Source organism: Pectobacterium polaris (assembly GCF_002307355.1).
Taxonomy (GTDB): domain Bacteria; phylum Pseudomonadota; class Gammaproteobacteria; order Enterobacterales; family Enterobacteriaceae; genus Pectobacterium; species Pectobacterium polare.
Genome location: NZ_CP017481.1, coordinates 3,342,312 through 3,399,652, shown reverse-complemented (window position 1 = coordinate 3,399,652; position 57,341 = coordinate 3,342,312). Strand labels below are relative to the sequence as shown.

General features: G+C 49.9%; 56 protein-coding genes, 2 pseudogenes and 1 other annotated feature (2 of these 59 cut by a window edge). Of the genes and pseudogenes, 32 read left to right on the top strand and 26 right to left on the bottom strand.

Translation table 11 applies throughout. The features are described 5' to 3' along the window. The 5 genes from rnd to BJJ97_RS15295 all read right to left on the bottom strand — a co-directional run. Nucleotides 1-431, bottom strand: the 5' portion of a protein-coding gene (gene rnd, locus BJJ97_RS15315) for a ribonuclease D (protein WP_095994488.1). 694 nt of this gene lie to the left of the window's left edge; 431 of the gene's 1,125 nt are visible here — the first part of the coding sequence; the start codon lies at nucleotides 429-431; the stop codon falls past the left edge of the window. Between the two features lie 212 nt (nucleotides 432-643). After that, nucleotides 644-2,329, bottom strand: coding sequence for a long-chain-fatty-acid--CoA ligase FadD (gene fadD / locus BJJ97_RS15310; RefSeq protein WP_125460909.1), 1,686 nt, complete (start codon nucleotides 2,327-2,329; stop codon nucleotides 644-646). A gap of 200 nt (nucleotides 2,330-2,529) precedes the next feature. Beyond that, nucleotides 2,530-3,138: a Slp family lipoprotein gene (locus tag BJJ97_RS15305; RefSeq protein ID WP_095994486.1), complete on the bottom strand. Its 609-nt coding sequence runs from the start codon at nucleotides 3,136-3,138 to the stop codon at nucleotides 2,530-2,532. 99 nt (nucleotides 3,139-3,237) lie between these two features. Continuing rightward, nucleotides 3,238-3,939 (bottom strand): tRNA (adenosine(37)-N6)-threonylcarbamoyltransferase complex dimerization subunit type 1 TsaB, encoded by a 702-nt coding sequence (tsaB, locus tag BJJ97_RS15300; protein ID WP_095994485.1) that lies wholly within the window; start codon nucleotides 3,937-3,939, stop codon nucleotides 3,238-3,240. A 115-nt stretch (nucleotides 3,940-4,054) separates the two neighbouring features. Further along, entirely contained in the window at nucleotides 4,055-5,974 is a 1,920-nt protein-coding gene (locus tag BJJ97_RS15295; protein ID WP_095994484.1) for an ATP-dependent DNA helicase, read from the bottom strand. 209 nt (nucleotides 5,975-6,183) lie between these two features. Here BJJ97_RS15295 and BJJ97_RS15290 point away from each other — a divergent pair, with 209 nt between their 5' ends. Beyond that, entirely contained in the window at nucleotides 6,184-6,528 is a 345-nt protein-coding gene (locus tag BJJ97_RS15290; RefSeq protein WP_095994483.1) for a RidA family protein, read from the top strand. 41 nt (nucleotides 6,529-6,569) lie between these two features. On the opposite strand, the gene BJJ97_RS15285 is transcribed toward BJJ97_RS15290, so the two are convergent. Then, nucleotides 6,570-6,818, bottom strand: coding sequence for a YoaH family protein (locus tag BJJ97_RS15285; protein ID WP_095701905.1), 249 nt, complete (start codon nucleotides 6,816-6,818; stop codon nucleotides 6,570-6,572). A 143-nt stretch (nucleotides 6,819-6,961) separates the two neighbouring features. On the opposite strand from BJJ97_RS15285, the gene pabB reads away from it, so the two are divergent. The 3 genes from pabB (at nucleotide 6,962) to BJJ97_RS15270 (ending at nucleotide 10,754) form a co-directional block, all read left to right on the top strand. Further along, on the top strand, nucleotides 6,962-8,404 hold the full coding sequence (gene pabB / locus BJJ97_RS15280; protein WP_095994482.1) for an aminodeoxychorismate synthase component 1: 1,443 nt from the start codon (nucleotides 6,962-6,964) through the stop codon (nucleotides 8,402-8,404). Next, a complete protein-coding gene (locus BJJ97_RS15275) occupies nucleotides 8,401-8,994 on the top strand; it encodes a CoA pyrophosphatase (protein ID WP_095699374.1) in 594 nt (197 codons plus the stop codon). The genes pabB and BJJ97_RS15275 overlap by 4 nt, the downstream gene beginning before the upstream one ends. Before the next feature lie 395 nt (nucleotides 8,995-9,389). Next, nucleotides 9,390-10,754, top strand: coding sequence for an L-serine ammonia-lyase (locus tag BJJ97_RS15270; RefSeq protein WP_095994481.1), 1,365 nt, complete (start codon nucleotides 9,390-9,392; stop codon nucleotides 10,752-10,754). A 242-nt stretch (nucleotides 10,755-10,996) separates the two neighbouring features. Here the strand turns inward: BJJ97_RS15270 and BJJ97_RS15265 are convergent, their stop codons facing one another. Further along, complete coding sequence (locus tag BJJ97_RS15265) at nucleotides 10,997-11,938, bottom strand: LysR family transcriptional regulator (RefSeq protein WP_095994480.1); 942 nt, start codon at nucleotides 11,936-11,938, stop codon at nucleotides 10,997-10,999. 103 nt (nucleotides 11,939-12,041) lie between these two features. Here BJJ97_RS15265 and BJJ97_RS15260 point away from each other — a divergent pair, with 103 nt between their 5' ends. Then, nucleotides 12,042-12,674 carry an NADPH-dependent F420 reductase gene (locus tag BJJ97_RS15260; RefSeq protein WP_095994479.1) on the top strand — a complete coding sequence of 211 codons (633 nt, stop codon included), beginning with the start codon at nucleotides 12,042-12,044 and terminating at the stop codon, nucleotides 12,672-12,674. 44 nt (nucleotides 12,675-12,718) lie between these two features. Then, nucleotides 12,719-13,540: an isochorismatase family protein gene (locus BJJ97_RS15255; protein ID WP_227003528.1), complete on the top strand. Its 822-nt coding sequence runs from the start codon at nucleotides 12,719-12,721 to the stop codon at nucleotides 13,538-13,540. Between the two features lie 94 nt (nucleotides 13,541-13,634). Here BJJ97_RS15255 and BJJ97_RS15250 read toward each other — a convergent pair whose 3' ends face one another. Next, nucleotides 13,635-15,191: a TerC family protein gene (locus tag BJJ97_RS15250; protein ID WP_095994478.1), complete on the bottom strand. Its 1,557-nt coding sequence runs from the start codon at nucleotides 15,189-15,191 to the stop codon at nucleotides 13,635-13,637. Between the two features lie 569 nt (nucleotides 15,192-15,760). Between BJJ97_RS15250 and manX the strand changes: the two genes are divergently transcribed. The 5 genes from manX to mntP all read left to right on the top strand — a co-directional run bounded on the left by manX (nucleotide 15,761) and on the right by mntP (nucleotide 20,087). Continuing rightward, nucleotides 15,761-16,723 (top strand): PTS mannose transporter subunit IIAB, encoded by a 963-nt coding sequence (gene manX, locus BJJ97_RS15245; RefSeq protein WP_095699372.1) that lies wholly within the window; start codon nucleotides 15,761-15,763, stop codon nucleotides 16,721-16,723. Between the two features lie 176 nt (nucleotides 16,724-16,899). Then, nucleotides 16,900-17,697, top strand: a complete 798-nt coding sequence (locus tag BJJ97_RS15240; RefSeq protein ID WP_014699847.1) for a PTS mannose/fructose/sorbose transporter subunit IIC — start codon at nucleotides 16,900-16,902, stop codon at nucleotides 17,695-17,697. A gap of 14 nt (nucleotides 17,698-17,711) precedes the next feature. Next, a complete protein-coding gene (locus tag BJJ97_RS15235) occupies nucleotides 17,712-18,554 on the top strand; it encodes a PTS mannose transporter subunit IID (protein WP_095994477.1) in 843 nt (280 codons plus the stop codon). 78 nt (nucleotides 18,555-18,632) lie between these two features. Then, nucleotides 18,633-19,091, top strand: coding sequence for a DUF986 family protein (locus BJJ97_RS15230; protein WP_095994476.1), 459 nt, complete (start codon nucleotides 18,633-18,635; stop codon nucleotides 19,089-19,091). 423 nt (nucleotides 19,092-19,514) lie between these two features. Continuing rightward, nucleotides 19,515-20,087: a manganese efflux pump MntP gene (gene mntP, locus BJJ97_RS15225; RefSeq protein WP_095994475.1), complete on the top strand. Its 573-nt coding sequence runs from the start codon at nucleotides 19,515-19,517 to the stop codon at nucleotides 20,085-20,087. A gap of 63 nt (nucleotides 20,088-20,150) precedes the next feature. Here the strand turns inward: mntP and rlmA are convergent, their stop codons facing one another. From rlmA to BJJ97_RS15210, 3 genes are all read right to left on the bottom strand, one after another. Beyond that, nucleotides 20,151-20,984 (bottom strand): 23S rRNA (guanine(745)-N(1))-methyltransferase, encoded by an 834-nt coding sequence (gene rlmA, locus BJJ97_RS15220; RefSeq protein WP_095994474.1) that lies wholly within the window; start codon nucleotides 20,982-20,984, stop codon nucleotides 20,151-20,153. A 128-nt stretch (nucleotides 20,985-21,112) separates the two neighbouring features. Continuing rightward, a complete protein-coding gene (gene cspE, locus BJJ97_RS15215; RefSeq protein WP_005968829.1) occupies nucleotides 21,113-21,322 on the bottom strand; it encodes a transcription antiterminator/RNA stability regulator CspE in 210 nt (69 codons plus the stop codon). Nucleotides 21,323-21,363: 41 nt separating this feature from the next. Next, nucleotides 21,364-21,480, bottom strand: a complete 117-nt coding sequence (locus tag BJJ97_RS15210; RefSeq protein WP_085996916.1) for a DUF2627 domain-containing protein — start codon at nucleotides 21,478-21,480, stop codon at nucleotides 21,364-21,366. Between the two features lie 948 nt (nucleotides 21,481-22,428). Here BJJ97_RS15210 and BJJ97_RS15205 point away from each other — a divergent pair. The 5 genes from BJJ97_RS15205 (at nucleotide 22,429) to BJJ97_RS15185 (ending at nucleotide 27,206) form a co-directional block, all read left to right on the top strand. Further along, nucleotides 22,429-23,343, top strand: coding sequence for a metal ABC transporter substrate-binding protein (locus BJJ97_RS15205; RefSeq protein WP_095994473.1), 915 nt, complete (start codon nucleotides 22,429-22,431; stop codon nucleotides 23,341-23,343). Next, the gene (locus tag BJJ97_RS15200) at nucleotides 23,340-24,230 is read left to right on the top strand and encodes a manganese/iron ABC transporter ATP-binding protein (protein ID WP_039480575.1); all 891 of its coding nucleotides are present in this window, start codon (nucleotides 23,340-23,342) and stop codon (nucleotides 24,228-24,230) included. The genes BJJ97_RS15205 and BJJ97_RS15200 overlap by 4 nt, the downstream gene beginning before the upstream one ends. Beyond that, nucleotides 24,230-25,093: a metal ABC transporter permease gene (locus BJJ97_RS15195; RefSeq protein WP_095994472.1), complete on the top strand. Its 864-nt coding sequence runs from the start codon at nucleotides 24,230-24,232 to the stop codon at nucleotides 25,091-25,093. Before BJJ97_RS15200 ends, BJJ97_RS15195 begins: the two co-directional genes overlap by 1 nt. After that, the gene (locus BJJ97_RS15190; protein WP_095994471.1) at nucleotides 25,090-25,947 is read left to right on the top strand and encodes a metal ABC transporter permease; all 858 of its coding nucleotides are present in this window, start codon (nucleotides 25,090-25,092) and stop codon (nucleotides 25,945-25,947) included. The genes BJJ97_RS15195 and BJJ97_RS15190 overlap by 4 nt, the downstream gene beginning before the upstream one ends. Before the next feature lie 398 nt (nucleotides 25,948-26,345). Further along, nucleotides 26,346-27,206, top strand: a complete 861-nt coding sequence (locus BJJ97_RS15185) for a fructosamine kinase family protein (protein WP_095994470.1) — start codon at nucleotides 26,346-26,348, stop codon at nucleotides 27,204-27,206. Nucleotides 27,207-27,292: 86 nt separating this feature from the next. On the opposite strand, the gene BJJ97_RS15180 is transcribed toward BJJ97_RS15185, so the two are convergent. Beyond that, on the bottom strand, nucleotides 27,293-27,841 hold the full coding sequence (locus tag BJJ97_RS15180) for a YniB family protein (RefSeq protein WP_095994469.1): 549 nt from the start codon (nucleotides 27,839-27,841) through the stop codon (nucleotides 27,293-27,295). Nucleotides 27,842-28,148: 307 nt separating this feature from the next. Between BJJ97_RS15180 and hxpB the strand changes: the two genes are divergently transcribed. Further along, the gene (gene hxpB / locus BJJ97_RS15175) at nucleotides 28,149-28,814 is read left to right on the top strand and encodes a hexitol phosphatase HxpB (protein WP_095699362.1); all 666 of its coding nucleotides are present in this window, start codon (nucleotides 28,149-28,151) and stop codon (nucleotides 28,812-28,814) included. A gap of 108 nt (nucleotides 28,815-28,922) precedes the next feature. Here hxpB and BJJ97_RS15170 read toward each other — a convergent pair whose 3' ends face one another. Next, a complete protein-coding gene (locus tag BJJ97_RS15170) occupies nucleotides 28,923-29,255 on the bottom strand; it encodes a cupin domain-containing protein (RefSeq protein ID WP_010275594.1) in 333 nt (110 codons plus the stop codon). A gap of 321 nt (nucleotides 29,256-29,576) precedes the next feature. Between BJJ97_RS15170 and BJJ97_RS22420 the strand changes: the two are divergent. The 11 genes and pseudogenes from BJJ97_RS22420 to BJJ97_RS15115 all read left to right on the top strand — a co-directional run. Further along, nucleotides 29,577-29,776 (top strand): annotated as a pseudogene (locus BJJ97_RS22420) (5-dehydro-4-deoxy-D-glucuronate isomerase); the annotation flags it as partial. A gap of 83 nt (nucleotides 29,777-29,859) precedes the next feature. Next, nucleotides 29,860-30,621 (top strand): 2-dehydro-3-deoxy-D-gluconate 5-dehydrogenase KduD, encoded by a 762-nt coding sequence (kduD, locus tag BJJ97_RS15160; protein ID WP_044207793.1) that lies wholly within the window; start codon nucleotides 29,860-29,862, stop codon nucleotides 30,619-30,621. Nucleotides 30,622-30,894: 273 nt separating this feature from the next. Next, a complete protein-coding gene (pelW, locus tag BJJ97_RS15155; RefSeq protein ID WP_095994467.1) occupies nucleotides 30,895-32,526 on the top strand; it encodes a pectate disaccharide-lyase PelW in 1,632 nt (543 codons plus the stop codon). A gap of 47 nt (nucleotides 32,527-32,573) precedes the next feature. Beyond that, nucleotides 32,574-33,464: a carbohydrate ABC transporter permease gene (locus BJJ97_RS15150; protein WP_039286676.1), complete on the top strand. Its 891-nt coding sequence runs from the start codon at nucleotides 32,574-32,576 to the stop codon at nucleotides 33,462-33,464. Next, entirely contained in the window at nucleotides 33,457-34,362 is a 906-nt protein-coding gene (locus BJJ97_RS15145) for a carbohydrate ABC transporter permease (RefSeq protein WP_039480553.1), read from the top strand. Before BJJ97_RS15150 ends, BJJ97_RS15145 begins: the two co-directional genes overlap by 8 nt. A gap of 13 nt (nucleotides 34,363-34,375) precedes the next feature. Continuing rightward, nucleotides 34,376-35,503: an ABC transporter ATP-binding protein gene (locus tag BJJ97_RS15140; protein WP_039480550.1), complete on the top strand. Its 1,128-nt coding sequence runs from the start codon at nucleotides 34,376-34,378 to the stop codon at nucleotides 35,501-35,503. A 15-nt stretch (nucleotides 35,504-35,518) separates the two neighbouring features. Next, on the top strand, nucleotides 35,519-36,808 hold the full coding sequence (locus BJJ97_RS15135) for an ABC transporter substrate-binding protein (RefSeq protein WP_095699360.1): 1,290 nt from the start codon (nucleotides 35,519-35,521) through the stop codon (nucleotides 36,806-36,808). A gap of 247 nt (nucleotides 36,809-37,055) precedes the next feature. Next, nucleotides 37,056-37,763, top strand: coding sequence for an oligogalacturonate-specific porin KdgM family protein (locus tag BJJ97_RS15130; RefSeq protein ID WP_095994466.1), 708 nt, complete (start codon nucleotides 37,056-37,058; stop codon nucleotides 37,761-37,763). 348 nt (nucleotides 37,764-38,111) lie between these two features. Next, on the top strand, nucleotides 38,112-39,065 hold the full coding sequence (paeX, locus tag BJJ97_RS15125) for a pectin acetylesterase PaeX (RefSeq protein WP_095994465.1): 954 nt from the start codon (nucleotides 38,112-38,114) through the stop codon (nucleotides 39,063-39,065). An 80-nt stretch (nucleotides 39,066-39,145) separates the two neighbouring features. After that, nucleotides 39,146-39,652: pseudogene (locus BJJ97_RS15120) on the top strand (metal-dependent hydrolase); the annotation flags it as partial. Between the two features lie 239 nt (nucleotides 39,653-39,891). Further along, nucleotides 39,892-41,286, top strand: a complete 1,395-nt coding sequence (locus BJJ97_RS15115) for an L-cystine transporter (protein ID WP_095699357.1) — start codon at nucleotides 39,892-39,894, stop codon at nucleotides 41,284-41,286. A gap of 170 nt (nucleotides 41,287-41,456) precedes the next feature. Here the strand turns inward: BJJ97_RS15115 and osmE are convergent, their stop codons facing one another. Further along, nucleotides 41,457-41,786 (bottom strand): osmotically-inducible lipoprotein OsmE, encoded by a 330-nt coding sequence (osmE, locus tag BJJ97_RS15110; protein WP_095699356.1) that lies wholly within the window; start codon nucleotides 41,784-41,786, stop codon nucleotides 41,457-41,459. Between the two features lie 225 nt (nucleotides 41,787-42,011). Here osmE and nadE point away from each other — a divergent pair, with 225 nt between their 5' ends. The 4 genes from nadE to BJJ97_RS15090 all read left to right on the top strand — a co-directional run bounded on the left by nadE (nucleotide 42,012) and on the right by BJJ97_RS15090 (nucleotide 46,368). After that, on the top strand, nucleotides 42,012-42,836 hold the full coding sequence (gene nadE / locus BJJ97_RS15105; RefSeq protein WP_010275646.1) for an ammonia-dependent NAD(+) synthetase: 825 nt from the start codon (nucleotides 42,012-42,014) through the stop codon (nucleotides 42,834-42,836). Nucleotides 42,837-42,918: 82 nt separating this feature from the next. Further along, entirely contained in the window at nucleotides 42,919-43,806 is an 888-nt protein-coding gene (gene yddG, locus BJJ97_RS15100) for an aromatic amino acid DMT transporter YddG (RefSeq protein WP_095994464.1), read from the top strand. A gap of 128 nt (nucleotides 43,807-43,934) precedes the next feature. Then, the gene (locus BJJ97_RS15095) at nucleotides 43,935-45,653 is read left to right on the top strand and encodes an ABC transporter ATP-binding protein (protein ID WP_095994463.1); all 1,719 of its coding nucleotides are present in this window, start codon (nucleotides 43,935-43,937) and stop codon (nucleotides 45,651-45,653) included. Between the two features lie 289 nt (nucleotides 45,654-45,942). Beyond that, the gene (locus BJJ97_RS15090) at nucleotides 45,943-46,368 is read left to right on the top strand and encodes a nitrous oxide-stimulated promoter family protein (protein ID WP_095994462.1); all 426 of its coding nucleotides are present in this window, start codon (nucleotides 45,943-45,945) and stop codon (nucleotides 46,366-46,368) included. A 61-nt stretch (nucleotides 46,369-46,429) separates the two neighbouring features. Here BJJ97_RS15090 and ihfA read toward each other — a convergent pair whose 3' ends face one another. The 12 genes from ihfA to ogl all read right to left on the bottom strand — a co-directional run. Beyond that, nucleotides 46,430-46,726, bottom strand: coding sequence for an integration host factor subunit alpha (gene ihfA / locus BJJ97_RS15085; protein WP_009112984.1), 297 nt, complete (start codon nucleotides 46,724-46,726; stop codon nucleotides 46,430-46,432). A 4-nt stretch (nucleotides 46,727-46,730) separates the two neighbouring features. Continuing rightward, complete coding sequence (gene pheT, locus BJJ97_RS15080; RefSeq protein ID WP_095994461.1) at nucleotides 46,731-49,118, bottom strand: phenylalanine--tRNA ligase subunit beta; 2,388 nt, start codon at nucleotides 49,116-49,118, stop codon at nucleotides 46,731-46,733. 14 nt (nucleotides 49,119-49,132) lie between these two features. Next, nucleotides 49,133-50,116, bottom strand: a complete 984-nt coding sequence (gene pheS / locus BJJ97_RS15075) for a phenylalanine--tRNA ligase subunit alpha (protein ID WP_014915263.1) — start codon at nucleotides 50,114-50,116, stop codon at nucleotides 49,133-49,135. A gap of 108 nt (nucleotides 50,117-50,224) precedes the next feature. Then, nucleotides 50,225-50,348, bottom strand: a sequence feature (Phe leader region). After that, on the bottom strand, nucleotides 50,299-50,343 hold the full coding sequence (pheM, locus tag BJJ97_RS22005; protein ID WP_106120997.1) for a pheST operon leader peptide PheM: 45 nt from the start codon (nucleotides 50,341-50,343) through the stop codon (nucleotides 50,299-50,301). Its footprint overlaps the feature before it by 45 nt. An 84-nt stretch (nucleotides 50,349-50,432) precedes the next feature. Further along, nucleotides 50,433-50,789, bottom strand: a complete 357-nt coding sequence (rplT, locus tag BJJ97_RS15065; RefSeq protein WP_005968887.1) for a 50S ribosomal protein L20 — start codon at nucleotides 50,787-50,789, stop codon at nucleotides 50,433-50,435. Between the two features lie 43 nt (nucleotides 50,790-50,832). Beyond that, a complete protein-coding gene (rpmI, locus tag BJJ97_RS15060; protein ID WP_010275699.1) occupies nucleotides 50,833-51,030 on the bottom strand; it encodes a 50S ribosomal protein L35 in 198 nt (65 codons plus the stop codon). Nucleotides 51,031-51,125: 95 nt separating this feature from the next. Then, on the bottom strand, nucleotides 51,126-51,668 hold the full coding sequence (infC, locus tag BJJ97_RS15055) for a translation initiation factor IF-3 (RefSeq protein ID WP_095699351.1): 543 nt from the start codon (nucleotides 51,666-51,668) through the stop codon (nucleotides 51,126-51,128). Between the two features lie 2 nt (nucleotides 51,669-51,670). Then, entirely contained in the window at nucleotides 51,671-53,599 is a 1,929-nt protein-coding gene (gene thrS / locus BJJ97_RS15050) for a threonine--tRNA ligase (RefSeq protein ID WP_039480511.1), read from the bottom strand. A 258-nt stretch (nucleotides 53,600-53,857) separates the two neighbouring features. Then, nucleotides 53,858-55,258 carry an amino acid permease gene (locus tag BJJ97_RS15045; protein WP_095699349.1) on the bottom strand — a complete coding sequence of 467 codons (1,401 nt, stop codon included), beginning with the start codon at nucleotides 55,256-55,258 and terminating at the stop codon, nucleotides 53,858-53,860. Nucleotides 55,259-55,384: 126 nt separating this feature from the next. Further along, complete coding sequence (locus BJJ97_RS15040; protein WP_010275709.1) at nucleotides 55,385-55,648, bottom strand: YebO family protein; 264 nt, start codon at nucleotides 55,646-55,648, stop codon at nucleotides 55,385-55,387. Nucleotides 55,649-55,905: 257 nt separating this feature from the next. Beyond that, nucleotides 55,906-56,697 carry a DNA-binding transcriptional regulator KdgR gene (kdgR, locus tag BJJ97_RS15035; RefSeq protein WP_095699348.1) on the bottom strand — a complete coding sequence of 264 codons (792 nt, stop codon included), beginning with the start codon at nucleotides 56,695-56,697 and terminating at the stop codon, nucleotides 55,906-55,908. 214 nt (nucleotides 56,698-56,911) lie between these two features. After that, on the bottom strand, nucleotides 56,912-57,341 hold the 3' end of the coding sequence (ogl, locus tag BJJ97_RS15030; RefSeq protein ID WP_010275714.1) for an oligogalacturonate lyase. 737 nt of this gene lie beyond the right edge of the window; 430 of the gene's 1,167 nt are visible here — the last part of the coding sequence; the start codon falls outside the window, past its right edge; its stop codon occupies nucleotides 56,912-56,914.

The window sequence follows — 57,341 nt, the reverse complement described above, 5'->3', positions numbered from 1 at the left end:
AGCGGACGTGCCAGCCAGTCCGTTCTCGACTCGCTTTTATCCAGCGTCACGCTCATGTAGTCGGCCACCAGCGCAGCGAAACCATACGAAAGCGGTTTGCCTAAAAATGCGGCCAGTATCTGTGTATCAATGAAAGGCGTCGGCAATGTTCCAAACGCATTGAGAAACACTTCCAGATCTTCGCTGCCCGCGTGCAGGAATTTAGTGACCTGTTCGTCACGCAGTAACGCCTGAAAGGGTGCCCAGTCGGTAATCGTTAACGGGTCGATAAGTGAAAGCTGTTCGCCGTCATACAATTGAATCAACCCTAATTGCGGATAATACGTGCGGGTTCTGACGAACTCCGTGTCCAATGCCACCTGCGGAAAGCGTCGCGCCTGGGTGCAAACCTGTTGTAACCCGATGTCGGAAGTGATCAACTGATAATTCAAAACGTCATTCTCTTGGTTGTTTTTACTTTACGGTTCTGGGTCAAATCCGTATCGCCGTAAAAAATTCCCGGCGGAAATTTTTAACGTCGCAAGCGACGGCCCATAGGGTGACGGCTGTAAGTCCGCCATAAAAAAGAACGCCGGATAAACCGGCGTGAAAACATCATATCGCGTCCTGCCTCTCTCTGGCAGTCGTTTTTCGTGGAAAATCGTCAGGCGGCAGCGTCTTTCTTCGCCGTTTTCTCGCCGCGTAATTCGCGACGCAGAATTTTCCCCACGTTAGACTTCGGCAAATCGTCGCGGAATTCGATCTCTTTCGGCACTTTGTAACCCGTAAGGTTACGGCGGCAGTGGGTAATGAGTTCTTCTTTCGTTAACGAGTTGTCGCGTCTGACGACAAAGGCTTTGACTGCCTCACCGGAGACCTCATTCTCCACCCCAACCACTGCCGACTCGGACACTTTGGGATGACGGCTGATCACATCTTCAATTTCGGTCGGATAGACGTTAAAGCCGGAAACCAAAATCATGTCTTTCTTACGGTCGATAACCCGCAGGAATCCTTCATCATCAGACGTGACAACGTCACCCGTCGCCAGCCAGCCGTCTTTTAACACCTCATCCGTCGCAGCAGGCTGCTGCCAGTACCCTAACATCACCTGCGGCCCACGCACCCACAGCTCACCGGATTCCCCCGGACCTGCGTCATTGCCGTTATCATCAATGATTCTGACATCCGTTGACGGCATCGGTAGCCCAATACTGCCGCTGTAATGCTTCAGATCGTACGGGTTGCCCGATACTACAGGAGAACTCTCCGTCAATCCGTAGCCTTCGAGCAGATGTTTACCGGTCAATTTTTCCCAGCGCTCTGCCACCGACTGCTGCACTGACGCGCCACCACCTGCGGATAGCCGCAGTGCCGAAAAATCCAATTCATGGAATTCTTTATTATTGAGCAACGCGTTAAATAACGTATTCACGCCCGTGATTGCGGTAAACGGATACTGCTTCAGCTCTTTCACCACCGCTGGAATATCGCGGGGGTTAGTAATCAGGAGATTCTTCCCGCCCAATTCAAAGAACAGCAGGCCATTCACCATCAGCGCATAGATGTGGTACAGCGGGAGTGCGGTCACTACCAGCTCAGTTCCTTCACGCAAAACGGCACCGTATGCGCCTTTACACTGCTCAAGATTCGCCAACATATTGCGGTGCGTGAGCATGGCGCCTTTAGCGACGCCCGTGGTGCCGCCGGTATATTGCAGAAATGCTAAATCAGTATTGATGATGTCGGGACGAATATACTGCTGACGCCGCCCTTCCTGCAAAACACGACGAAACGATATGGCATCCGGCAGATGGTATTTGGGCACCAGCCGCTTAATGTATTTCACCACGAAGTTAACTAACGTGCCTTTTGCCGTAGAGAGCTGGTCACCCATGCGAGTCAGGATAACGTGCTTCACTGCCGTGTTATGGACGATCTTTTCCAGCGTATGCGCAAAGTTAGACACGATAACAATCGTGCTGGCACCGCTGTCTTTCAGTTGATGTTCCAACTCACGTGGCGTATACAGCGGGTTAACGTTAACCACCACCATACCTGCACGCAACACGCCAAACAGCGCGACGGGATATTGCAGCAGATTGGGCATCATCAACGCGACGCGATCGCCTTTCTGCAATTTAAGCTGGTTTTGCAGATAGGCCGCAAATGCCCGGCTCCGCTCTTCCAGCTTACGAAACGTCATCACTTCACCCATGTTGACGAACGCAGGTCGATCGGCATAGCGCTTCACGCCATTTTCAAACATTTCAATCAACGACGAATAGCGATCTGGATCGATTTCCGCCGGCACATCCGCCGGATAGCGTGATAACCAAATTTTTTCCAAGACGTCACTCCCGAGATATTTTTTTAGTGGCATCGTCGTCGCCCTCAGAGGCTTATTGTTATTAACATTATTTTAACTCAGCCTACCAGTTAGCTAACAAACAATGTTCAGGTTGCGAGAACGATCACTAATTTATTCTTTATTCAAAAAAAATCAGGCAACCTGCGTCGCCTGATCTCAATAGCCTACTGAGTAGATTCTTATTCTGTCACGACATTCTCAATGCGCGCCGGCCCCGGCCAACCGCCGTCAAATCCCCATCCGGGGCCCCAGCCGTAGCCGTAACCCGCACGCCATCCCCACGGGCCATAGCCGCCGGGCGGCACCATCAGACGCTGCACGACATTCCAGCGTTTATAGCCTTGCGCGTCGATCACGACATAACGATAGGGTTTATCCCCGATAGCGCCCTGTTCGGTGCCGACAATCGGCCCGACAACGGTAACCAGTTGGTCTTTAAAATCGACGGGTTCCAGAAAGCGATTCACATAGGCAATAAAACGCCCTTCTGACGGCATATCCAGCAGCGGTTTTGCGCCACTATCCAGCGGCATGCTGGCAATTTCCAGCCGCGTTTTATTCGCTTCATTGCGGATACTGACCACTCGTCCGCCAAAGCGTGATTCCTGACCGACATAAATCTGCGGCGCATTCATCACACGCACTAAATCGTCCTGCGGCGTTGGTGACGTGCCTTTAATGGCATCCGGCACCGTGACACAGCCTGAAAGCAGCAGCGCTGCCGCCGCCGCCAGACAGAGGCGTGCTTTTTTCTGATTCAGATGCACATTTTTTATTTGTACGGACATAGCACAACCCCCTCTACCAGATATCTGATAGTTAGACTGCTCAGCATCGAATAAGTTGCTGTTTATGACGGGCATACTTCACGTCGAATGTGCATTCTGTTATTCGCGGCCGGGCAGCTTTTTCCAGGTCACTTCATTGCGCAGGTAGCGCGGTTGCGCATTCTCGACGCTGACCGCTTTTCCTGCCTGCCATAGCTGACAGGCCAGCGGCAACATGTCCTGCGCCTGCGGCAACAGCACCTCGCCCTTTGATAACACCAGTGAGGAATGGTTTACCAGTTCAGGGTAAGTTTCCCATCCGGTTCCTACCGTGGCCCATTCGCCTGACAGCGCGGCAGTTAATGCCTGCACCTGCTCAGGTTTCAAGACCGCTTCCTCGGATTCACCCTGCCAGCCGCCGTCAGCATTGCGCTGATAGCAGCCCCAGTACACTTCTCCCATTCGCGCATCGATGGCCGCCAGCACCTGCGTTGCCTGCGTCAGGCGGAAAGCGCCCTGCGCCATGGTCGCCAATGACGATACGCCAAGCAGCGGTAAATCCGCTCCCAATGCCAGCCCTTGGGCAATACCGATACCAATCCGCACACCGGTAAAACTTCCCGGCCCCTGACCAAAAGCCAGCGCATCAAGATCCTTGAGCGTCAGGCCGCTGTCGGCCAGCACCTGCTGAACCATCGGCAGAATACGTTGTGTGTGTTCACGGGGACAAATTTCGAACAGAGAATGAATTTCACCTTCATTCCAGAGTGCGACGGAACAGGCTTCCGTTGCGGTATCAAGCGCTAGAATTCGCGTAGACATGCCAACCTCAGGCAGGATAAATAAATCTTAATAACCCGTATCATAGCATAAGCCCCTGCCGTGCCGCAGCCCTTCCCACCATCGGTCAGACCATGCAGCAATCGCCAGTGGGGAATTAGGTATTACGCGTCAGGAAATTAATCGCCTGCCCAATATCGCGGGTACGTGGCGTCGGCGGCAGGCTATTAAGGAACACGGCACCATACGGGCGCATCACCAGTCGATTATCGCAAATCACAATCACACCGCGATCCTCAACATCACGAATGAGGCGACCCACGCCTTGCTTCAGGGTAATCACCGCATCGGGAACCTGTACATCGTCGAAAGGCTCACCGCCACGCAAGCGACAGTCTTCAATACGCGCCTTCAGCAGCGGATCGTCCGGCGAGGTAAAGGGCAGTTTATCGATAATGACGCAGGAGAGCGTATCGCCACGCACATCCACCCCTTCCCAGAAGCTGCTTGTCGCCACCAGCAAGGCATTACCCGCCGACACAAACTGCGACAGCAGTTGCGCCTTGCCAGTTTCTCCCTGTAACAGCACCGGTAGCGTCAACGTGGCGCGGAATTCGGCTGCCAAATCGCGCATCATCTGATGCGAGGTACACAGCATAAAACAGCGCCCCTGATTCGCCTCGATCAACGGCCGCAACATCGCCGCCAGCCTTTTTGCCGCACCGGGGCGATTGGTTTCCGGTAAATTACGGGGGACGCAGAGCAGCGCCTGATTGGCATAATCAAACGGACTGGGTAACAGGAGCGTATTCGCGTTATCCAGCCCCAGCCTATCGGTGAAGTGGAAGAGTTGATCGTTAACAGACAGCGTCGCGGAGGTAAACACCCAGGCCGCAGGCTTCTCTTTTATCAGTTCACGAAAGCGATCGGAGACGGACAACGGTGTCAGCGCCAACACGAAATGACGTGAATTACATTCATACCAGTAGCTGTAACCCGGTTGCTGCACGTCTTTCAGCCGTTTCAGGCGGTTGCGATAAAGCGTAGCGCGCTCAAAGGCGGCATCCAGCAGCGCTGAACGCCCGAGCGACAGTTTCGCGACGTCGTAACACAGCTCCAGCGCATCATCCAGCAGCACCAGCGCACGCTGAAGCGACGGCTGTTCGAGCACATCACGCAGATTGCCGCGAAACCCCGGATCGCCCAGCGCCAGCCGAAAATCCTGCGTACTTTGCGTCAGACGATCGGCACTTTTTTGCAGTTGAGAGGCATCGCGCACTTCGGTGCGGTAAGCAATGATGATGTCTTTTGCCAGATCCAGCAGTTGGCGGCTGGAAAGCTGCTGACCGAAATATTGGCTGGCGATATCGGGAATCTGGTGAGCTTCATCGAAAATGACGACGTCGCTTTCTGGGATCAGCTCCGCAAAACCGCTCTCCTTCACCACCATATCGGCGAGATAGAGATGGTGGTTAACCACCACGATATCGGCATCCATCGCCTTACGCCGAGCTTTCACCACGAAGCACTCTTTATAGTGCGGACAGTCGCTGCCCAGACAGTTATCGTTGGTGCTGGTCACTAACGGCCAGATCGCGCTGTCTTCCGCCACGCCTGAACAGGTCGTGACATCGCCTTCCGTCGTTTCCGACGACCAGCCGCGCAGCCGAACCAGTTCGCTCAGCGTTTCACCGGGTAAATCACCGCCGCCCAGCGATTGCTGTTCAAGCCGCTCCAGACAGAGATAGTTCGAGCGACCTTTCAGCAACGCTAATTTGCCTTTGTACTTCAGCGCCTGCGCGATCGTTGGTAAATCGCGGCTATAGAGCTGATCCTGTAGCGCTTTTGATCCGGTCGAAATGATGACTTTTTTATCTGAACGCAAAGCAGGCGCAAGGTAGGCATAGGTTTTACCGGTTCCGGTACCCGCTTCCACCACCAGCGCTGTTTTATCGTCGATAGCCTGCATGACGGCCTGCGCCATCTGCCGCTGTGGTTCACGAGGCTTGAAGCCTGTGATCGCTTTCGCCAGCACGCCGTCATTAGCAAAATCATCAATTACACGATCGTTCGTCACGCCTGCTCTCTTTTTCAAGGGAATGCTGTATCTGTAAGCCGATAACCGTTTCAGGTCGCGGCAAAATATCGCGCTGATTATGCCAAGAGTCACCCAACGCTACCACCTTAAATCAGGAAAGCGTGCCGCAACCTGCTGTGTTAGGCTTGGCGGCTGGCATTGGTTGATGTCACTCTTTTAATTATCCCCACAATGGAGAAACCCACCTCATGGCGATCACACGAATTAATCCTGAAGCACGCTGGTCAGACGCCGTAATCCATAACAACACGCTCTATTACACCAGCGTGCCGGAAAATCTGGATGATGACGCACAGGCGCAAACGGAAAACGCGCTGGGCGCGTTAGATGCGATCCTGCAACAGGCGGGAACAGAGAAGAGCAAGCTGTTAGACGTGACGATTTTTCTCGCCGATGCGGATGATTTTGCCGCTATGAATGCCGCGTGGGATGCCTGGGTCGTGGCGGGTAGCGCGCCTGTACGCTGCACCGTGCAGGCTAAATTGATGCACCCGAAATTCAAAGTCGAAATCAAAGCGATTGCGGCGATATAAGCCACCGTCTTATATATCCAGAAGAGGGAGAGACGTGGTGATTACTGCTCTTCTTCCTCTTCACCATCATCAAAATGGTGTTCTTCGTCGCTGTCATTATTGTCGTTAAATTCGTCATCCTCTTCGTCAAACATCATCGCGACGGTGTCGCCTTGATGATTCTGACGGATCTCCGCCGCAACCAGTGCTATCGCCTGGCCGCTGCTCATGCCCTCAGACATGAGTTCCTGAATACGCTCTACAGCATCTTGCTGCTGCTTGTGCGTCAGCGCGGGCATACCTGCAATCATGATAGTTTCCTGGTTGGTAAATTCGCGCGTATCATCGCATGCCCGCTTCGGCATACACCAGCATTTCTGCTTTGTGGTACGCTGTGGTCAGGAAAATCGACGCGCTATCAACACAACCATACTGTAGACACAACACGAAGAACATGATTGCCGCTAATACGACTCACGTAACCGACACCAGCGATTTGACTACCGCGACGGCTGCCGCCGCTATTCATCACGCGCTGCCTTACTACCCGACCGTGCTGCTCGATCGCTTTGCGCCCTTTTCCCAACAGCCGTGGGCGATGTTGCTGCATTCCGGGTTTGCCGATCATCCGCATAATCGCTTCGATATTATGGTCGCCGATCCGCGAGTCACACTTTGCACGCGCGGAAGCAAAACGGAAATCACGCGTGACGGTGTAACGAACATCGTGGACGGCGATCCATTTGCTTTACTGCAACAGCAGCTTGATTCACTCGCGCTGTCCGCGGAAGCACATCCTGATTTCCCTTTTCAGGGGGGCGCACTTGGCCTGTTCGGCTATGATTTGGGACGTCAAATTGAAACGCTGCCCGCACAGGCCGAGCAAGATATTGATTTGCCGGATATGGCGGTGGGTCTATACGACTGGGCGCTGGTTGCCGATCACCATCGAAAAACGTTAACGTTGATCGTACATCATTCCCTTCAGGCACGGCTCGATTGGTTAGCGACTCCGTCCGTTAACGCCCCAAAATCCGATTTCAGCCTTACCAGCGCTTGGCAGCCGAATATGTCACGCGAAGCATATGGCGAAAAATTCCGCAAAATACAGGACTACCTTCTGGCGGGAGACTGCTATCAGGTCAATCTGGCGCAGCGCTTTTCCGCGGCTTACGAGGGCGATGAATGGCAGGCATTTTTACGACTGTCAGCAGGCAATAAAGCGCCCTTTTCCGCCTTCCTGCGCCTGCCGGAAAATACCGTCATCAGCGTATCGCCGGAACGCTTTCTCTGGCTGGAAAATCACCGCATTCAAACGCGCCCGATTAAAGGCACACTGCCGCGCCTCGCAGACCCAGATGCCGATAAACAACAGGCGGTGCGGCTCGCTAATTCGGAAAAAGATCGCTCAGAAAACCTGATGATTGTCGATCTGCTGCGTAACGACATCGGTCGTGTCGCGGTGCCGGGCAGCGTCCGTGTGCCGGAGCTGTTCGTCGTCGAACCTTTCCCCGCCGTGCACCATCTGGTCAGCACCATTGAAGCACAGCTACCGGAAGATTGCCCTGCAACCACGCTGCTACGCGCCTGTTTCCCCGGCGGCTCGATTACCGGCGCGCCCAAAATCCGCGCTATGCAGATTATTGAAGAACTGGAACCTCAGCGCCGCAATGCCTACTGCGGTAGCGTCGGCTATATCAGCCTGTGCGGCACCATGGATACCAATATCACCATCAGGACGCTATTAACCGAACGCGGCAGAATTTACTGCTGGGCGGGCGGCGGCATCGTCGCCGACAGTCAGGAACAGGCTGAATATCAGGAAACGTTTGATAAAGTGGGCCGCATTCTTCCCCTGCTGGATGGCTCCCAGACAATTCAGGTACCGAGTCAATGAGTGAGATCGCCTTGCCGCCAACGGCTTTTGCGCTGAACGATTTTATTACGCGCTTTCAGTTACAGCTTCCGCCATCGCTGCGGCCTGTGCACCAGCAGCGTCAGGCTGCGGTTCTGGTGCCGATTATTTGTCACCCTACGCCCACGCTGTTATTGACCCGACGTTCTGCCGATCTGCGTAAGCATGCTGGGCAAGTGGCGTTCCCCGGCGGTGCGGCGGATAAAGAAGATCGTTCCATCATCGAAACAGCGCTGCGTGAAGCGCAGGAAGAAGTGGCTATTCCACCGGAAAACGTCCAGGTGCTGGGCGTATTGCCGCCGCTGGACAGCGTCAGTGGATTTCAGGTCACACCGGTCGTCGGGCTGATCGCTCCACAGACTCGCTTTCATCCCAATGAAGACGAGGTCGCCGAACTGTTTGAAATGCCGCTGGACGAGGCCTTCGCGTTGACGCGCTATTATCCACTGGATATCGAGCGCAAGCAGCAGCGTCATCGGGTTTATCTTTCCTGGTATCAGCAGCAGTTTGTCTGGGGGCTAACCGCCGCCATCATCCACCAGCTCGCCTTACAGATTTCCGACAAGCCCTAAGCCCGAGGCCGCGTTCAGCGGCTTTTGGTTCATCACTTCTTTTCCCTCGCCAAATATCCTTATTTAAAAAGCGGCCTTTGCGATCAAAAAGCATCCACCTATAGCATTTACAATGACTTAGATCGTATTTAGGATAAGTTAAATTATGTGATGACATAAGTTTATTTCATGCGAAAAAGAAAGCCACACGACATATTCCACACTACAATAGCGCGATTTGACGAGTTTTATTCTAATCTTGGGGTATATATCCACTAAAATTCAGGTCATGTCTCGCTGGAACCGAAATCATCAGATAATTCGCAGCATAACTATCTGATTATGATGAAGGAACCGGATGCAGGCGATCAGATAATAAAGAGTGGATACGACCCTGAGTCTTTGAGGAGTTTCGCGTGATAAGCGTTTTCGACATGTTTAAAATCGGTATTGGCCCCTCTAGCTCTCATACGGTTGGACCGATGAAAGCCGGTAAGCAATTTGTCGATGAATTGATCAACCAGGATCGACTGACCGCAACCACGCGCATTGCCGTCGATGTGTATGGCTCGCTGTCGCTGACGGGTAAAGGCCACCATACGGATATCGCTATCATTATGGGTCTGGCGGGCAACATGCCAGATACCGTTGATATTGATGCCATTCCCGGTTTCATCCGCGATGTTGAGCAACGCGAACGCCTGCTGCTGGCTAACGGGCAGCACGAGGTAGATTTCCCACGCGAAGGCGGTATGGTTTTCCGCAGTGAAAATCTGCCGCTGCACGAAAACGGTATGACTGTCACCGCCTTTGCTGGCAATAAAGAAATTTATAGCAAAACCTATTATTCCATCGGTGGTGGCTTCATCGTTGATGCAGAGAATTTTGGCAAAGACAGCGCCACTGATGTATCCGTTCCCTATACGTTCAATTCCGCCAAAGAGATGCTGGATCACTGCAAACAGAGTGGCCTGTCGCTTTCTGGGATGGTGATGCGTAACGAGCTGGAGCTGCATAGCCGTCAGGACATTGACGCCTACTTTGCCGATATCTGGCAGACAATGCGTGCCTGTATCGATCGTGGCATGAACACCGAAGGTGTTTTACCCGGCCCGCTGCGCGTGCCACGTCGTGCCTCTGCGCTGCGCCGTATGCTGGTGTCTACCGATAAGCTGTCCAACGACCCGATGAACGTGGTGGACTGGGTCAATATGTTCGCGCTGGCGGTGAATGAAGAGAACGCCGCAGGTGGCCGTGTGGTTACCGCACCAACGAACGGTGCGTGCGGCATCGTCCCGGCAGTCCTCGCCTATTACGACCACTTCATCGAGCCGGTTAGCCCGACCATTTATATTCGTTATTTCCTCGCGGCGGGCGCGGTCGGCATTCTGTACAAAATGAACGCCTCCATCTCCGGTGCCGAAGTGGGCTGTCAGGGTGAAGTGGGCGTGGCCTGCTCCATGGCAGCCGCTGGACTGGCAGAACTGATGGGTGCGAGCCCAGAACAGGTTTGCGTCGCCGCCGAGATCGGCATGGAACACAATCTGGGCTTAACCTGCGATCCGGTTGCCGGCCAAGTACAGGTTCCGTGCATCGAACGTAACGCAATTGCTTCCGTTAAGGCGATTAACGCCGCCCGCATGGCAACCCGCCGCACCAGCGAAGCACGCGTCTCGTTAGATAAGGTGATTGAAACCATGTACGAAACGGGTAAAGACATGAACGCTAAATACCGCGAAACCTCACGGGGCGGACTGGCGATTAAAGTGCAGTGTGATTGATCGGCTAACGGCGCACTCCCGTTTTTTCATCAACGAAAAGTCCACCAACTCGACTTAATCTCGTTCACGCCAGTCCACAAGACGTGTCCCTGAGCGGATAGGCAGGCAACCACACTGGAGGCGGGCTCCCCCCCGCCATCCCGCTTGCCGTTGAAAGTCCAACCTATTCAACCACGCGTTCCTGCCTCTATACGGCTGAGGGTGATGCATTACCATAGCGCACATATTCCATCATTGTTCGTTCACTTTCCTGTTAATAATTTTTCCCACGGATCATAAGCGGACAATAACCATGTCTTAGGTCGTAAGGCATCGGATAGAAAATCACGTAAAAGCTGCACTTTGAGTGGCAATAGTGTGCGTGTAGGATAAAGCGCGTGTATTCCGAGTGTTTGCGCTTGCCAGTCTGGAATAATTTCCACCAACCTCCCCTTGATAATATCGCTATATACCAGAAAATCTGGTTGCAAGATTATCCCCTGGCTTTCGATAGCAAGAAATCGGCATGTTGCACCATTATTAACATTGAGGCGCGGGTGAATATTAACTTTAATCTGTTCTCTTTTTTCCTTGCAAAATAACCATTCGTTGCCACTGGAGTTATAACTATAAGCAATCACTACATGTTTATCTAAGTCTATAGGGTGTGTCGGTGTACCCCGAATGCGAAGATATTCAGGTGAGGCGCACAATATTAGCCGAGTTGTTGCCAACAAAGAGGATATCAACGTTGAATCAGGCAGATTACCGATGCGAACGACTAAATCGTATCCTTCTTCTACGGGATCGACGTTACGATCAGAAAGAACAATATCAAGCTCAACTTTCGGGTTTTTATCCATAAACTGTCCCCACAATGGGGCCAACTGAAGTACACCGAAATCCTGCGGTACACCAATCCGCAAGCGGCCATGTGCCTGATTGGCACCGGTGCAAATTTGATTTTCAGCCTCTTCGATAACCGATAACACCTCTTTACAACGCAAGTAATAAATTTGGCCTTCATTAGTCAAAGAAATACGCCGCGTGGTGCGATGGAGTAATCTTACGCCTAAAAATTTTTCTAACTCAATAACTTGTCGTGATACGGCCGGTTTTGAAAACCCGGTACTGTCCACCGCTTTGACAAAACTTCCTGCTTTCACTACCGCAACAAAGGTAGCCATCGCTTGCAATTTATCCATTGTATCCCCCTGCGAGACAATATATCTAATTACCCGTTATTTATCATTACCATCATTACTAATAAAGTGTCGCTGATACTTTAACTTCACGAGAGATGACACAATGAAAATTGCCGTTATAGGTACTGGAAATATGGGGCAAGGGTTCGTCAAACAGCTCACGTTAGCGGGGCATGAAGTACGTGTCACTGCTCGTGATCTGACCAAAACCAGAGCGCTTGCCGCTCAATATCCTGGGGCGGTGGCAGTGGCATCGGATGACGCATTGCAGGATGCCGATATCGCGATTTTAGCGGTAGGCTACAATGATGCGCGCTCCGCCTTACAGTCCCTTGGCGATCTCAATGGGAAAGTGATTGTTGATATAACCAACCCACTCACAGCCGACTACATGGGATTAACCCTTGGCCATGATACCTCTGCGGGAGAGGAAATCGCGAAAATGGTCCCTGGCGCTCTTGTTGTTAAAGCATTTAACACGATTTTTGCTCAAGTTTTAGCTGAAGGGGCGATATTTTCCCAGAATGAAACTGTCCCGGTTTTTTATGCTAGCGATAGCGAATCAGCAAAAGAAACTGTTCGCGAATTAATCGAAAGTATCGGATTCTCTCCGGTAGATACGGGAGGACTAAAGAATGCTCGTTATCTGGAGCCTCTCGGCGGACTAAATATTTATTTTGGTTACGGGGCCGGTAAAGGAACTCAAATTGCACCGACCTGGATTAGCCGTATTTAATTCATTCTTTATTATTTTTATTTCTCAGGAAAATGATGTCTCATATGAAATTGACTCAACTCTCTATCGCTTTAACAATATTTTGTTTTTCCTCTTTTTCTTTTGCAGATCAGAAATCAACAGATATTGTTAGTCCTATTACGAGTAAGGTTTTACCCTATAAAACCAGCCCTTCAGAAGCACGTAAAGCTGGCCGCGTGGCTTATGATAAACCGACGCCTGAAAATAGCATTATGCTGTTTGTCGATCACCAAGTGGGGCTGATGGCAAGCGTTCGAGATTTTCAACAAGCATCTGGCTATAAAAATAATGTTATTGCCTTGGCGCAGATGGCTAAAGCATTAGACATTCCTGTATTAATGACGAGCTCCAATGCTCAGTGGCAGAATGGCGATACGCTGCCGGAACTAAAAGAAATATTCAAAGATCAACCAATTTACCGTCGTACCGGTATTATCAACGCTTATGAAGATCCGACGTTCCGTAAAGCGTTAGAAGATTTGGTTGCCAAAACGGGTCGCCGACACATTATCATTTCCGGTGTCACATTGGGAACCTGTGTCACCTTACCGACATTGGCAATGATCAATGATGGGTATCAAGTCTATCCCGTTGTTGATGCCTCTGGCGCATGGAGCAAATACGAGGCGGATGCGGCGATGCAGCGAATGACTGCGGCTGGGGCTGAGCTTGAAAGTGTGTTTGCGCTTGGTGCAGAATTACAAGCAGACTGGAAAAACCCCACAGCTGACGCGATGCTTCCCCCCTTTATCAATGGGTTACCAGAATATGGTTGGGTACTACAGAACTATTGGAACAATGCTAACCAACATACCGTTCCCGATCCTTTTAAAGTCGTAAAGTAATATAGCGGAGTCTCTGCCCACGCCCTTTTCGGCAAAAAAACACCCTGCCAGCGTACTACCGCTCGCAGGGTGCGATCATCACGCCCGACAGCGCTTATGCGTCGTCATCCTCTTCCCGCACGACGATACGTTCTACACGCACCAGTTCAATACGGTATTCGGAAACCTCGATAATATGGAAGCGCAGGTTGTACAACTCGATAATGGCACCGACTTTCGGGAACTCATCACTGTGCGCCAACAGCATACCTGCCAGTGAAGCATACTCTTCCTTCGGATCAACCAGCTCGCTGCTATCCACCACCTGTTGCAAAGCGTGTAGATCCGTTCCGCCTTTCACCAGCCAGCCTTCGCCGTCTGGGATGATATCCAGCGTTTCGTCTTCATCCGGGAACTCACCCGCGATCGCTTCCAGCACGTCCAGTGGCGTGACCAACCCTTGCACTACGCCAAATTCGTTGGCAATGATGACCAGGCTACCTTTCGCACGACGCAGAACAGGCAGCAGGTTAATCACATCCAGCGTTTCCGGCACGACAATAGGTGGGTTAGCCGCAGCAAAATTTTCCACATCAGTTTGTGTTTCCAACGCCACCAGCAGATCCTTGGCACGGACCACGCCGATAATTTCATCCAGCGACCCGCGACAGATTGGGAAGAGGCTGTGAGGCGTATCCAGCAATTGCATACGGATCTGTTCGACAGAACTTGCACTATCCACCCAGGAAATTTCAGTCCGCGGTGTCATCACGCTGCGCAGTGAACGCGAGGCTAATGTCAGCACGCCGCTGATCATATTGCGCTCTTCTTCGGCGAATTCCTCTGTTGTGAGCTTCTTCTGCGGTTCATCAGAATCCACATCGTCCGTGTTTTTCCGTGAGCCCATCAGGCGCAGAATGGCCTCTGCGGTACGTTCACGCAAAGGACGGTGCGACTGATGCTTCATAAAGTTATGACGGGCAATCTGGTTAAACATTTCGATCAGGATAGAGAAGCCAATCGCCGCATACAGATAACCTTTAGGAATATGGAAGCCAAGACCTTCCGCCATCAGGCTCAAACCAATCATCAGCAAGAAGCTGAGACACAGGACAACCACCGTTGGATGTTCGTTAACAAAGTTGGTCAACGGTTTAGAAGCAATCAGCATGACACCCATTGCGATGATCACCGCCGTCATCATGACGCCCAAGTGATCGACCATGCCCACCGCAGTAATCACAGCATCCAGCGAGAACACGGCATCCAGCACGACGATCTGTGCCACCACAGCCCAGAAACTCGCGTGGGCGCGATTGCCGTTGCCATCATGCGTTTTATTCTCTAGCCGTTCATGCAGCTCCATCGTGGCTTTGAACAAGAGGAACACACCGCCGAACAGCAAAATCAGGTCACGACCCGAGAAACTGAAATCACCAAGGCTAAACAATGGACGCGTCAGTGTGACCATCCAGGAAATCAAAGACAACAGCCCCAGACGCATTAACAGCGCCAGGCTTAAACCGATAATGCGGGCTTTATCTCGCTGTTTGGGGGGTAATTTATCCGCCAAGATGGCGATAAACACCAAATTGTCGATACCCAGAACAATTTCCAGTACCACCAGCGTCAATAAGCCTGCCCAGATTGAAGGATCTAGCAAAAATTCCATGTCAGACTCCAGAAAATGAACGAGCAGATGACATCAATGCATGAGCCGCATTGAGTGGTAATAAAAAGAGTTGGTGTGAATCAGAGAGATTCTGAATGTGGTCTGAGTGACCAGCTGAGTACAGAAAACCGCCAGCATTAGCGGGAAAACAGAGAACGTTTTGTCGGTGACAGTCCATGGGAAGGGCTGATGCCCGGTGCTCCTAAGCAATTTAAGGGACGTTTACTCTAACAGGTTGTTACCAATTTTCACAAAGAATTTCTTCCGGCCGACTTCGCATTGATAACACGCCCAAATTTTCCCATTCAGAGCCCTTTTAGCCCTTGGTTTAACTGGTCAGCATTAGAGCATCATCACACTATTTATTTTTTCGATAAGTAAAATAAATCTGTCAGTCACGATTTCTAGCCTGACAACCTGGAGGAACACAGTGAATGTCATGAATCCACGGTAAAATTTTTTCTTGCAGCCATACTAATACCGCGACGGTTAACGTTTAGCTTGTGAACGCTGACCTGGTTTCCTGACACATTGACTCTTTTTTGATCGTGAACGTGAGGAGGTAGCAAGTGAGTATTGCAATCATGTTATGCACTCACGGCGCCACTGCGGGACCGCTGTTAAAGACAGCAGAAATGATTCTTGGCGAGCAAAGTAATGTCGCCTGGATTGATTTCGTTCCTGGAGAAAACGCCGAAACATTGATAGAAAAATATCAGGAAAAACTCACGCAGTTAGACACATCACAAGGCGTGCTGTTTCTCGTTGATACCTGGGGCGGCAGCCCGTTCAACGCCGCCAGCCGCCTCGTCACCGACAAAGAAAACCATGATGTTATCGCCGGCGTGAATATTCCCATGCTAGCGGAAACCTTTATGGCTCGGGATGATAACCCGTCCTTCTCCGATCTGGTTTCTATCGCGTTGGAAGCTGGTAGAGATGGCGTAAAAGCCCTAAAACATCAGGAAAAAGCCAAAGTAGCCCCCCCTTCTCCTCCACCGCCCCCAAAAGCTGTCCCCACACCGGCAGGACCCGGCGAACATATGAAGATTGGGTTGGCGCGTATCGACGACCGTCTGATTCATGGTCAGGTCGCCACCCGTTGGACGAAAGAAACCAATGTTTCGCGCATTATTGTTGTCAGTGATGAAGTTGCTGCCGATCACGTGCGTAAAACGTTGCTGACTCAAGTTGCGCCACCGGGCGTTACCGCGCACGTGGTGGATGTGGCAAAGGCCGTTCGTGTTTATGACAATCCGAAATATGCCGCCGACCGCGTGATGCTGTTGTTCACCAATCCGACGGATGTCTTAACGCTGATCGAAAATGGCGTAAATATCACCTCGGTCAATATTGGCGGGATGGCATTCAAACAAGGAAAAACGCAGGTGAATAATGCCGTCTCTATCGATGAGAAGGATATTGCGGCATTCCGTGAATTAGATAAACGCGGTATTGAATTGGAGGTTCGAAAAGTATCAACCGATTCCCGGATTAAAATGATGGACTTGATTAACAAAATGCCGCGTTGATACCTATCGTGCTGCGAAGGTTATTAACGCTACTGTCACCATCAATAATAGTTTTATAGACCTGACGATTTTCAAGATAGGTATTTATGTCGACATTGAAAATTTTACGTTGACATAGAAAATCAACGGGGATGGCGATTTATTTTTACTCAGACACATTTTATAGGAGAAGTACGATGGAGATTACCACACTTCAAATTGTGCTGATATTTCTCGTCGCATGTGTTTCGGGGATGGGTTCGATTCTTGATGAATTCCAGTTCCACCGTCCACTCGTCGCTTGTACGCTGATTGGCGCAGTATTAGGTGATTTAAAAACCGGGATCATTATCGGCGGTACGCTGGAAATGATCGCGTTAGGCTGGATGAACATCGGTGCAGCTGTCGCACCAGATGCGGCGCTGGCGTCCATTATCTCAACCATTCTGGTTATTGCTGGCGGTCAAGGGATTGGTGCAGGGATTGCTCTGGCAATTCCGCTCGCTGCTGCTGGGCAAGTATTAACCATCATTGTTCGTACCATCACCGTTGCGTTCCAGCATGCGGCAGACAGCGCGGCAGAGCGAGGTAATCTAACGGCTATCAGTTGGATTCACGTTTCTGCCTTGCTGCTACAGGCCATGCGTATCGCGATTCCTGCGGTGATCGTTGCCGTTTCCGTTGGCACCGACGCCGTTCACGCACTGCTGAACTCCATCCCAGACGTTGTCACTAACGGCTTGAATATCGCCGGTGGGATGATTGTCGTTGTCGGTTACGCGATGGTCATCAACATGATGCGCGCGGGTTACCTGATGCCGTTCTTCTATCTTGGCTTCGTTACCGCTGCCTTCACTGAGTTCAATCTGGTGGCGCTGGGCGTAATCGGTATTGTGATGGCGGTGCTGTATATCCAACTCAGCCCGAAATATAACAAGGTGCAAGGCCAGTCTGTCACATCAGGCAATAACGGTCTTGATAACGAACTGGATTAACAGGAGTGAGAGAAATGGTCGAAAATACGAAAGTCAAAAAACTCACTGACAGCGATATCCGCGCGGTGTTTATCCGTTCCAACCTGTTTCAAGGCTCCTGGAACTTTGAACGTATGCAGGCACTCGGCTTCTGTTTTTCCATGGTGCCAGTGATTCGCCGTCTTTATCCTGAAAATTCGGAAGAGCGTAAACAAGCAATCAAGCGCCATCTGGAGTTTTTCAATACGCAGCCTTTTGTTGCCGCTCCGATACTTGGCGTAACGATGGCGATGGAAGAGCAACGTGCGAACGGTGCTCCTATTGACGACGCGGCAATAAACGGTCTGAAAGTCGGGCTGATGGGGCCACTAGCTGGTGTCGGCGACCCGATATTCTGGGGTACCGCCCGTCCAGTATTCGCTGCGCTAGGCGCAGGGATTGCCATGAGCGGCAGCTTGTTGGGGCCAGTGCTCTTCTTCGTCCTGTTTAACCTGGTTCGCCTGCTGGTGCGTTACTATGGCGTCGCCTATGGCTACCGCAAAGGGATCGATATCGTCAGCGATATGGGCGGCGGTTTCCTGCAAAAAATGACCGAAGCGGCCTCTATTCTCGGCTTGTTTGTCATGGGGGCATTGGTCAATAAATGGACTCACGTCAACATCCCGATGGTGGTGTCGACAGTGACGAATCAGAACGGGGAAACCACGGTGACCACCGTTCAATCCATCCTTGACCAGCTCATGCCGGGGCTCGTTCCCCTGCTGCTGACGTTCGGCTGTATGTGGCTGTTACGGCGCAAGGTAAATGCGCTGTGGCTGATTATGGGCTTCTTCGCCATTGGTATCTTCGGGTACTGGATCGGTCTGCTCGGCGTGTAATGTTCAATGGCCGGGTGCCAATACACCCGGCCATTTTTATTTACGGACACAGATAGTTAACGGACAAGGGTAATACGGATGACAATGACAGATATCACGCTGGTGGTGTTGATTGCGTTAGCACTGGCTTATGCCATCTACGATGAGTTCATCATGGATAAACTCAAAGGAAAAACCCAACTCCTCGTCCCGCTGAAGCGGATGAACCGACTCGATACGCTGATTTTTATCGGCTTAGTGGGGATTCTTATTTATCAAAACGTGATGAATAATGGCGCTATTATCACCACCTATCTTTTGATTTCGCTGGCCTTCATGGCGTGCTATCTGGCCTATATTCGTCGTCCTAAACTGGTGTTTAAATCAACCGGATTCTTTTATGCGAATATATTCATTCCTTATACCAGAATTAAAAATATGAATTTATCTGAGGATGGCGTATTAGTCATCGAACTGGAGAAGCGTCGTTTATTGATACAGGTTGCACAGCTCGACGATTTGGAAAGAATATATAAATTTATGATTGAGAATCAATGAGGTAAGTTTACCTTTAAATTATTTAAAATAACGTTGGCTATACACCTCATGTTTAGATGGTATTTTAACCACAATGACTTTGTCGTTATTTTATACGATCCTTCATTATCAACGTCCAAATGAAAATAATTATCAATTGCATTATTAATGCTTAAAACTTTTAGTGTTGTTTGCACCACAAATAATATGGTAAGGTTGCGCCGTCATTGGGGAGTAGCCGATTTCTGATTAATTAACATTCACAATAATTCATCAGAAATGCTCGTATCAACATACTCGTTTTATCTCCTATTACCGGAGCATAGACGTGGTGCGGGCGGCCAAGCGTGATTGGCAGGCGAGACCATAGACACGTAAGATCGTCATTCGGGTTGGGGATGATCTGCGTGTATATGGTTAATCGTCCAGCCGAGGCTACTTACAATGAACATGTCAGCAACACTTATCCTAGCATTTGGTATGTCAATGGATGCCTTCGCCGCGTCAATCGGTAAAGGTGCCGTACTGCATAACCCTCGTTTCCGCGATGCCATTCGTACCGGCCTCATCTTTGGCGTTATCGAAGCTATCACCCCGCTCATCGGCTGGGCACTTGGTTTTTTTGCCAGCCAATATATTCTCGAATGGGATCACTGGGTTGCCTTTACCCTGTTAGTCATTTTGGGCGGCCGTATGGTCGTTGAGGGGATCAAAAACTCCTCAGACTGCCGCTGCGAAAAAGTCAAAAATCATAGTCTGGCACTGTTAGTTTGTACCGCCATCGCCACCAGCCTGGATGCCATGGCAATTGGCGTCGGCCTGGCCTTCCTTCAGGTCAATATTTTCCATACCGCGATGGTCATTGGCTGTGCCACCATGATTATGGTGACGCTCGGAATGATGATTGGCCGCTATATCGGCCCTATCTTTGGCAAGAAAGCGGAAGTGGTTGGCGGGCTGGTTCTGATTGGTATCGGCTGCAATATTCTGTACGAGCACCTCGGCTACGCCGCCTGATAAAATACATTTCACATTAACGGGCAGCCCGATTATCGCGCTGCCCGTTTTTATTCTTCCTGATTACGCACCTACCGCATCGCTATCAACACGCTGATGCAAGCGGATAATAAAATCCGTTTCACAACTAAACGCGGTGGCTGCTTGCAGTCGCTCGCTAACGTCTGGCGTTGCTCGCCAGGCAAAAGGCGTCATTTGCAATAGCGCCGCGGCCTCATTCCCAGATAACTGCATTGGGTACGCGAGCGCCTGCTGATCAATAAGCTGAAAACCTGCAAGCACTTCATCTTTACTCGGGTGTAATAACACCTCATCGTAGACTTCTGCTTTCAGTTGATAAAGATGTCGTGGCCCCGGAGATACCGTCACCACCCAACCGCCAATCTTAACGGTGCGCTGCAATTCCGCGTCATTACAGGGCGCATAGATCTTTACCACAGCATCAAGGGATTGGTCCTGGAAAGGCAGTCGCTGGCTGGATGCGACGCAAAACTCAACGTTGTCATACCGCTTTGCCGCCCGCTGAATCGCCGCCTTGGAAACATCCAGCCCGTATATCGTCATCGTTCTGCGCGATGTCAGACGATGGGCAAACTCTGCGGTGTAATACCCTTCACCACAGCCGATATCCAACAACGCCGCAGCGTCATCTGCCACAATACGATCAACATGCTGCGCAACGGCGTCACGTAGCGGTTGATAGTGACCGCCCTCCAGAAAGCTGCGACGCGCCTGCATCATTTCAGCGCTATCACCAGGCTGCTTTGAACGCTTAAACTGTACCGGCAACAGGTTAACGTACCCTTCTTTCGCAAGGTCAAAACTATGTTTACCACACGTCCATTGCCGCGGGTGTCGCTCCAGAGGTAACTGGCATAGCGGACACTGATAACTCATCGGCACATTTTCCTCATTAAAAACGTCTTCATTGCATTATGCGTGTAGATAAAAGTATTACGGGTGTAGATAAAACGCAGACAACAAAAAACCCGCACCATGGCGGGTTTTGCAACAGAGCTGTAAAATTACAGCGCAGTGACGTTTACTGCAGAAGGACCTTTCTGGCCATCCTGAATTTCGAATTCTACGTTCTGGCCTTCAGCCAGAGTTTTGAAGCCGTTGCCTTGAATTGCAGAGAAGTGTACGAATACATCTTTGCTGCCGTCAGCAGGAGTGATGAAACCAAAGCCTTTAGACTCGTTGAACCACTTAACCTGACCTTTAATCTTTGCCATTTCAAATATTTCCTTTAATTGTTTAAACCGCCAAAAAGGCGTTATACAGACAAACCAAAGTCGTTACTGCTTGAGGCACTAAGATAAGGATCGGCAGAGAAGCAGCATGCAACACTAAAGGTTGTACTTAAGTCTTCTTTACTGAAAATGCCATTCATATACAGAACTGTACCTCGTTTTACCCAGAAGCGTTATTACACACTATGTAAACGATGGCAAGGGCTTTTTTATCAGTCGTGGACATGCCGCACAAATTCACGTCATCCTTGATTCATTAATACACGATAATGCTTGCTGACCCTATATTCACAGGCAGCGTCTAACACGGCACAATAAACGCACTTCAGATTCTATTATGCAAAAAAATACGCGACAACCGTCGCATTTCTGGCACAGAGGCATCGGCAGTCATAACAAAAAGCTATAATTTACGCGCTTATATGAAGAGATATTGACCATTAACAAAAAAGCGCGCCCGACATCGGCCACGCTTATATCAATGTTTAAAATCGATTGTCATTTTTATGCTATCTGTATCTTTTGCATTAATACATTACATAATAGAAATTATTTATAGACTAATCTTTCGTTACGCAGGGAATTAACTGGTTTGAACCAATAGCACAATTAATGCCATCAAAAAAGTCAATAAGACCAAACTTGCCAACTTCCAACGTCGTTCTGATTTTGTGCTCATATCACTGACAATCCTTTTGTATAAAATAGAGACATCACTCACATTCTTTATGGTTTATCGGCAGAGATCAGAACTTTCTTAAGGCGACATAAGATTTATCTCGCTTTTTGGCGTAAATTTCACCATGTGTATAGCTATGTATAGTTGCGCGACAGTTCACCACCGTTACCGTTAGACTTTCGTTGTAACCTTAAGTACGATTCATTAAATTAAAGCAACATTTCTGTTACCAAAGGAGCATGATGCGTTCCTTACCCGCGCAAGTGCGTGCGACGTGCCTGCGAACAGTGACTTCTTGTGTCATGAGACACCCTCTAATATTCATTCCCCGCCCTTTTCTGCCCCTTGACTTAAATGATATTGATAATTATTCTCAAGTAACACTTTCACGGTTTGTAAGGATATCCGCATGATCGGTTTTCACGCTCATTTACCTGCCCTATTCCGTCGCATCGCGCTGCCGTGCGCTTTACTGCTTTTAGCCAGCACCTCTGCTCAGGCGGCTGAAAAGCTTAAAGTCATCACGACCTTTACCATCATTCAGGATATCGCACAGAATATTGCAGGCGATGCCGCGACGGTTGAGTCCATCACCAAACCCGGCGCAGAGATTCATGATTATCAACCGACACCGCGTGATATTGTTAAAACACAGTCCGCACAGTTGGTGCTGTGGAACGGCATGAATCTCGAACGTTGGTTTACGCGCTTTTTCGAGAACGTGAAAAATGTGCCGGCCGTTGTGGTGACGGAAGGCATCACGCCGCTTCCTATCCGCGAAGGTGCCTATAATGGCAATCCAAACCCGCATGCCTGGATGTCCCCTTCCAATGCATTAATCTATATCGAAAATATCCGCAAAGGTCTGGTGCAAGCCGATCCCGCCAATGCAGAGACGTATAACCGTAACGCCAAAGCCTATTCGGAAAAAATCAAGGCTCTCGACGCGCCGCTGCGTGAACGTCTCTCCCGTATCCCAGAACAGCAACGCTGGTTAGTCACCAGTGAGGGCGCATTCAGCTATCTGGCGAAGGATTATCAGTTCAATGAAGTCTATCTCTGGCCAATCAATGCTGACGAACAAGGTTCGCCGCAGCAGGTACGTCGGGTTATCGATACCGTGCGAGAGAAGGCTATCCCTGTCGTATTCAGCGAAAGTACTATTTCCGATAAGCCAGCAAAGCAGGTCAGCAAAGAAACCGGGGCGAAATATGGCGGCGTGCTGTATGTTGATTCGCTGTCTACAGAGAAAGGCCCTGTGCCGACCTATATCGACCTGTTACAAGTGACGGTGGAGACCATCGCTAAAGGATTTAATCAATGAGTAGTGATCGAGCAGTACAGTCATTAGACGTCAATGATGTTTCGGTTACTTACGGCAACGGGCATCAGGCTATTCGCCATGCTTCTTTTTCCCTGACTGGTGGAACGATTTGCGCCTTGGTTGGCGTCAACGGCAGCGGAAAGTCGACGTTGTTCAAAAGCATCATGGGGTTGGTCAAACCAACCTCAGGGCAGGTACTGCTCAACCAGCAACCGATCTACCAAGCGCTGAAACAGAATCTGGTTGCCTATGTTCCACAAACGGAAGACGTAGACTGGAATTTCCCCGTTTTGGTTTCCGACGTGGTCATGATGGGGCGCTACGGGAGGATGAATTTCCTGCGCATTCCCAGCAAACAAGACCGCGCTATTGTAGCGGAATCGCTGGAGCGCGTCGGGCTATCGACGCTGCAGCATCGCCAGATCGGCGAACTGTCCGGTGGACAGAAAAAGCGCGTCTTTCTGGCACGAGCACTGGCTCAACAAGGCAGCGTGTTACTGCTGGATGAGCCTTTTACTGGCGTAGACGTCAAGACAGAGAACGCCATTATCGATCTGCTTCGCACCTTGCGTGATGAAGGGCATTTGATTCTGGTGGCAACCCATAACCTCGGTAGCGTTCCTGAGTTTTGTGACAACGTTATTTTGGTCAATCGCACCGTTTTAGCCGCAGGACCGACGCACAGCACCTTTACCCAAAGCAATTTGGAGAAAACGTTCGGCGGTGTTCTGCGACACATCAACCTCGGGGGATCTCATCTTCACGATGATGATGATGTCCGTTCGGTGACGGTGTTGACAGACGATGAGCGTCCGGCCGTGTTCTATGGGTCGACCAAAAGCGATCCTCCTGCGTCACGCGTGATACCGGAGGAGAAAAAGCCCTGATGATCGATATCCTGTTGCAGCCATTCAGCTATAACTACATGGTCAAGGCGATCTGGGTCAGCGCGATTGTCGGCGGCGTGTGCGCTTTTCTTTCGGCGTATTTGATGCTGAAAGGCTGGTCGTTGATGGGCGATGCACTCTCCCACTCTGTCGTCCCCGGTGTTGCAGGAGCCTATGCTCTGGGCCTGCCCTATGCGGCGGGTGCCTTTTTTACCGGTATGCTCGCCGCACTGGCAATGACCCTCATCCGTCACATTACCCGATTACGCGAAGATGCGATTATCGGCTTTATCTTCTCAACGTTTTTCGCGGTCGGACTGCTGATTATTTCGCTCAACCCGACATCGGTTAACGTGCAGTCCATCATTTTCGGCAATATTTTGGGCATCGCCGACGAAGATGTCCTGCAAGTTGAAATCATCATCGGCGTGACGTTCGTAATTCTCTGCCTGCTGTGGAAGGATCTGCTGGCCGTGTTCTTTGATGAGAACCATGCCCGCTCTATCGGTCTTTCCCCGCTGAAGCTAAAAATTCTGTTCTTTACGCTGCTGAGTGCCTGTACGGTCGCGGCGCTGCAAACTGTCGGCGCAATTTTGGTCATTGCGATGGTGATTACACCGGGTGCCACTGCTTATCTGCTCACCGATCGGTTTGGTCGTCTGGTTGTGATTGCTATTGCACTGGGCGCGATCACCAGCGCGGTCGGGGCGTATCTGAGCTTCTTCCTTGATGGTGCAACCGGCGGCGTGATTGTCACATTGCAAACCGTCGTCTTCCTGTTGGCATTTGTCTTTGCACCTAAGCATGGGTTGCTGGCCTCGCGCCGCCTACGGTTACGCGATCAATCAGGAGCTGCATTATGACGCTTATTAGCTGGCTCATCGATCCCCTGACCTACCCGTTCATGCAGCGTGCACTACTCGCCGCTGTGGTCACCGGTACGGTCTGCGCCGTGCTGTCGTGCTATCTGGTACTAAAAGGCTGGTCGCTAATGGGTGATGCCATTTCCCATGCCGTGCTGCCCGGTATCGTTGTTGCGTTCTTACTGGGGATCCCGCTGGTCATCGGAGCTTTCGTTTCCGGTATTTTTTGTGCGGTAGCAACGGGATACGTGAAAGAACACAGCCGGGTCAAAGAAGACACGGTAATGGGGATCATTTTTTCCGGTATGTTTGCACTGGGGCTCGTGATGTTTGCGCGCATCGATACCGATCAGCACCTGAACCATATTCTGTTTGGTAACGTGCTGGGCATCACTCAGCAAGAACTGACGCAAATCTTACTGATTGCCGGAGTGACGCTAGCTATCATTTTATTGAAACGGCGAGATTTCATGCTGTACTGCTTCGATCCCAATCATGCCCGCGTTATCGGCCTGCCCGTTAAGCTGCTGCACTACGGATTGCTGAGTCTGCTGGCAATGACCATCGTTGCATCATTACAGGCCGTCGGCGTTATTCTGGTGATCGCGATGCTGATTGCACCGGGCATTATTGCCTTCATGGTCTGTAAGCGCTTCGAACGGATGGTTCTCGTCGCCACGCTGGTTTCCGTCATTTCCTGTATTGCTGGTACCCTGATCAGCTTCTACATCGATGGTGCCACAGGCCCTTGCATCGTCATCGTTCAGGCACTGTTCTTTACGCTGGCGCTGACCTACCACCAGCTTAAACAGCGTCGTCAGGCAACCTCTCAGGTTGTCACCGACACGCTGTAATTCCCTCGATTCAAAGACCTCTTTGCATGACGTAACCGGAAAAAAAGCGCCGGTTACGTCATTAATCCGCGATGTCATTTCTTCATCCAGCAGATTGAGCGTCATCCTAACCCCGCTATTTTTAATTCCGGCTATACTTGTTTCTCGCTATCACCGCCTATCGGTTATCACTGTGCTATATACCTGTAATACTTCAAGCTGCATGTGCGTTGGCTGCGTTCACTCACCCGAATCACTTACATGAGTAAGCTCATCGGGATTCATTCTCTTGCCGCCTTCCTGCAACTCGAATTATTTGAGGTATAGATTCCATTTTTATTGCGCTCAATGGGTTACCGTAAACAAATCGCCTCAGTGAATAGCAGGGTATCTGGCAACATCAACGGGAGGATGACCTTATGTGGCAAGCTATCAGCCGACTTTTGGAAGAACATCACGGTGCTGCGGATATTCAGGAGCGTCGCGAATTATCCGGTGGTGAAATACATCCGGCCTGGTACATCCGCTACGGCGAGCATGACGTCTTCGTAAAATGCGATAGTCGTGAAATGCTTGCCAAATTCACGGCTGAAGCCGATCAACTTCATTTGCTGAGCCGCAGTAATACGGTGCGTGTACCCATCGTCTATGGGGTCGGTAGCTCACGCGATAACAGTTTCCTGCTTCTGCAATATCTTCCCGTTAAACCGTTGGATGCGCATAGCGCCTGGTGTCTGGGTGAACAGTTAGCACGCCTGCATCAATGGAGCGACCAGCCGCAATTTGGGCTGGATTTCGATAACGACCTCTCAACAACGCCTCAGCCAAACAGCTGGCAGCGGCGCTGGGCGACCTTTTTTGCCGAACAGCGTATTGGCTGGCAATTACAGCTGTCGGCAGAAAAAGGGATGCATTTTGGTCACATTGAAACGCTGATCGCACGCGTTGAGGAACGTCTGGCAGGACATCAACCCCAGCCGTCGCTCTTGCACGGTGACCTATGGCCAGATAACTGTGCGAATAGTCAGGATGGCGCTTATCTGTTCGATCCGGCCTGCTATTGGGGAGACAGAGAATGTGATTTAGCGATGCTACCGCGCTATCCGGCCCTGCCCCCACAGATTTATGATGGTTACCAGAGCGTGTGGCCGCTGGATAAAGGCTTTATCGATCGCCAGCCCATTTACCAGATTTATTATCTGCTTAACCGGGCCAATCTTTTCGGTGGTAAACATATTGTTGAGGCACAACAGCTCATTGAGCAGCAGTTGTTGATCTAAGGCGAGACGGTCGCACTTAGATGAGGGCTTGATCTAAAAATGAGAAGAATACGGCGTCTGGCGCAATCGTTGCGCCAGACCGTCAATCAGACTGGCAACCCGAGTAAACGTAACACCAGGTAGCCAATACCCGCGATAATCACCGGCAGGATATAAAGCGGAAAGAATTGCACAAAAATCGAGTGTCCAGGAACAATAACACGTGATTCCAGCGTCTCACGCGTATTCCCGCCATCACCTTTCATTTTTTCCAGAATCAGTTGATCTTCAATGCCTTCCTTAATGGTCTTCGCCTGACGCAACATCCGGGCACCTGAAACTTGCAAAGCCAGGGCAATAAAAATCAGGATGTAGATCAGCCAAAACATCAGCGTCGCCCCACTGAAAAAACGCGTGAAATCCGGTACCGGCGAGTTGTACCAAAAAATGTTCAGGAAAGGCGTATTAAAGCGCACCATGTCGACCATCAGGTGCACAAAATCCAGAAGAACAGCATCAATGCCCTGTTTTTTCTGGGTATAAGCATAGAGATAATTAGCTAGCGAGACGAAGGTTGAAAGCAGCGCGGGAATAAAAAGGATCCATCCGGCAATGCGTTTAACGACGGCAATACGGCCAGCCTGTTGATACGTCATGAGAACCCCTTCTTAGCGACGCAACATCGGTAATGTATCGTTTTAGTACGACGGGTAGCCTACTGTAACTTTACGCGCAGTCAACACTTTATCTCCCGCACCGCCTGATCGGCCACAATAGCGGTTTACCCCGTCATACATCACGCTACGTGTACGTTGGCTGTCACTCAGCCCTTCCAAGTGCCTCTCCCTACTGGTCCAGCGCTTCGCATTGTTCAAAATGCTCGCGTAGCGCCCTGCAACTCGACTTATTTAGGGTATAGTTTACCAGTAAATTTTCTTTTCCTTTGCTGACGGAGCCAGTGGTATGTCCTTTGATTCTTCTATACGAGCGGCGATTTTCGATATGGATGGGCTGCTGATTGATTCAGAACCGTTGTGGGACAAAGCCGAACTGGAGGTTATCGCCTCGCTTGGCGTCGATATTTCACGACGAGAATCCATGAAAGATACTCTGGGTTTACGCATCGATATGGTGGTTGAACTCTGGTATCAGCATTCCCCCTGGGCGACACCAAGCCGGGACGAGGTTGTCCGCCGCATTATCGATCGCGCCATTGAACTCGTTGCCGAACAGCGTCCCCTCCTGCCCGGCGTCGAACACGCGTTGCAACTGTGTCGTGAACAGAATCTCAAAATAGGGCTAGCTTCCGCTTCGCCGCTTCACATGCAGCAACAGGTGCTGCGAATGTTTAATCTGGAACACTACTTTGATGTCTTAATGTCAGCCGAGACGCTGCCGTATAGCAAGCCTCATCCAGAAGTGTATTTGAATGCAGCAAACGGACTCGGCGTTCCTCCGACACAATGTGTGACGCTGGAAGATTCGGTGAACGGCATGATCGCAACCAAGGCGGCACGTATGCGTTCAATCGTTATTCCACAGGCTGAGTTTCGCGATGACGCACGCTGGGCGCTGGCCGATTATAAGCTGGATTCTCTGAATCAGCTTGCCGCTAAACACGTAGTCTAGAAATTTGGGTGTAGGAATTAGGAATAAAGAAGTAGAAGAATAGAAAACAGACATCGCGGGATATGACGAAAGCGTGGCCAGTCTATTAGCTGACCACGCTTTGAGGCATTACAGGAAATCTGCGCGCTTAGGCGAGAAAGCATCGATCAGAACGCTGCCGTCTTCCAGCGAGACCACGCCATGCATCTCGTTTTTCACCGCCAGATAAGCGTCGCCGGTTTTCAGGATACGTTTCTCACCTTCGATCACCACTTCAAAGCTGCCAGCGGCAACATAAGCAATCTGATCGTGGATTTCATGGAAGTGCGGCGTACCAATCGCACCTTTATCAAAGTGCACGTAAACCATCATCAGCTCATCGCTCCAGGTCATGATTTTACGTTTAATGCCACCGCCCAGCTCTTCCCATGGCGTTTCATCATCAATAAAGTATCTTCTCATCATCATCTCTCCTCTAACGCTTTTATTGCCCATACCTTTTATTGCGTCAACAAACCGTGCACGACCGACAACAAGGGTATGACTATGGATTGCGACATTTTAGCCACATCAGTACCAGAAGAAACATAAAATAAGCAAAACCATGACGGCCCTCAAGAAATAAATAAAACATTATTTCATTTTTATTGAATTCGCATCCCATCCAAACTATCATCCCGCATAACAAGAAAGAACCGGGCAGGTTGAGGAACAGGTGACGTTGTCACTGCCACGCAACATCATCTGTTTCGCCCGGCGCTTTCACCAAGAACAGGCAGTAATGAAACGGCAGTTTTCCACATGATGGGCAGCAGTAGGAAACCCGTCATAGCGTAATAAAAAACGATCGGGCGGTGATTTCACCGATCTGGTCGATTCATTCCGGTGTTAGCACCAGACGCTACACCTTTATCTGGGGCATGGTTGGCGAGAATCACGTTTTCGGTGACATGGATCACGTCAAGGTTAGCGAGTTACGTTAATCGCTTTCAACCGGAATTACCGGTGTTCCCTACAGTAACAGCTAACGACTAAGTATTTTGTCGCTTATAGAGAGATTACAGATATGATTTTAAATTCTTTTGATTTGCAAGGTAAAGTTGCTCTGATCACGGGTTGTGATACGGGTTTGGGTCAAGGCATGGCTATCGGTCTGGCACAAGCAGGCTGTGATATCGTCGGCGTCAACATCGTTGAACCGAAAGACACTATCGAAAAAGTCACCGCACTGGGACGCCGTTTCCTCAGCCTGACCGCCGACATGAGCAATGTCTCTGGTCATGCAGAGCTGGTAGAGAAAGCTGTTGCTGAATTTGGTCACGTTGACATTCTGGTCAACAACGCCGGTATCATCCGTCGTGAAGATGCGATCGAGTTCAGCGAGAAAAACTGGGACGACGTAATGAACCTGAACATTAAGAGCGTTTTCTTTATGTCTCAGACCGTTGCTCGCCAGTTTATCAAGCAAGGTAAAGGCGGTAAGATCATCAACATCGCTTCTATGCTGTCCTTCCAGGGTGGTATCCGCGTTCCTTCTTATACCGCATCAAAAAGCGCCGTTATGGGCGTAACCCGTCTGATGGCGAACGAGTGGGCAAAACACGGTATCAACGTCAACGCAATTGCACCGGGATATATGGCTACCAACAATACCCAGCAACTGCGCGCCGATGAAGAACGCAGCAAAGAAATTCTGGATCGTATCCCAGCTGGCCGTTGGGGCTTGCCACAGGATCTGATGGGCCCGTCCGTCTTCCTGGCATCCAGCGCATCTGACTACATCAATGGTTACACGATTGCCGTTGATGGTGGCTGGCTGGCTCGCTAAAGGAAATTTTTCTTAGCGGCATTTCGCCAACCTACGATAAAAAGCACAATTTCGGTTGTGCTTTTTATTTGTTTTTCAAGTTGTTATTTCGTTTTTCATGATTCTTTCTCCTGCCAAAATCCTTTCTTAAAAAAAATCAAAACAACGTTCCGACTTTGATCACACTTTCGATATTGCGTGCATGACGACAAGGTTAATAGCGCAATATAATCAATCAAAACAGTGTTTCTATTTATAAGGAACTGTTCACACGGTTCCATAAGAAGGTACTCCATGAGTATTTTTGAAAGCTTATACACCAGCAGGAAATCGCAGCTCGACGAATGGGTTGCAGCACTCGATAGCCACATTGCCTGCGTTCAGGATAAAGGCCGCAGCCAAAGTCAGCCGACATTATTATTGGCTGACGGTTTTGATGTGGAAAATTATGCACCTGCGATGTGGAAATTCCCAGATGGACATACCGCACCTATTTCTAATTTTGCCAGCCAGCAAAATTGGCTAAGAACGCTGTGTGCCATGAGCGTCGTTACGGGTAATGAGAGTTACCAGCAGCACGCTATCGCACAAAGCGAATATTTCCTGGATCATTTCGTTGATGATAATAGCGGCCTGTTCTTCTGGGGCGGTCACCGCTTTATTAACCTGGATACGCTGGCAGGCGAAGGGCCAGAATCCAAAGCTCAGGTGCATGAATTAAAACACCACCTGCCCTATTACGCGTTGTTGCATCGTGTTAATGCGGAAAAGACGCTGAATTTCTTTCAGGGTTTCTGGAACGCACACGTTGAAGACTGGGATTCTCTGGATCTGGGTCGTCATGGTGATTACAGCAAAAAACGCGATCCAAATGTGTTCCTGCATGCCCGCCATGATGTTGTCAATCCGGCACAGTGGCCTGTTCTGCCATTAACGAAGGGACTGACTTTTGTTAATGCTGGCACAGACCTGATTTATGCCGCGTTCAAATACGCAGAATACACGGGCGATAGTCACGCCGCGGCCTGGGGTAAGCATCTTTATCGCCAATACGTTTTGGCCCGCAACCCAGAAACCGGTATGCCCGTGTATCAGTTCAGTTCACCACAGCAGCGCCAACCGGTGCCGGAAGACGACAATCAGACGCAGTCCTGGTTTGGCGATCGCGCCCAACGCCAGTTTGGCCCAGAGTTCGGTGAAATTGCACGTGAAGCCAATGTGCTGTTCCGTGATATGCGCCCACTGCTGATTGATAACCCACTGGCAATGCTGGATATTCTCCGCACGCAGCCTGATGCAGAAATGCTGGACTGGGTTATTTCAGGGTTAAAAAATTACTATCAGTACGCCTACGATGTCACCAGCAACACGTTGCGCCCAATGTGGAACAACGGCCAGGACATGACAGGCTACCGTTTTAAACGCGATGGCTATTACGGCAAAGCGGGAACGGAATTAAAACCGTTTGCATTAGAAGGTGATTATTTATTACCGCTGGTTCGTGCTTATCGTCTGAGTGGCGATGAGGACCTGTACGCTCTGGTTAACACCATGCTGACGCGGCTGAACAAAGAAGACATTCAGCACATCGCCAGCCCATTACTCTTGTTGACCGTCATTGAACTGGCCGATCACAAACAATCAGAATCCTGGGCACATTACGCCGCGCAGTTGGCTGGCGTTCTGTTTGAACAACATTTCCATCGTGGTTTGTTCGTTCGCTCCGCACAGCATCGTTATGTTCGTCTGGATGATAGCTATCCGCTGGCTTTACTGACTTTCGTTGCCGCTTGTCGCAACAAATTAAACGATATCCCGCCGTATCTGACACAAGGTGGATATGTTCACGGTGATTTTCACGTTAACGGGGAAAATAGAATTGTTTATGACGTGGAATTAATTTATCCAGAGTTATTAACAGCTTAATTTTATGTTTTTTTTAATGGTTCACAATTAATCAATAGGTAAGCATTATGAATGAAAACAGAATGCTGGGGTTAGCCTATATCTCCCCCTATATTATAGGGCTGATAGTTTTTACCGCTTTCCCCTTTGTTTCGTCATTTATCCTCAGTTTTACTGAGTATGATTTGATAAATCCGCCTGAATTTACGGGTCTTGAGAACTATCACCGTATGTTCATGGAGGATGATCTCTTTTGGAAATCAATGGGCGTCACCTTTGCCTATGTATTTCTGACCATTCCATTGAAATTAATCTTCGCACTGTTAATTGCGTTTGTACTTAATTTCAAATTACGTGGTATCGGTTTCTTCCGTACTGCTTACTATGTGCCTTCTATTCTGGGTAGCAGCGTGGCAATCGCCGTTCTGTGGCGTGCTCTGTTCGCCATCGATGGCTTGCTGAACAGCTTCCTCGGCGTATTTGGCTTTGACGCTATCAACTGGCTGGGCGAACCGTCGCTGGCACTGATGTCGGTAACCCTGCTGCGCGTATGGCAGTTTGGTTCCGCCATGGTTATCTTCCTTGCTGCATTGCAGAACGTTCCGCAATCACAGTATGAAGCCGCCATGATCGACGGTGCATCCAAATGGCAAATGTTCCTGAAAGTAACGGTACCGCTGATTACACCGGTTATTTTCTTTAACTTTATCATGCAGACCACTCAGGCATTCCAGGAGTTTACGGCACCTTACGTCATTACTGGCGGCGGTCCAACGCACTATACCTACCTGTTCTCGCTCTATATCTATGATACGGCGTTCAAGTATTTTGATATGGGCTACGGTGCTGCACTGGCATGGGTTCTGTTCCTGGTTGTTGCGGTATTTGCGTCTATCTCCTTTAAGTCGTCGAAATACTGGGTGTTCTACTCCGCTGATAAAGGAGGAAAAAATGGCTGACATGCATTCAAACCTGACTACAGCACAAGAAATTGCCGCTGCAGAAGTACGCCGTACGCTGCGTAAAGAGAAACTCAGTGCCACCATCCGTTACGTGGTTCTGCTGTTCGTTGGCTTGCTGATGCTTTACCCACTGGCGTGGATGTTCTCAGCGTCGTTCAAACCGAACCACGAGATCTTCACGACACTGGGCCTGTGGCCAGAACACGCCACATGGGACGGTTTCGTTAACGGTTGGAAAACCGGTACGGAATATAACTTCGGTCACTACATGATTAACACTTTCCAGTATGTGATTCCGAAAGTGGTTCTGACCGTCATTTCCTCGGTGATTGTGGCTTATGGCTTCGCTCGCTTTGACATTCCGTGGAAGAACTTCTGGTTTGCCACGCTGATTACCACCATGCTGTTGCCAAGCACCGTACTGTTGATTCCGCAGTACCTCATGTTCCGTGAAATGGGCATGCTGAACAGCTATCTACCACTGTATTTGCCGCTGGCGTTTGCAACACAAGGGTTCTTTGTGTTCATGCTGATCCAGTTCCTGCGTGGTGTACCACGTGATATGGAAGAAGCTGCCCAGATCGATGGCTGTAACTCCTTCCAGGTGCTGTGGTATGTAGTCGTGCCGATTCTGAAACCAGCCATCATCTCTGTTGCGCTGTTCCAGTTCATGTGGTCAATGAACGACTTCATCGGTCCGCTGATTTATGTCTATAGCGTGGATAAATATCCGATTGCGCTGGCGCTGAAAATGTCTATCGACGTTACTGAAGGCGCTCCGTGGAATGAAATCCTGGCCATGTCCAGCATCTCCATTCTGCCATCCATTATTGTTTTCTTCCTGGCACAGCGTTACTTCGTACAAGGCGTGACCAGCAGCGGAATTAAAGGTTAATAGAGGATTTATCATGGCTGAAGTTATTTTCAAAAAGTTGGAAAAAGTATACACCAACGGTTTCAAAGCGGTTCACGGCATCGACCTGACCATTAAAGATGGTGAATTCATGGTTATCGTCGGCCCGTCTGGCTGTGCGAAATCCACTACGCTGCGTATGCTGGCGGGTCTGGAAACCATCAGCGGCGGTGAAGTCCGTATCGGCGAGCGCGTTGTTAACAATCTGGCGCCAAAAGAGCGTGGCATTGCCATGGTGTTCCAGAACTACGCCCTCTACCCTCACATGACGGTAAAAGAGAATCTGGCATTTGGTCTGAAGCTGAGCAAACTGCCTAAAGAGCAAATTGAAGCACAGGTCGCTGAAGCGTCCAAAATTCTGGAGCTGGAAGACCTGATGGATCGTCTGCCGCGCCAGCTGTCTGGTGGTCAGGCACAGCGTGTGGCCGTAGGCCGCGCCATCGTTAAAAAACCAGATGTGTTCCTGTTTGACGAACCATTGTCTAACCTGGATGCGAAACTGCGTGCTTCGATGCGTATCCGTATTTCTGACCTGCATAAACAGTTGAAGAAAAGCGGTAAAGCAGCAACAACGGTCTATGTTACCCACGATCAGACTGAAGCAATGACCATGGGCGACCGTATCTGCGTCATGAAACTCGGTCACATCATGCAGGTCGATACGCCGGATAACCTGTACCACTTCCCTGTCAACATGTTCGTTGCTGGCTTCATTGGCTCACCAGAAATGAACATTAAGCCGTGTAAACTGGTCGAGAAAGACGGTCAGATTGGCGTTGTAGTGGGTAATAACGCGCTGGTGTTAAACAGCGCGAAGCAAGACAAAGTCCGCAGCTATGTAGGACAAGACGTATTCTTCGGCGTTCGCCCAGACTATGTTTCCGTGTCAGATACGCCATTTGAAGGCAGCCACTCACAGGGTGAGCTGGTTCGCGTAGAAAACATGGGTCACGAATTCTTTATGTACATTAAAGTCGATGGCTTTGAATTAACCAGCCGCATTCCTTATGACGAAGGTCGGCTGATTATTGAGAAGGGCCTGCATCGTCCGGTGTATTTCCAGTTCGACATGGAAAAATGCCATATTTTTGATGCAAAAACAGAAAAAAATATCTCTCTTTAACAGGAGTAGTAACCGATGAAAAAAGCGATCCTACACACGTTAATAGTTTCATCTCTGGCGTTAGTGGCAATGCCGTCTTTAGCCGCTGATAATGTTGAATTGAGAATGTCCTGGTGGGGCGGCAACAGCCGTCACCAGCAGACGCTCAAAGCGATTGAAGAGTTCCATAAGCAGCATCCAAACATCACCGTGAAAGCGGAATACACCGGCTGGGATGGTCACCTGTCTCGTCTGACAACACAGATTGCCGGTAACACCGAGCCAGATGTGATGCAGACCAACTGGAACTGGCTGCCGATTTTCTCTAAAAACGGCGATGGTTTTTACGATCTGAACAAGGTTAAAGATTCTCTGGATCTGACCCAGTTCGAGTCAAAAGAACTGCAAAACACCACAGTCAACGGCAAACTGAACGGTATTCCAATTTCTGTTACTGCTCGCGTGTTCTACTTCAACACCGAAAGCTGGCAAAAAGCGGGACTGGAATATCCGAAAACCTGGGACGAGCTGCTGAACGCCGGTAAAGTGTTCAAAGAAAAACTGGGCGACCAATACTACCCTATCGTATTGGAACACCAGGATTCTCTGGCTCTGCTGAACTCTTACATGGTTCAGAAATACAACATCCCTGCTATTGATGTAAAAAGTCAAAAATTCGCCTACACCGATGCGCAATGGGTTGAATTCTTTGGCATGTATAAGAAACTGATCGACAGCCATGTCATGCCTGATGCGAAATACTATGCCTCTTTCGGCAAGAGCAACATGTATGAGATGAAGCCATGGATCAACGGCGAGTGGTCTGGTACTTACATGTGGAACTCCACCATTACTAAGTACTCTGACAACCTGCAACCACCAGCAAAACTGGCATTGGGTAACTATCCGATGCTGCCTGGTGCGAAAGATGCCGGCTTGTTCTTCAAACCTGCACAGATGCTGTCTATCGGTAAGTCAACCAAGCATCCTAAAGAGTCTGCTCAGTTGATCAACTTCCTGCTGAACAGCAAAGAAGGTGCTCAGGCGCTGGGTCTGGAACGTGGCGTACCGTTGAGTAAAGCCGCCGTGGCTCAACTGACGGCTGATGGCATCATCAAAGACGATGCACCAGCGGTTTCTGGGTTGAAACTGGCGCTGTCTCTGCCGCATGACGTTGCTGTTTCCCCTTATTTCGATGACCCACAAATCGTTTCTCTGTTTGGTGATACCATCCAGTCTATCGATTACGGTCAGAAATCAGTGGAAGACGCGGCGAAATACTTCCAGCGTCAATCAGAGCGTATTCTGAAACGTGCAATGAAATAATGTCGTACATGTTTTAGGCTGTAATTCATCCCTGCCGCACTGACGGCAGGGATTTTTCATTTAAATTAAAACAACCGCCATATCCAATTCGATCTCCCTCACAATTTGAAACCCCATTTTACTTTTTGTTACCCAAACCGATCTCGATCACAGAACGTAATTTAATAATAAATAGAATAGAACTTGTCCCAAAAAGCATAATGCGTGTTTTTTATTAGAGATATCCTAACCAGTAGGGAATATAACAATGAAAGTTAAATTACTAGCTCTGGCAGTTACGTCATTAATTAGTGTGAATGCAATGGCTGTGACGCTCGATTACCGTCATGAAATGCAAGATAAAGTCGGTAATACGCATAAAGACCGTCTTTCAATGTCACACCGATTTGCAAGCGGCTTTGGTTTATCAGTAGAAGCGAAATGGACTGGTGCAGATAAGAAAGATCAGCCTTTCCATGAAACCGTCAGCAACGGCACAGAAGTAGTTGCCAGCTATGTTTACAACTTCAACAAAACTTTCTCTTTGGAACCAGGTTTCTCTTTAGATTCAAGCTCAGACTCTAATAATTATCGTCCTTACCTACGTGGTAAAGTGAATATCACTGACGACGTTTCGACCTCACTGCGTTATCGCCCTTATTACAAACGCTATAGCAAAAATATCGGGACGACAAAAGAAACCTCAGAGAATGGTTATAACCTGACAGCGGTAGTCAGCTATAAATTCCTGAAAGACTTCCAGGTTGACTATGAGTTTGATTATAAAAAATCAAATTCTACAGCTTATACCCCTCTTGCAGATAATGAAAATTATGACATTGCACACGACGTAAAACTGTCATACAAACTGGATAAAAACTGGAAGCCTTATATGGCTATCGGTAACGTTTCCGGCAGTAAAACTACTGACGAGCGTCAAACTCGTTACCGTGTTGGTGTGCAATACAGCTTCTAATAACGGCTTTGTTATTTAAATAAGCGTTATTAGTTGGCAAAAGGGATGTTATTGTTAATTGATTCATTCAATTTTATCATTAGCATCCCTTTATTATGATGTCCGTCGTAGGTTAAGCAAGTTAGTTACGTTTCGTTGTTACATGTGGTGTCGTTAAATGCGATTTAGCCACATACGTTTTAGCTGTTGGAATTGCTGTGTCTGATTTACCCTCTTCGTGTATGAATGTTATTTCTTTATTAAAGTTTGCGGTTCAGGGTAGTCATTTTTTCTCCGATGTGATGGCTACCCTATTTTTTACCACCGCCCAACGATTTCCCCCTCCTTCCCTTTGTCAGGTGATCTATCATGATTGTTCGTTCTCTGCTTGTCGGGGCCATTATGATGTCTGTAAATGGATTAAGTTACGCTCAACCTGTTTTTCCTGTCTGGCCACACGGTGAAGCGCCGGGTGCCTCTTCTTCAACGGTACAGCCGCAAGTGGTCGAGCGCAGCAAAGACCCCTCTCTTCCCGATCGAGCAGCAACCGGTATTCGCAGCCCCGAAATTACTGTTTATCCGGCAGAGAAGCCCAATGGCATGGCTTTGCTCATTACGCCCGGCGGTTCTTATCAGCGCGTCGTGTTGGATAAGGAAGGCAGCGATCTCGCACCGTTCTTTAATCAACAGGGCTATACCCTTTTCGTGATGACTTATCGCATGCCCGGTGAAGGCCATAAAGAAGGCGCGGACGCCCCGTTAGCCGATGCCCAGCGTGCAATCAGAACCTTGAGAGCCAACGCAGAGAAGTGGCACATTAACCCACAGCGTATTGGTATTATGGGATTCTCCGCTGGTGGTCATGTTGCAGCCAGCCTTGGAACCCGATTCGCCCAGTCCGTTTACTCCGCGACGGATGCCATTGACAGCGTAAGCGCACGCCCTGACTTCATGGTGCTGATGTACCCCGTCATTTCTATGCAAGCGGATATTGCGCACGCAGGTTCGCGCAAACAGCTAATCGGCGAACAGCCAACAGAAGCGCAGGTGCTGCGCTATTCTCCAGAGAAGCAGGTTACCGCTCAGACGCCTCCCACGTTTCTGGTGCATGCCGTTGACGATCCGTCAGTGTCGGTTGATAACAGTCTGGTGATGTTCAGCGCGCTACGGGAAAAACAGATTCCGGTCGAAATGCATCTATTTGAGAAAGGTAAACACGGTTTTGGCCTGCGCGGCACCAAAGGACTTCCTGCAGTTGCCTGGCCTCAGTTGCTGGACAACTGGCTGCGTGTTTTACCGGTAAATAACGAACAGCCGAAATAAATCATTACGCCGTCACCGCTTCCGCAGGCAGGGATAATCTCTTATACTGTATAAAATAACAGTTTTATTTGAGAAGTTTCATGACTGCGGAAGGACACCTGCTGTTTTCTGTTGCCTGCGCGATTCTGGCTAAGAAAGTTGAGTTATCGCCTGCGCTGGCTACCGGAGACTGGTGGCACATTATTCCCGGTGCACTCCTTACCGCGCTGCTGCCCGATATCGATCACCCTAAATCCGTCCTCGGGCAGCGCCTGAAGTGGCTTTCTTCGCCCATTGCTCGCCTCTTTGGTCATCGCGGGTTTACGCACAGCCTCCTTGCCATCGCCGCCGGTATTTTCTTTATTCAGACGCGCCTGCCGCCAGACTGGCCGATTCCGACCGATGCCTACCATGCCATGATCGTCGGTTATCTGAGCCACATTCTCGCGGATATGCTGACGCCCTCGGGCGTTCCCCTGCTCTGGCCCTGTCGCTGGCGTTTCCGCTTGCCGATTTTAAACAGTCAGAAAGGCAATCAGTTGGAACGTTTTCTGTGTCTTGCCTGTATCGTTTTTTCGCTGTATCAGCCACAAAAGAATCTGGATTGCTGCACCTATGAGCAGTCATTTCGCTTTTTGCAGTCAGCGCAAACCTACCTCTTCCAATACGTGAAGTAACAGCGTTAGCTACCGTCAGACATATCCCTGTAACATGATGGCAAAAGACCTGCTATCCTGTGCGCGTTTGTTATTTTTCATCGCAAAAAATCACGCTACCTCCGCCGTTCTGCATTACCGCGCGAGATCGTGGCAGCGTGACGCGACTCACTGATAGGGAGCAAAGCCGGATGAATTTTCCGCTACTCATAAATATTCTGCTATTTGTCGTATTACTGCTCGGATTAGGTTACGCCAGCCGTAACCCATCCTGGAGTCTGGCAAAGAAAGTGTTGCTGGGTTTGGTTGTCGGGGTGCTATTTGGTCTTGCACTGCATCTGATTTATGGCGGCGACAACCCGGTTGTTAAGCAGTCCATCTCATGGTTTAACATCGTAGGTAATGGCTATGTGCAGCTGTTACAGATGATCGTCATGCCGCTGGTCTTTATTTCCATCCTCAATTCCGTTGCCAAACTGCATAATGCCTCGTCATTAGGGAAAATCAGCGTGTTGACGCTTTCCACCCTATTGATCACCACGCTGATTTCCGCGTTGGTCGGCGTTTTTGTGACTAACCTGTTTGGCCTGACGGCTACCGGGCTGGTGCAAGGTGCGCAAGAGACCGCGCGATTAACGACGATTGAAAGCAACTATGCCGGTAAAGTCGCTGACCTTAACGTGCCTCAGCTTATCCTGTCATTCATTCCTAAAAATCCGTTTGCTGAACTGACTGGTGCTAACCCGACGTCTATCATCAGCGTCGTCGTCTTCGCCGCGTTCCTTGGCGTTGCGGCGTTACAGCTGCTGAAAGATGATGCGGTCAAAGGCGAACGCGTTTTAACCGCCATTGATACACTGCAATCCTGGGTGATGAAGCTCGTTCGTCTGGTGATGAAGTTGACCCCGTATGGCGTCATGGCGCTGATGACCAAGATGGTCGCCAGTTCTAACCTGCAAGACATCCTCAAGCTGGGCAGCTTCGTTGTCGCGTCCTATCTGGGTCTAGCGATTATGTTCGGTGTCCATGCACTGATTCTCTCGTTCACAGGCATCAATCCGGCCCGTTTTTATCGCAAAGTCTGGCCGGTACTGACGTTCGCGTTTACTAGCCGTTCCAGCGCGGCGACGATTCCACTCAGCATTGAGGCGCAAACGCGCCGCATTGGCGTACCGCAATCTATCGCCAGCTTTGCGGCGTCTTTCGGCACGACAATCGGTCAGAACGGCTGTGCGGGGCTTTACCCAGCGATGCTGGCCGTGATGGTCGCGCCAACGGTCGGCATCAACCCGCTGGATCCTGTCTGGATCGCGACGCTGGTCGGTATTGTCACCATCAGTTCTGCTGGCGTAGCCGGTGTGGGCGGCGGTGCCACCTTTGCCGCGTTAATCGTTCTGCCCGCGATGGGGCTGCCGGTGACGCTTGTCGCGCTGCTCATCTCCATTGAACCGCTTATCGATATGGGCCGTACGGCGCTTAACGTCAGCGGATCCATGACGGCCGGTACTGTCACCAGCCAGTTGATGAAGCAGACGGACAAAACGGTTTTCAACGCGCAGGATGACGCTGAGTTGACGAACCGCTAAGCTGCATTTGCTGCACAAAAGAAAACGCCGACGGCTGATGCTGTCGGCGTTTTTTTATGACGGACATCCTTGCCCGTCACCCTACGGGCCGTTGCTACGCAACGTTGAAAAACGTTCCCTACGTTTTTTATGACGATCTTCTAATCAATAATACCGTGCCATCAGGCTACTTAGCGCTGTGGGTTTGTGTCATAAGCCTGACAGCTCTGGAAGCCTTTATTGAGAACCTGACCCGTTTCGCCGTAGCTAACGAAATAGTTCTGCGCAGTACCATCGCGGTTTTTCAGCAGATAATCGCTACAGGTGCCTTTGGCATTTACCAGACGTTTTTCCACTCCGCTACCGGCGAGTTGATGAACCTGCTGCTTCGTCATTCCCACTTTCACATCTTTCACCACGGGCTCATTGACATAGCTTTCTGCCTTGTTATAAGCCGAACATCCCGCCAGCATGACAGCACCTGCTGCCGCAATACATACCAGTAATCTGTTATTCTTCATCTCATCACCTCATTATTAATGGGTCACCCTAAGGCTAGTCGGCGGCGACCACTTTTTCAAATCATAAAGCCGAGATGTAACATATTGGCCGATAGTCGAAAACGGGTTATCTATAGGGAAAATGACTACCTGACAGCTTGTTCTTTTTCTTCACGCCAATTCGTTTTACACTCAGGCTATCGTAATAATTCTTTTGCAGTATCAATAAGTTCAGGAGGGGATGGCATGTCATTACAAAACGACATTATCACTGCGTTGGGAGTGAAAAGCAGCATCGATCCAGCACAGGAAATCCGTGTTAGCGTTGATTTTTTAAAGAATTATCTGAATGCTCACCCGTTCGTTACGTCGTTAGTTTTGGGCATCAGCGGTGGTCAGGATTCTACGCTGACCGGCAAACTGTGCCAGACGGCTATCACGGAATTACGCAATGAGACCGGAAATTCTCGCTATCAGTTCATCGCCGTTCGACTGCCTTACGGCGTGCAGGCGGATGAAGCCGATTGTCAGGATGCCATCGCCTTTATCCAACCAGACCGCGTACTAACCGTCAATATCAAGCCCGCGATTGAAGCCAGTGAGGCCACCTTACGTGCCATTGGCGTGGAGCTTTCCGATTTTGTAAAAGGCAACGAGAAAGCCAGAGAACGCATGAAAGCGCAGTACAGCATCGCGGGCATGAATGCCGGGCTTGTCGTCGGCACCGATCATGCAGCAGAGGCGGTAACGGGCTTTTTCACCAAATACGGTGATGGCGGTACCGATATCAACCCGATTTTCCGGTTGAATAAGCGTCAGGGTAAAGCGCTATTGCGCGAACTTGGCTGCCCTTCTCATCTTTATACCAAAGCCCCGACCGCCGATCTGGAAGAAGACCGTCCGTCTCTCCCCGATGAAGTCGCGCTGGGTGTCACCTATGAAAAGATCGACGACTATCTGGAAGGCAAGCAGATCGAGGCTAACGATGCAGCCATTATCGAAAACTGGTATCGTAAAACCGAACACAAGCGTCGTCCGCCGATTACCGTTTTTGATGACTTCTGGCGGTAAACCATCGCAATGAGCACTACCGGATGCAGGTAACAGCATCCGGTTTGATTTTTTTGCACAGTCCTCATAATCAGGTATGAATATGACGCCACAGCGCGCCACGCTCACGGGCTTACTGGCGATCGTTTTATGGAGCACATCCGTCGGGCTTATCCGTAGCCTGACAGAAGCACTCGGTCCCATCGGCGGCGCAGCGATGATTTATTCCACCAGCACGCTATGTCTACTGGCTTTTTATGGCATTCCTCGCATTAAAACGCTGCCCAGAATTTATTTATTCGCAGGCGGCGCGATGTTTGTCTGCTATGAGATATTTCTGTCGCTGTCCATCGGGCTAGCGAGTAGCCGCATGCAGGCGATAGAAATAGGGATGATTAACTATTTATGGCCCAGTTTGACCGTGTTCTTTTCTCTTTTTATCAATCAGCAGAAAAGCCGTTTCCTGCTCTGGCCCGGCCTTGCGCTCTCGCTAGGCGGCATCGTGTGGATTATGAAAGGAGAAAGCGACTGGACACCAGCACTCCTGTGGAACAACATTTTGGCTAACCCGCAGGCCTACAGTCTGGCGTTTTCTGCGGCCCTGACCTGGGCGCTCTACTGCAATATCACCAAGCGTTATGGGCAGGGAAAAAGCGGCGTCTCGCTGTTCTTCTTCGTCTCATCCCTCGTGCTATGGATTCAGTATGCCTTCAGTGCCGAAGGGGCGATTTCATTAACCTTACCGAGTTCGCTGCAACTGCTCTTTATGGGCACATCGACCGCATTAGCCTATTCCGTCTGGAATATCGGTATTCAGCATGGCAACCTGACGTTGCTGGCAACCGCCTCTTATTTCACGCCCGTGCTTTCCACACTTCTGGCCGCGCTCTGGCTCAACATCACTCCCGCTATTTCATTCTGGCAAGGCGTCGCCATGGTCACGGCAGGTTCACTGCTCTGCTGGTATGCAACACGCTCGCCCACGAGCTGATCTTCCGCCGCCCTGCTGTTTTCGGCTGGATTTACCGCTAACAAAACCCTAATCTGCTCGCGGTCACATTCTTCACGCTAACCTGCTATAGTCGTCCCCACATTTCGTTACCTAAAAAATAGTCACACATGTTAAGGCGTTTCTTTTCCTACTATTCCCCTTACAAAGGGTTATTCGTCCTCGATTTCGGCTGTGCCATTATCGCTGGTCTGCTTGAATTAGGGTTTCCGATGGCGATTAAAGCGTTCATCGACAAACTGTTGCCGGCTCAAGACTGGTCGCTGATCCTGTTAGCGTCGGTGGCGCTATTGGCGGTGTATCTGCTAAATACCGCGCTAATGGCCATCGTCAACTATTGGGGACATGCGCTGGGCGTCGGTATTGAAACCGATATGCGGCGGCAGGCATTTGAGCATCTGCAAAATTTGCCGTTCCGTTACTACGACAATATGAAGACCGGCCATATCATCACCCACGTCACCAAAGATCTGGAAGAAGTCGGGGAAATTGCCCACCACGGCCCAGAAGACCTCTTCCTCGCGATCATGACGTTTATTGGTGCGTTCATCCTGATGGCGACGGTTCACCTGAATCTGGCGCTGCTGACGATCATTATCGTGCCTTTCATGACGTTTCTCGTCAGCCGCTATGGTGCCCGCATGACGGAAACCTGGCGTCAGCTATTCGGTCAGGTTGGCAACTTCAACGCCCGAATTGAGGAAAGCGTTGGGGGCATCCGCGTCGTGAAAGCTTTTGCCAATGAAGCGCATGAGAAGAAACTGTTCTCCAACGATAACGAAAACTACCGCCGTACCAAGTTGCAGGCCTATCGCATCATGACCGCCAGTATGACGCTCAGTTACCTTAGCACGCGCCTGATACAGCTTATCGTGATGCTGGCCGGTATTTGGTACGTGATTCAGGGGGAACTCACCTACGGTGGTTTTATCGGTTTCCTGCTGCTGATTGAAGTTTTCTTCCGTCCGGTCGCCAAAATTACTTCGGTGCTGGAGAGCTATCCCAAAGGTATTGCGGGATTCAAACGCTTTACTCAGCTGATCGACACCGTTCCCGAGATTGCCGACGCTCCCGATGCGCATGATGCTGGGCCGCTGAAAGGCGATATCCGCTTTAATCAGGTGAGCTTTGGTTATTCCGCCGATCGTCCGATTCTGCGTAATATCGATCTGTCGATTCGCGCAGGAGAAACCGTGGCATTTGTCGGCCCCTCCGGCGCGGGCAAAACTACCCTCTGTTCCCTGCTGCCCCGTTTCTACGATTTAACCAGCGGCACCATCACCATTGACGGCATGGATATCCGCCAGATGACGCAGGCATCGCTACGCAGCCAAATCGGCATCGTACAGCAGGATGTCTTCCTGTTCGGCGGCACCATTCGGGAAAACATCGCCTACGGCAAACTTGATGCCAGTGATGACGAAATCATGGTGGCCGCACGACGTGCGCGGTTAGATGAGCTGATCGAAAACCTGCCTGAAGGACTGGATACCGTGGTCGGCGAACGCGGCGTTAAGCTATCAGGTGGGCAAAAGCAGCGTTTATCTATCGCACGAATCTTCCTGAAAAACCCGCCGATCCTAATTCTGGACGAAGCGACATCTGCGCTGGATACCGCAACGGAGCAAGCAATACAGCAGTCGCTCAGCGAACTTTCTACTGGCCGCACTACGTTGGTTATCGCCCACAGGCTGGCCACCATACAGAACGCGGGACGCATTGTGGTGGTGGATAACGGCAGCATTATTGAGCAAGGCAGCCATCAGGTGCTGCTGGAACAAAGTGGTATCTATGCCAGATTACATCAGGCGCAGTTCGGTCAGGCCTGATTACCTCCTCACCTCAGACTGCTGACAAACCTATTTTTCGAACGAAAACGGTAGTAACGGAATAGAAGAGTAAAGCGTTTGCGCCATGGATGGCGCAAGTCGAGCGCACAGGGATGTGTTTATAGCGTCTTTACGATCTATCCGTTGCTACCGCCCCACTATTTTTGCCAACATCCTCAAACGGTGTTATTCACTGCCTTTTCCCACATAGATGTGACTTCAGAGGTTTCCCTTGCAATAAATTGCATTTAAAATACATTTATTATAATTTCATCAGGACATGACACACATGGCGAGAAAACCCCTGGGAAAATACCGACAGCGGGAGATCCGTACCGTCGGATTGATGATCGCGCTGTATGAAAAGCATCATCCTGAAACCGACGATAACGCGCAGCATAAAGACTTATTCAACTACGCCATCAAGCGTCTGGAACGCTGCCAATTCGGCGAAGATAAACCCGCGTGTAAGCATTGCCCCATTCACTGCTATCAACCCGCCCGACGTGAGGCGATCAAAGCGATTATGCGCTGGTCGGGGCCACGGATGTTGTTGCGCCACCCGATTCTGGCAATACGCCATTTAATTGACGACCATCGACCAGTGCCGGACTATCCGAAAAAAGAGACTGCGCCAAAAGCGCCAAATGGACGGGCAACGCGTTTAGCCTCGCAGCATACTGCACCAGCAGATACCGAATCGACGTTGAAATAGATAATGTGAAGACGAATAAGATAGGAAAAGGCCGCTTGCGCGGCCTTTTTGGGTGACTCTGTTACTCTTTGGGAGAGGCGTTCTCTACCCTGCTTTTTAGCTTTTGCCCCGGACGGAACGTGACCACACGGCGCGCCGTAATCGGAATATCTTCGCCAGTTTTTGGGTTACGTCCCGGACGTTGGTTCTTGTCTCGCAAATCAAAATTGCCAAAACCTGACAACTTGACCTGCTCGCCATTTTCCAAAGCGCGACGAACTTCTTCAAAAAACAGCTCGACTAGCTCTTTGGCATCCCGTTTGCTCAGCCCGAGCTTCTCAAACAGGTATTCTGACATTTCAGCTTTAGTAAGCGCCATAGGTTCAATCCCTCAAGGATGCTTGGAATCGCTGTTTTAATGCTGCTACGCATTCTGCAACGGTAGCGGCAATTTCCTCTTCTGCCAGTGTACGCGTGGTATCTTGCAGGGTCAGACTGATAGCCAGACTCTTATAACCTTCCGCTACGCCCTTCCCTCGGTACACGTCGAATAAGTTTACGCCAACTAACTGATTTGCGCCAACTTTCTTACACTCAGCCAAAATATCACCCGCAGGGACATTTTCAGCGACCACAACGGCGATATCGCGACGGTTCGCCGGGAAGCGGGAAATCTCGTTCGCCTCAGGCAATACGCGGTCTGCGACCTTATCCCACAACAATTCGAACACCACGGTGCGCCCGTTGAGATCCAACTTGCGCTCCAGTTCTGGGTGAATAACGCCAATGAATCCAATGCGTTCTCCGCACAGATAAATAGCAGCACTTTGTCCTGGATGCAATGCCGGATTATTTTCGGCTTTGAACTCAATCTCAGACAACTTGCCCGTCAATGCCAGTACCGCTTCCAAATCGCCTTTTAAATCATAGAAGTCAACGGCCTGACGCGCCAGATCCCAATGCTCTTCATAACGGGTGCCAGTAATCACACCCGCCAGCATCAGATCCTGACGAATACCCAGGTCAGCACTGGTGTCCGGTACAAAACGGAGGCCACTTTCAAACAGGCGCAGGCGGCTTTGTTGACGGTTTTGGTTATACACCGCAGCACTCAGCAAGCCACTCCACAGCGATAAACGCATCACCGACATCTCTGCAGAAATCGGGCTCGGCAGGCTCAGAGATGCCTCAGTAGGGTGGATTAACCCTTGAATTTTCGGGTCAACAAAACTGTAAGTAATTGCTTCTTGATACCCGTGATCGACTAATAATGTCTTCACGCGCTTCAATGACAGTGACGCTTCGCGATGCGAGGTCATAATCAATGGCGCTTGAGTCGGAATATTCGGAATGTTGTTATAGCCGTAAATACGCGCGACTTCTTCAACCAGATCCTCTTCAATTTCCATGTCGAAGCGCCAGCTCGGTGCCGTCGCCTGCCAACCTGCATCGGTTTTCGCGACGTTACAGCCCAGACGTTGCAGAATATCGCTCACCTGCTCATCGGCAATCACATGGCCAATCAGACGATCCAGCTTTTCACGGCGCAGCGTAATCGTTGCGCGCGTCGGCAAGTCTGCCTCGCTGGTCACATCAACCACCGGACCCGCTTCACCACCACAGATATCAATCAGCAGGCGAGTCGCGCGTTCAATGGCTTTGTGCTGTAACGCGGGATCAACGCCACGCTCGTAGCGGTGAGAGGCATCGGTGTGCAAACCGTGACGACGTGCACGTCCGGTAATCGACAGCGGGTTGAAATAAGCGCATTCCAGCAGAACGTTTTGCGTTTCTTCATTGACGCCAGAATGCTCACCGCCAAAGATACCGCCCATCGCCAGCGCATTCTGCTGGTCAGCGATAACCAGCGTATCCGCATTCAGCTTCGCTTCGTTACCATCCAGCAGCGTCAGCGTTTCGCCTTCTGTCGCCATACGCACGATAATGCCGCCGTTGAGACGGTCAAGATCGAACGCATGCATTGGTTGACCGAGTTCCAACAGAACGTAGTTAGTCACGTCAACCACTGGATCGATAGAACGAATACCGCAGCGGCGCAGCTTTTCACGCATCCACAGTGGCGTTGCCGCCTTAACGTTGATGCCTTTCACCACACGGCCTAAGTAACGCGGACATGCCTGCGGCGCATCGACCTGAATCGGGAAAGTATCCTGAATCGTTGCGGCAACGGGCTCAATAGTCGGTTCATTCAACGCCAGTTGATTCAACACGGCGACATCACGCGCCACGCCAATGATACCGAGGCAATCTGCACGGTTCGGCGTCACGCTGATTTCAATCGCGTTGTCATCCAACTTCAGGTACTCACGGATATCCGTGCCAATCGGCGCGTCTAACGGCAGTTCGATGATGCCATCATGATCGTCGGAAATACCTAACTCGGAAAATGAGCACAGCATGCCTTCAGACGGCTCGCCACGCAGTTTAGCGGCTTTAATTTTGAAATCGCCCGGCAGCACAGCACCGACCGTCGCCACCGCCACTTTCAGGCCCAGACGACAGTTCGGCGCACCACAGACGATGTCCAGCAGACGCTCACCGCCGACATTGACTTTCGTCACACGCAGTTTGTCTGCGTTCGGGTGCTGCCCACATTCAACCACTTCACCGACAACCACGCCGTGGAATGCGCCAGCAACCGGCTCAACGCCATCCACTTCCAGCCCTGCCATCGTGATCTGTTCAGATAGCGTTTCACTGTCAACTGCCGGGTTTACCCACTCGCGTAACCAGAGTTCACTGAATTTCATGATGTATACCCGCCTTACTTAAACTGTTTGAGGAAACGCAGATCGTTTTCGAAGAATGCACGCAGATCGGTCACGCCATAGCGCAACATCGTCAGACGCTCCATACCCATACCGAACGCGAAGCCGGAATACACTTCTGGGTCGATACCGACATTACGCAGGACATTCGGGTGCACCATGCCGCAACCCAGAACTTCCAGCCATTTACCGTTTTTACCCATCACATCCACTTCAGCAGACGGTTCGGTAAACGGGAAATAAGACGGACGGAAGCGAACCTGCAAATCTTCCTCAAAGAAATTACGCAGGAAATCATGCAGCGTGCCTTTCAGGTTGGTGAAGCTGATGTCTTTATCGACGATCAACCCTTCCATCTGATGGAACATCGGCGTGTGGGTCTGATCGTAATCGTTACGATAAACGCGACCCGGCGCGATGATACGGATAGGCGGTTGCTGCTTTTCCATGGTACGAATCTGAACGCCGGAAGTCTGTGTGCGCAGCAGGCGTGTAGCATCAAACCAGAACGTGTCGTGATCAGCACGCGCAGGGTGATGCCCTGGAATATTCAGCGCATCAAAGTTGTGATAGTCATCTTCGATCTCTGGCCCGGTAACAACCGAAAAACCCAGCTCGCCGAAAAAGGTTTCGATGCGATCGATGGTACGCGTCACTGGATGCAAGCCACCATTTTCAATGGTTCGGCCCGGCAGGGAAACGTCGATGGTTTCTTGCGCCAGACGCGCATTTAGCTCAGCGGATTCCAGCATGTGCTTACGGGCATTCAGCGCGTCCTGAACATCTTGCTTAGCCTGGTTAATGACAGCACCAGCCGCAGGACGTTCTTCAGCCGGCAACTCGCGCAGCGAGGTCATCTGAAGGGTTAAGTGACCTTTTTTGCCCAGATATTCGACGCGCACATTTTCCAGTGCGGCAACATCCTGAGCCTCTTCTATAGCTGTTCTGGCTTTGGCAACCAGCTCTGCGAGATGTGGCATTGTGTTCCTCTTTTTCTGCCTATGTGGCCAACGGTCATGATTGAAGAATGTCGTTTTACTCAAAACGATAAATGTTACTAAAAACAAGAGTAAAAACCGATTATTGTAAACAAAAAAGCCTCCCTATGGGAGGCTTAAGCGCTACTTTTCGTTTCTTTTCTTACGCGCAAAGCCCCCTGAATTCAGGCGCTAAAGTAAAAAAAGAAACGGAAAATAGCAGCGTTCATACTTGCGTTACCTTGTCTTGTAAATAATAAAAACTAAACGTGTAGTGCTCGACGAAAAGAGGGAGCCAAAGCTCCCTCTCTCAACTGACTTACGCCAGTGCTGCTTTCGCTTTTTCGACCAGCGCGCTGAACGCTAACTTATCGAATACTGCGATATCAGCCAGAATCTTACGGTCAATTTCAACAGAAGCTTTTTTCAAGCCGTTGATGAATTTGCTGTAAGACAAGCCGTTTTGACGAGCTGCCGCATTGATACGTGCAATCCACAGCTGGCGGAATTGACGTTTACGTTGACGACGGTCGCGGTAAGCGTATTGACCAGCTTTGATTACTGCCTGGAAGGCAACACGATAAACACGCGAACGGGCACCGTAGTAACCTTTCGCTTGTTTCAATATTTTCTTGTGACGTGCACGGGCAACTACACCACGTTTTACGCGAGCCATATGCTCTCTCCTAAAGTCTTATTCTGAATTAAAAAAAGGTTACTTATGCGTACGGCAGACATGCGATAACAAGACCCAGATCCCCTTTGGAGACCAGACCTTTTGGACGCAGGTGACGTTTACGCTTAGTTGACTTTTTGGTCAGAATATGACGCAGGTTAGCATGCTTACGCTTAAAACCACCGCTTGCGGTTTTTTTAAAGCGTTTAGCGGCGCCACGTACTGTTTTGATCTTTGGCATTGTTATTTCCACTTCGCATTGTTAATAAAACGAATCAGATAAGGCGAACAAAGCCGTACAACACAAAGGTTGTACGGTCTTGCTACTTGAATGCCTTACTGTTTCTTCTTCGGTGCTAGCACCATGATCATCTGGCGGCCTTCGATCTTCGATGGGAAGGATTCGACAACTGCCAGTTCACTCAGATCGTCACGAACGCGGTTAAGCACTTCCATACCAATCTGTTGGTGCGCCATTTCACGACCGCGGAAACGCAGTGTGATTTTAGCTTTGTCACCGTCTTCAAGAAAGCGAATCAGGTTGCGTAGTTTGACCTGATAGTCGCCATCATCGGTACCAGGTCGGAATTTGATTTCCTTGACCTGAATAACTTTTTGTTTTTTCTTCTGTTCCTTTGTGGACTTACTCTTCTCATAAAGGAACTTGCCGTAATCCATAATTCGGCAAACCGGCGGCTCGGCGTTCGGACTGATTTCAACTAAATCAACACCTGCTTCTTCGGCTTTTTCTAATGCTTCATTTAGACTTACGATGCCCAGCTGTTCGCCTTCGACGCCTGATAGGCGTACCTCGTGTGCGCGAATCTCTCTGTTGATGCGATTAGGACGCGCCGGTTGAACTCGTTTTCCGCCTTTAATACCTATACCTCCAATTGATGAAGACTACGGCTGCGAATCTCTTGCTGCAGCTTACTGATGACTTCACTGACGTCCAGGCTCCCCAGGTCTTTACCACGACGAGTACGGACAGCAACTTTTCCTGCCTCGACTTCTTTGTCGCCACAAACCAGCATATAGGGAACACGTCGTAAAGTGTGTTCGCGGATTTTAAAGCCTATCTTCTCATTTCTCAAGTCTGCTTTTACACGAATGCCCGCTTCTTGCAGTTTTCGGGTCAATTCGTTGACATAATCAGACTGGCTATCGGTGATATTTATAATCACCGCTTGAACCGGGGCTAACCAGGTCGGGAAGAAACCGGCGAATTCTTCGGTCAGAATACCGATAAAACGCTCCATTGATCCCAAAATAGCCCGGTGGATCATAACCGGAACCTGACGCTCGTTGCTTTCGCCAACGTAAGACGCGTTCAGACGACCCGGTAATGAAAAGTCGAGCTGCACCGTACCACACTGCCACGCACGATCCAAACAGTCATGCAAGGTAAATTCAATTTTTGGGCCGTAGAACGCCCCTTCACCCGGCTGATAGGCGAATTCGATGTTATTTTCAGTCAACGCGGCAGCCAAGTCGGCCTCAGCGCGATCCCACATCTCATCGCTACCAATACGTTTTTCAGGACGCGTAGACAGTTTCACCACGATTTTTTCAAAACCGAAGGTGCTGTACATGTCATACACCATCTTGATGCAGCTGTTCACTTCATCACGAACCTGCTCTTCCGTACAGAAGATGTGCGCATCGTCCTGAGTGAAGCCACGCACGCGCATTAAGCCATGCAGAGAGCCTGACGGTTCATTACGGTGACAGCTACCGAACTCGGCCATACGCAGCGGCAGATCGCGGTATGATTTCAATCCCTGATTGAAAATCTGTACGTGGCCTGGGCAGTTCATTGGCTTGATGCAGTATTCACGGTTTTCTGATGACGTCGTGAACATCGCTTCTTTGTAGTTTTCCCAGTGACCAGTTTTTTCCCACATCACGCGATCCATCATGAATGGACCTTTTACTTCCTGATACTGGTACGACTTCAGCTTCATGCGTACAAACGCTTCCAGCTCGCGGAAGATCGTCCAGCCGTCGTTGTGCCAGAACACCATACCTGGTGCTTCTTCCTGCATATGGTACAGGTCAAGCTGTTTGCCGATCTTGCGGTGGTCGCGCTTAGACGCTTCTTCAAGGCGTTGCAGGTAAGAAGCCAGTTGCTTTTTATCTGCCCATGCGGTGCCGTAAACGCGTTGCAGCATTTTGTTTTTGCTGTCGCCACGCCAGTAAGCGCCGGACGTTTTCTGCAATTTGAAATGGTGGCAGAAACGCATATTCGGTACGTGCGGACCACGGCACATATCGATGTATTCTTCATGGTGATACAGACCCGGACGATCGTCGCGACTGATGTTCTCATCCAGAATCGCAATTTTGTAGGTCTCACCGCGTGCAGCGAACGCATCGCGCGCTTCCTGCCAGCTGACTTTTTTCTTAATGACGTCATAGTCAGTGTCGGCAAGCTCGTGCATACGCTTTTCGAGCAGCTCAATATCTTCCTGAGTCAGGGTACGGTCGATATCAACGTCATAGTAAAAACCGTTATCGATAACGGGACCAATCGCCATTTTGGTATCTGGCCACAGTTGCTTAATCGCATGGCCCAATAGGTGCGCACAGGAGTGGCGAATAATTTCCAGACCGGCTTCATCTTTAGCGGTGATGATAGCTAACTGCGCATCGGTATCGATCTTATCGCTGGCATCAACCAGTTCGCCATTGACACGTCCTGCGATACAGGCTTTTGCCAGACCGGGACCAATATCAAGTGCAACATCGAGGGGAGAAACGGCGTGGTCGTAATGACGCTGACTTCCATCAGGAAGAGTGATAACTGGCATTATAATTCCCTTATTTACAGTGGTGAGCCACACGAAAGCTCACATGCAAAAAATCGCATATCAATTGAAAATCAAAAGTGTTACCCCTGCTATTTCTCTTTACTCTGTGAAATATATACACATGATGCGAACACTAAAGGTGCGCATTAGCGTGACACGGATAACGTCGGGGCAATAATACACCTTATAACTTACGTGTTAAAGCTGGATGGGTAGCCTGTTCATCTTTGCATCGTGATGAACAGGCTACTGAGGGGTTTACTGTGTCTGCACCGACTTCAGCGATGCATTATTTTTGCGGGAGAATCGGAAACCAAGCCAAATAACGGCAATCCAGAACGGAATTAAGATGACCGAAATGCGAATCCCCGGAGACAGCAGCATAATCACCAGAATCCCTGCCAGAAACGCCAGACACAGGTAGTTGCCCCACGGATACCAGAAGGCTTTAAACGCAGGAACAATGCCCTTCTCTATCATCGCCTGACGAAAACGCAGGTGAGCAAAGCAAATCATGATCCAGTTAATCACCAGCGTTGAAACCACCAGCGCCATCAACAACTCAAAGGCTTTGCCTGGCATCAGGTAGTTGATCGCGACGCCGAACGATGTCGCTAACGCTGACAGCGCGATAGAACGAACGGGGACACCTCGTGCGTTGACCTTCGCGAGAGATTTCGGCGCATTTCCCTGTTTTGCCAAACCGTACAGCATCCGGCTATTGCAGTACACGCCGCTGTTGTAAACCGATAACGCTGCCGTGAGTACTACGATGTTAAGTACGTTTGCGACTATATTGCTATTCAGCGCCTGGAAAATCAGGACAAACGGACTCCCGCCATCGACGACATTTCCCCACGGATAAAGCGATAACAAAATAGACAGCGCGCCGATATAGAAAATCAGGATGCGATAGACCACCTGATTGGTCGCCTGAGGAATAGAACGCTTCGGATCGGCTGCTTCAGCAGCAGTAATACCCACCAATTCCAGACCACCGAATGAAAACATGATCACAGCCATCGCCATGATCAATCCACTTGCGCCATTCGGCATGAATCCGCCATGGATCCATAAGTTACGCACCGTTGCCGTTTCGCCACCATTGCCACTCAGCAGCAACCAACTGCCGAAGACAATCATCCCAACGATGGCAAGCACTTTGATAAGGGCAAACCAGAATTCCGTTTCCCCAAACATCCGCACATTAACCAGATTGATAAGGTTGATCAGCACGAAGAATATCGCGGCGGACAGCCAGGTTGGCGTTTCAGGCCACCAGTATTGGATATAAATCCCCACGGCCGTCAGTTCAGCCATCCCTACCAGAATAAACATCGCCCAGTAGTTCCAGCCAGCCAGAAAGCCCGCAAAATCGCCCCAGTACTTATAAGCAAAATGGCTAAACGAACCCGCTACCGGTTCTTCCACCACCATCTCACCCAGCTGTCGCATAATCAGAAACGCAATCATTCCAGCAACCGCATAGCCTAATAAAACGGACGGCCCTGCCATTTGGATAGTCTGCGATATCCCTAAAAACAATCCGGTACCAATCGCACCACCCAGCGCAATCAGTTGAATATGTCGATTCTTTAACCCTCGTTTTAGAACCAATTCCTGTTGATCGTTTGCTATGTTGTTTTGAGCATTTGCCATGTTGTTTTTGTGCTTCCTGTAAAGCCTTCTTCATTTTATAACAATGCCTGCTCATGCCATCAGCATGAAGGATGACGTGAGCAGGCAAAGGGATAGATGTTTACGCGTTACACAGTGATTGAGCCATTAACGTTCTGGGATGACACTTTTAAACGTTAGCTCCACATCATCACGATCGCGCTCAGCGGCAAGCGCTTCAGGCTCACTTTTTTCTGCATTCTGAGGCAACAATTTTTTCAATAATGCTAACTGCTGGCGCTGCTGCTCTACGATTTCCTGCAACAATTTCACTTGCTCATTCGCTCTGACACTCGCCCGATTAACAAAAAACCAGACCAGCGCGGCCAGCAGCACAATGAGCAAGACAAAAACCACTTCTAATATGTTCACAACGACTCCACTTATAACCACTTATGACAGGTACCTGTGGGCTATCTTAACACCGTGGCATAGCCAAGTTCGATACCCAACCCTATCCGTTATCCACATCGTGTTGATGCGCACCGCTATCGTATTGGTGCAAAAATAAAAAAAACGTGGGGAGCGTTTTTCAACATCGCTTACGACGGCCCGCAGGGTAGCGGCCTGGAATGGCACGCAATAAAAAGCCTGTCGACAAGGACAGGCTCAGGCATTGATAGGGAATATCAGAAAGGGTAATCGTGGTAGCCCATTTGCTCAGAGATATTTCTGGCCGCAGTGTGCAGCATAGCCACATATTCGTGTTTATTGTCTTCTGAAAAACGAATCGTTGGGAAAGAAATACTAAGACCAGCAATCACCACGCCAAAACGATCGAATACTGGCACAGCGATACAACGCAGTCCTTCTTCCTGTTCTTCTTTATCTTCCCCGTAGCCTTGCTCACGCACGACATCCAATTGGTTGAGAAGCGCTTCAGCAGAACACAGCGTGTGCGGCGTACTGCGCGTGAATTCGACAGTCGACAGAACCTCTTCCACTTCGCCACGATCGCGCCATGCCAACAACACTTTACCAATTGCGGTACTGTGCAGCGGATTACGGCGACCAATGCGCGAATACATACGCAGGTTATACATCGAGTCAATTTTGTGGATATAAACGATGCCGTCTTCATCCAACGCGCCAAGGTGGATTGTTTCCCGCGTTAGTGCAGATAACTCACGCATCTGTATATCCGCACTGCGGATTAAATCTACGTTCTGCAATGCCTTTGCCCCAAGTTCAAACAACTTGAGCGTCAGCGAATATTTCTCTGATTCACCTTCCTGCGCAACATAGCCCAGGGATTTCATCGTCTGCAAGAAGCGGTAAACGGTACTCTTAGACATCATGACTCGCTGAGAAAGCTCGGTAATACCAATTTCTCTCTCTTCACCTAATGCCTGTAAAATACCAAAAACCTTTAAAACGGACGACACGGAATCGGGTTGTTTATCTAAATCTGCACTAGCCATTTTTGTGGTTACCCTACTCAGTTTTTTTTGTTTTAAAAAAAATAGAACAATGGTTTTAGTATAAAGGGAACGCTTTGATTATGGCAATGGAGCAATAACGATAATCAAGTTAAGTTTGAGAAATAACCGCGTCAGAGACTTAATAAAATAATATGTAAGAAAATATTTTAAAATAATCCGCGCCATAAAATGTGACGCGGATTTATTAGTATTATTAGTGCCAGACTGAATCAGGAACCTTCGCCAGATACAGCGCAGGCTTTCCATCTACGTCAGAAGTAAACAGGACTTGTTTATTATCCGGCGTAAAGGAAGGATGTGGGTGAGTAACCTGACGGTCCCCTTCCAACACGTCCCATGATGTATTGTGTTGCGCGATACGATGTTCTTTGCCGGTTTTCAGATTGAAAACATACAGGAACGGGTCGTTCTCGATCTTGTAGCCACCATCGTCCTGCACGTCGACTGGCGCATCGGAACCGTCGCCGACCAACAGCGTGCCATCATAGTTACTCATCAGGTGAGAACACGGCGGCATTACGCGCAGTTGGCGATCTTCCAACGTAACCGGGTCGATGCTGCGGATGTAGCGATTGGTATCGTCTTTAAGGTAAGAGACGTAAATCATCGCTGAACCATCTGGC

What these genes read in the sequence shown, in the direction of transcription:
- BJJ97_RS15305 (WP_095994486.1), bottom strand. Translation starts at nt 3,138, where the DNA reads ATGTCCGTACAAATAAAAAATGTGCATCTGAATCAGAAAAAAGCACGC.
- tsaB (WP_095994485.1), bottom strand. Translation starts at nt 3,939, where the DNA reads ATGTCTACGCGAATTCTAGCGCTTGATACCGCAACGGAAGCCTGTTCC.
- BJJ97_RS15290 (WP_095994483.1), top strand. Translation starts at nt 6,184, where the DNA reads ATGGCGATCACACGAATTAATCCTGAAGCACGCTGGTCAGACGCCGTA.
- BJJ97_RS15285 (WP_095701905.1), bottom strand. Translation starts at nt 6,818, where the DNA reads ATGATTGCAGGTATGCCCGCGCTGACGCACAAGCAGCAGCAAGATGCT.
- pabB (WP_095994482.1), top strand. Translation starts at nt 6,962, where the DNA reads ATGATTGCCGCTAATACGACTCACGTAACCGACACCAGCGATTTGACT.
- BJJ97_RS15275 (WP_095699374.1), top strand. Translation starts at nt 8,401, where the DNA reads ATGAGTGAGATCGCCTTGCCGCCAACGGCTTTTGCGCTGAACGATTTT.
- BJJ97_RS15265 (WP_095994480.1), bottom strand. Translation starts at nt 11,938, where the DNA reads ATGGATAAATTGCAAGCGATGGCTACCTTTGTTGCGGTAGTGAAAGCA.
- BJJ97_RS15260 (WP_095994479.1), top strand. Translation starts at nt 12,042, where the DNA reads ATGAAAATTGCCGTTATAGGTACTGGAAATATGGGGCAAGGGTTCGTC.
- BJJ97_RS15255 (WP_227003528.1), top strand. Translation starts at nt 12,719, where the DNA reads ATGAAATTGACTCAACTCTCTATCGCTTTAACAATATTTTGTTTTTCC.
- BJJ97_RS15250 (WP_095994478.1), bottom strand. Translation starts at nt 15,191, where the DNA reads ATGGAATTTTTGCTAGATCCTTCAATCTGGGCAGGCTTATTGACGCTG.
- BJJ97_RS15240 (WP_014699847.1), top strand. Translation starts at nt 16,900, where the DNA reads ATGGAGATTACCACACTTCAAATTGTGCTGATATTTCTCGTCGCATGT.
- BJJ97_RS15235 (WP_095994477.1), top strand. Translation starts at nt 17,712, where the DNA reads ATGGTCGAAAATACGAAAGTCAAAAAACTCACTGACAGCGATATCCGC.
- BJJ97_RS15230 (WP_095994476.1), top strand. Translation starts at nt 18,633, where the DNA reads ATGACAATGACAGATATCACGCTGGTGGTGTTGATTGCGTTAGCACTG.
- mntP (WP_095994475.1), top strand. Translation starts at nt 19,515, where the DNA reads ATGAACATGTCAGCAACACTTATCCTAGCATTTGGTATGTCAATGGAT.
- rlmA (WP_095994474.1), bottom strand. Translation starts at nt 20,984, where the DNA reads ATGAGTTATCAGTGTCCGCTATGCCAGTTACCTCTGGAGCGACACCCG.
- cspE (WP_005968829.1), bottom strand. Translation starts at nt 21,322, where the DNA reads ATGGCAAAGATTAAAGGTCAGGTTAAGTGGTTCAACGAGTCTAAAGGC.
- BJJ97_RS15210 (WP_085996916.1), bottom strand. Translation starts at nt 21,480, where the DNA reads ATGAATGGCATTTTCAGTAAAGAAGACTTAAGTACAACCTTTAGTGTT.
- BJJ97_RS15205 (WP_095994473.1), top strand. Translation starts at nt 22,429, where the DNA reads ATGATCGGTTTTCACGCTCATTTACCTGCCCTATTCCGTCGCATCGCG.
- BJJ97_RS15200 (WP_039480575.1), top strand. Translation starts at nt 23,340, where the DNA reads ATGAGTAGTGATCGAGCAGTACAGTCATTAGACGTCAATGATGTTTCG.
- BJJ97_RS15195 (WP_095994472.1), top strand. Translation starts at nt 24,230, where the DNA reads ATGATCGATATCCTGTTGCAGCCATTCAGCTATAACTACATGGTCAAG.
- BJJ97_RS15190 (WP_095994471.1), top strand. Translation starts at nt 25,090, where the DNA reads ATGACGCTTATTAGCTGGCTCATCGATCCCCTGACCTACCCGTTCATG.
- BJJ97_RS15185 (WP_095994470.1), top strand. Translation starts at nt 26,346, where the DNA reads ATGTGGCAAGCTATCAGCCGACTTTTGGAAGAACATCACGGTGCTGCG.
- BJJ97_RS15180 (WP_095994469.1), bottom strand. Translation starts at nt 27,841, where the DNA reads ATGACGTATCAACAGGCTGGCCGTATTGCCGTCGTTAAACGCATTGCC.
- hxpB (WP_095699362.1), top strand. Translation starts at nt 28,149, where the DNA reads ATGTCCTTTGATTCTTCTATACGAGCGGCGATTTTCGATATGGATGGG.
- BJJ97_RS15170 (WP_010275594.1), bottom strand. Translation starts at nt 29,255, where the DNA reads ATGAGAAGATACTTTATTGATGATGAAACGCCATGGGAAGAGCTGGGC.
- kduD (WP_044207793.1), top strand. Translation starts at nt 29,860, where the DNA reads ATGATTTTAAATTCTTTTGATTTGCAAGGTAAAGTTGCTCTGATCACG.
- pelW (WP_095994467.1), top strand. Translation starts at nt 30,895, where the DNA reads ATGAGTATTTTTGAAAGCTTATACACCAGCAGGAAATCGCAGCTCGAC.
- BJJ97_RS15150 (WP_039286676.1), top strand. Translation starts at nt 32,574, where the DNA reads ATGAATGAAAACAGAATGCTGGGGTTAGCCTATATCTCCCCCTATATT.
- BJJ97_RS15145 (WP_039480553.1), top strand. Translation starts at nt 33,457, where the DNA reads ATGGCTGACATGCATTCAAACCTGACTACAGCACAAGAAATTGCCGCT.
- BJJ97_RS15140 (WP_039480550.1), top strand. Translation starts at nt 34,376, where the DNA reads ATGGCTGAAGTTATTTTCAAAAAGTTGGAAAAAGTATACACCAACGGT.
- BJJ97_RS15135 (WP_095699360.1), top strand. Translation starts at nt 35,519, where the DNA reads ATGAAAAAAGCGATCCTACACACGTTAATAGTTTCATCTCTGGCGTTA.
- BJJ97_RS15130 (WP_095994466.1), top strand. Translation starts at nt 37,056, where the DNA reads ATGAAAGTTAAATTACTAGCTCTGGCAGTTACGTCATTAATTAGTGTG.
- paeX (WP_095994465.1), top strand. Translation starts at nt 38,112, where the DNA reads ATGATTGTTCGTTCTCTGCTTGTCGGGGCCATTATGATGTCTGTAAAT.
- BJJ97_RS15115 (WP_095699357.1), top strand. Translation starts at nt 39,892, where the DNA reads ATGAATTTTCCGCTACTCATAAATATTCTGCTATTTGTCGTATTACTG.
- osmE (WP_095699356.1), bottom strand. Translation starts at nt 41,786, where the DNA reads ATGAAGAATAACAGATTACTGGTATGTATTGCGGCAGCAGGTGCTGTC.
- nadE (WP_010275646.1), top strand. Translation starts at nt 42,012, where the DNA reads ATGTCATTACAAAACGACATTATCACTGCGTTGGGAGTGAAAAGCAGC.
- yddG (WP_095994464.1), top strand. Translation starts at nt 42,919, where the DNA reads ATGACGCCACAGCGCGCCACGCTCACGGGCTTACTGGCGATCGTTTTA.
- BJJ97_RS15095 (WP_095994463.1), top strand. Translation starts at nt 43,935, where the DNA reads ATGTTAAGGCGTTTCTTTTCCTACTATTCCCCTTACAAAGGGTTATTC.
- BJJ97_RS15090 (WP_095994462.1), top strand. Translation starts at nt 45,943, where the DNA reads ATGGCGAGAAAACCCCTGGGAAAATACCGACAGCGGGAGATCCGTACC.
- ihfA (WP_009112984.1), bottom strand. Translation starts at nt 46,726, where the DNA reads ATGGCGCTTACTAAAGCTGAAATGTCAGAATACCTGTTTGAGAAGCTC.
- pheT (WP_095994461.1), bottom strand. Translation starts at nt 49,118, where the DNA reads ATGAAATTCAGTGAACTCTGGTTACGCGAGTGGGTAAACCCGGCAGTT.
- pheS (WP_014915263.1), bottom strand. Translation starts at nt 50,116, where the DNA reads ATGCCACATCTCGCAGAGCTGGTTGCCAAAGCCAGAACAGCTATAGAA.
- rplT (WP_005968887.1), bottom strand. Translation starts at nt 50,789, where the DNA reads ATGGCTCGCGTAAAACGTGGTGTAGTTGCCCGTGCACGTCACAAGAAA.
- rpmI (WP_010275699.1), bottom strand. Translation starts at nt 51,030, where the DNA reads ATGCCAAAGATCAAAACAGTACGTGGCGCCGCTAAACGCTTTAAAAAA.
- thrS (WP_039480511.1), bottom strand. Translation starts at nt 53,599, where the DNA reads ATGCCAGTTATCACTCTTCCTGATGGAAGTCAGCGTCATTACGACCAC.
- BJJ97_RS15045 (WP_095699349.1), bottom strand. Translation starts at nt 55,258, where the DNA reads ATGGCAAATGCTCAAAACAACATAGCAAACGATCAACAGGAATTGGTT.
- kdgR (WP_095699348.1), bottom strand. Translation starts at nt 56,697, where the DNA reads ATGGCTAGTGCAGATTTAGATAAACAACCCGATTCCGTGTCGTCCGTT.